The sequence below is a fragment of the Streptomyces sp. NPDC048416 genome (genome assembly GCF_043200435.1).
Taxonomy (GTDB): domain Bacteria; phylum Actinomycetota; class Actinomycetes; order Streptomycetales; family Streptomycetaceae; genus Streptomyces.
Map to the genome: position 1 here is coordinate 120,763 of NZ_JBICXU010000011.1, position 57,671 is coordinate 178,433.

A 57,671-nucleotide genomic window follows, 5' to 3' on the forward strand; every position below is an offset into this window, starting at 1 on the left:
CGGTCATCGACCAGGCCGCGGCGGTGATCATCCTCCAGAACGCCCTTGAGGCCGAACGGGTGTCAGACACGAAGCCGGGCGAAGGCGTCGAAGTGGTTATCTGATCGCGATACGGTAACGTTCCGGCCGATGCGGAGGCATTCGAACAGTCCCCGCACAGCAAAAGAGGCGGACCGTCCGGATGCCTCGCGGCTCTAGGGGACCGATGACTGAGTATGGCCGGGGCGCAGGCTCCGAACCGTGGCACCCGGAGGATCCCCTCTACGGGGACCAGGGGTGGGGAGCGCAGCAGGCTGCGTCCGGTCAGGCTCAGTACGCCGGCCAGGGCGAGCAGCACCAGCAGCAACCTCAGGAGCAGTACTACCCGCAGCAGCCGCAGGACCCGTACGCACAGCAGCAGTACGCCGAGTCCGGGTCCCAGCAGCAGTACGCCGAGCAGCGGCAGTACGCCGAGTCAGGGCCCCAGCAGCACTACGCCGAGCAGCAGCAGTACCAGCAGGCGTACGCCGAACAGCTACAGCAGGGGTACCCGCAGCAGCAGTACCCGGACCAGTACGCGGCGCAGCCCCAGCAGCCCCAGCAGTTCAGCGGTGGCTGGGACACCAGCACCGGCGAGCAGGCCGCCATGCCGTACGCCGGCCAGCAGCCCGACCCGTACCACAACGGCTACGCCGACGAGGGCCACGATCCCTACGGCACGGCCGAGGCGTATCCGCCGCCGCAGCCACCCGGCCGGCGCCAGGCGCCCGTGGTGCCCGAGCAGGGCCACGAGTGGAACGCCGAAGCGCCCGAAGAAGACCACCCGTTCTTCACTGGCGTTGACGAAAGCGAACGCGAGGACGGCGAGCCGCGCGAGTCCCGCAGGGCCGGGGGCGGCGGTGGCCGCGACCGTCGGGGCAAGACGAAGAAGAAGGGCAAGAGCGGGCGCGCCTGCCTGGTCCTCGCGGTGATCTTCGCGGTCGGCGCAGGCGGCGTCGGCTATGTGGGCTACGAGTTCTACCAGAAGAAGTTCGGCGCGGCCCCCGACTACGCGGGCGAGGGCACCAGCGAGACCGTCACGGTCGAGGTTCCCTCCGGCGCGGGCGGTTCCGAGATCGGTCAGCTGCTCAAGCAGGCCGGTGTCGTCAAGAGCATCGACGCGTTCGTCCAGGCGCAGAACGACGACCCCAAGGGCAAGACGATCCAGGCCGGCGCCTACACGCTGAAGAAGGGCATGTCGGCGGTCAGCGCGGTGAAGCTGATGCTCGACCCGAGCAGCCGCAACTCCCTGATCATTCCCGAAGGCAAACGCAACGCCTGGGTCTACCAGCAGATCGACACAAGGCTCGGCCTCTCCGCGGGCACGACCAAGGGCGTCGCCGCCAAGGATGCCGACAGCATGGGTCTGCCCGACTGGGCCAAGGGCCACAAGAACGTGAAGGATCCGCTGGAAGGATTCCTCTACCCGGCGAGCTACCCGGTCGCCAAGGGCATGAAGCCCGAGGACGTACTGAAGAAGATGGTCAACCGGGCCGCCACCGAGTACGGCAAGCAGGACCTGGCCGCCGAGGCCAAGAAGCTCAAGCTGGACGGGCCCTGGCAGCTTCTCACCGTGGCGAGCCTCGTACAGGCCGAGGGCAAGACGCCCGACGACTTCCGCAAGATGTCCGAGGTCGTCTACAACCGCCTCAAGCCGGACAACATCCAGACCAACCAGAAGCTCCAGTTCGACTCGGCGTACAACTACCTCACGAACCAGAGCAACATCAAGATCGGTCTGTCCGAGATCAACAGCAACCCGGACCCGTACAACACCTACAAGTGGCGGGGCCTGACGCCCGGACCGATCGGCAACCCCGGCAGCGAGGCGATGGCGGCGGCGCTGGATCCGACGAACGACGGCTGGATGTACTTCGTCGCCACCGACGGCCAGCACAAGACCGAATTCGCCAAGACCCTGGCCGAGTTCAACAAGCTGAAGGACGAGTTCAATGCCCAGTCCGGCCAGTGAGGGGGCGCGACGGGCGGCCGTGCTCGGGTCGCCCATCGCGCACTCCCTCTCCCCGGTCCTGCACCGGGCGGCGTACGCCGAACTCGGCCTCGGCCACTGGTCCTACGACCGCTTCGAGGTGGACGAGGCCGGGCTCCCCGGCTTCGTCGCGGGGCTCGACGCCTCGTGGGCGGGGCTCTCGCTCACGATGCCGCTGAAGCGCGCGATCATTCCGCTGCTCGACGCGGTCAGCGCCACCGCGGCCTCGGTCGAGGCGGTCAACACCGTCGTCTTCACGGACGACGGCCGCCGCCTCGGCGACAACACCGACATCCCGGGCATGATCGCGGCCCTGGGGGAGCGCGGGGTGACCCGCGTCGAGTCCGCGGCCGTCCTCGGCGCGGGCGCCACCGCGTCCTCCGCGCTCGCCGCCCTCGCCCGGATCTGCACCGGCCCGGTCACCGCGTACGTACGCAGCGAGGCGCGGGCCGCGGAGATGCGCGGCTGGGGCGAGCGGCTGGAGGTCGATGTCCGCACCGTCGACTGGTCGCGCGCGGCCGAAGCCTTCGACGCGCCGCTCGTCGTCGCGACGACCCCGGCCGGCACCACCGACGCCCTCGCCCCGGCCGTCCCCGAGCGGCCCGGCACCCTCTTCGACGTGCTGTACGAGCCCTGGCCCACCGCGCTGGCGGCCGCCTGGTCGGGGCGCGCGGGAGCGGTCGTCGGCGGGCTCGACCTCCTCGTGCACCAGGCGGTGCTCCAGGTGGAGCAGATGACGGGGTGCGTCAGCGCTCCGCTGGAGGCCATGCGCAAGGCGGGCGAAGCGGCGCTGGCAGGCCGCTGAGCGCCACCGGACCAGAGGCGCGGGGCTGCGCCCGCTCCCCGAGGACGTGCCGCCCGGCCGGTGGGCTGGACACAAGGACACGGCGCGCGGTCCTGCGCTGGACTGGCACACCGCCCTGGGGACGGTCCGACCCGTCCACTGTGACGACCGCAGGGTCGCCACCGATGTCGCCACCGAGGCCGCTGGCCGCGGCAACCCGGACGGCGTCGCCGTCGTCTGCGCCCTGTACGGCGACATGAGTTTCCGTGGGCCGGCGCTGGTGGCGGCCGACCCGCGCACCCGGGAATCGAGTACGAGGCCGACTGGGGTGACGTCGCGGCCCTCGCGGGGCAGGACCTGCCCTGGTGGCCCGGCCTGCTGCGGCTGTCGCAACGGATCCGGGCCTGGGAGCCGGGTACCCCTGCGGTCGTCGTGTAGGTGCCGGCCAACGACAAAGATCCTGTGTCGCCTCGTGGGCGGCGACGCCCTCGATGTCACCTCGCACCTGGCCGCGACGGACATGGCCAACGGCATCCGCGACGACCGGATCGGCGACGCCGCCCGGCACGACAACGAGATCTTCGGTAAGGAGGGCTACGGCGAGTGGCGCACTCCCGTCGTCATCGCGGCCGAGCCCGACACCGGCCACCACCCCCTGCGCTCCGACGGCGACCGCCAGGTCCCTGAGGCCGGCTGGCACAAGCCCGTCCTCAGCACCCACCCCGACGCCGCCGCGGCGATCGGAGCGCCCCATGCGGCGCGGGCCTATGCGCACGGGCTGGCGTCTTGGCGGTCCACGCTGGAGGACCGCGATATGGACTGGTCCGACGTCTCAGCCGGCAGCGGTGCGGCTCCTCATGTCACGACCCGACCGGAACGATCACCATGTCCGCCGAGGCCGTAAAGCGGTGGACAGCCCTCCGGCGCTGGGCAAGCATCCCCGCGATGAATAACGAACCTCTCTCCACCTCCAAACGCGTACGTTTCGTCAAGCTCAGCGCAAAGGCACTGCGTGCGCTGGCCGACGGTGACCTCGCCGGCGGCAGCGCCGAGGCCGGGGTCGCCCTTGACGAACACTTCGTCGGTGACCGAGCCCGCTGGATCTTCGACTACCGCGCCGACCAGCTCGCCAAGGACCCCTCTGCCGCGCCCTGGATCACGCGGGCCGCGGTGTCCGAGCCGGACGGGGTCGTCGTCGGCGACGCCGGGTTCCACGGGCCGCCGGACGAGGCCGGCATGGTCGAGGTCGGCTACACCGTCGTGCCCGGGTTCCGTCGCCAGGGATATGCGCGCGCCATGCTGAGAGCACTGCTCGTCAGGGCCGCCGCCGAACCCGGTGTCAGGACCGTGCGCGCCCGGATCGGATCCGACAACGCCGCCTCCCTGGCCTCCATCGAGGGCTTCGGCTTCACGCGCGTCGGAGAGCAGGGGAACGAGCGCGACGGACTCACGATCATCTTCGAGGTCCCGACAGACGCGATTCAGGCCGGGTAGCTTCACGGCCTCGGCGGGTACGGTGATCGTCCCGGTCGGGCCGTGACAGGGGAAGGGCCGTACAGGTTGGGTGAGTTGTGAAGCTGACCTGGGCCCGTGCGGCCTGTTCCCGTCCTGCCCTGTCCGGTAGGCCCGGCCTGCGGCTGAAGACATTGGAGGACGTTTTCGCCCATGCCGAGGCGGAGGGCGTCGAGCTGCGGCTCGACGGCGCCGAGACCCAGGTCCGCCGCCCGCAGGCCGACCGCCGCGGGCGCCGGGCGTTCGTGCTCGGTAAACGCAAGCAGAACACCAACAAGACCACCACGTTCAGCGACGGCCAGGACCGCCTGCTGCTGTCCGGCCTCGTCCGCCCGGGCCTGGTGCGCAACCAGACCGCCGTGCGCACCGAGGGCATCGCCGAGCAGTTCCGCACGCGTACCGGTCCGGCCCGGCGTGAAGGCGAAGGTCGATTCCGGCTGCCTCGGGCTGGCCAAGGAGTTCCCCGGCCAGGTCAGCGCCCCGCCGAAGGGGCCCAAGGACGAGGCGTGCGACGGTGACAAGCACGCCTCGCGATCGCCTCGCTCGTTTCCGACCGATCCGCGCAGCGGGCCACCCACCGTTGGACGAGTACCGAACTCGTCCTCGTCCGCGACGCCGCCCGCTGATCACCCACCAGTCAGTCCTGGCCGATCGTGGTCTGGAGATGAGTCAGGAAGACCTCGGTGAGCCTCGGGACCAGAACATGCGGAACCAGTTGATCGGGCAGGTCGGCTTCCAGCCCCCACTCGGTGTTGAACGTAGCCGGGGCACTGGCCGGGACGATGCGTCCCTGCAGCCACGCAGCGAACTCAGCCGCCTGGGATGCGGTGCAGTCTTCAAGCGAGACGCCTTCGGGACGGAGCTTGCCATCGCCTCAATCGTCTCATCGCTCAGTGTCACCCCGAAGTGCAGGACAGCCCCCGGTACAAGGCCGGTGCCCTCGTCCAGGCGGAGGAACGCGTCGGCATCCCGTTCGCGCACGGCCGTTTCCAGCACGGAAGAGTCCTCGCACAGGGCAGCGGGGCCGTGCAGCAAACGCCCGTCGGTGACACATGCGGCTCCGCCGCACACGCGCGGCCTGACCTTGGGTGGGCTGCACGCACCGGGGTGGGCCACCTACGGGGGCGCGGGGAACTGCGCGAGCAACCCACCGCGGACCGCACGGCACGGGATCGCAGTCCGCTGGCTGGACCAGGCCCGGCCCACCGGCCGGGACGTGGGAGGATCAGGGTGGCGGGCCAGGGCGCGCACCCCGGCCGCGCCGTCGTAGCACCCGGACGCGCGAGCATGAGGAGCACCGTTGAGCAGGCTGCGCTGGCTGACCGCTGGGGAATCCCACGGACCCGCACTTGTCGCGACGCTGGAGGGTCTTCCCGCCGGCGTGCCGATCACCACGGACATGGTGGCCGACCACCTGGCCCGGCGGCGGCTCGGTTATGGACGCGGCGCCCGCATGAAGTTCGAGCGGGACGAGGTGACCTTCCTCGGCGGCGTGCGGCACGGTCTCTCCATGGGCTCGCCGATCGCGGTCATGGTGGGCAACACCGAGTGGCCCAAGTGGGAACAGGTCATGTCCGCCGACCCGGTCGACCCCGAGATCCTGGCGGAGCTGGCCCGCAACGCCCCGCTGACCCGCCCGAGGCCCGGCCACGCCGACCTCGCCGGCATGCAGAAGTACGGCTTCGACGAGGCCCGGCCGATCCTGGAGCGGGCCAGCGCCCGCGAGACCGCCGCCCGGGTCGCGCTCGGCGCCGTCGCCCGCTCCTACCTGAAGGAGACGGCCGGCATCGAGATCGTCAGCCACGTGGTGGAGCTGGCCGCGGCCAAGGCCCCCTACGGCGTGCTGCCCACCCCCGCCGACGTCGACAAGCTGGACGCGGACCCGGTGCGCTGCCTGGACGAGGCCGCGTCGAAGGCGATGGTCGCCGAGATCGACCAGGCCCACAAGGACGGCGACACGCTCGGCGGGGTCGTCGAGGTGCTGGCGTACGGAGTGCCCGTGGGCCTCGGTTCGCACGTGCACTGGGACCGGCGTCTGGACGCCCGGCTCGCCGCCGCCCTCATGGGCATCCAGGCGATCAAGGGTGTCGAGGTCGGCGACGGCTTCGACCTGGCCCGGGTGCCCGGCTCGCAGGCCCACGACGAGATCGTCAACACCGCCGAGGGCGTCAGGCGCACCTCCGGCCGCTCCGGCGGCACCGAGGGCGGCCTGACCACCGGTGAACTGCTGCGGGTACGCGCCGCGATGAAGCCGATCGCGACCGTGCCGCGCGCGCTCGCCACCATCGACGTCGCCACCGGCGAGGCCGCCAAGGCCCACCACCAGCGCTCCGACGTCTGTGCCGTGCCGGCCGCGGGCATCGTCGCCGAGGCCATGGTCGCGCTCGTCCTCGCGGACGCGGTCGCCGAGAAGTTCGGCGGCGACAGCGTGCCCGAGACCCGCCGCAACGTCACGTCCTACCTCGACAACCTGCAGATCCGGTGAGCACCACCGGACCGCTGGTCGTCCTGGTCGGCCCGATGGGCTCGGGCAAGTCCACCGTGGGCGCGCTGCTCGCCGAACGGCTCGGCGTGCCCTACCGGGACACCGACGCCGACATCGTGGCGGCCGAGGGGCGCCCGATCGCGGACATCTTCATCGAGGACGGCGAGCCGTACTTCCGCGCCCTGGAGCGGGACGCGGTGCGTGCCGCGATCGCCGGGCACACCGGCGTGCTCGCGCTCGGCGGCGGCGCGATCCTCGACGCCGGCACCCGCACGCTCCTCGCGCCGCACCCCGTCGTCTATCTCTCGATGGACGTCGAGGAGGCGGTCCGGCGCGTCGGCCTGAACGCCGCCCGCCCGCTGCTTGCGGTCAACCCGCGCCGGCAGTGGCGCGAGCTGATGGACGCGCGGCGCCATCTGTACACCGAAGTCGCCCGTGCGGTCGTCGCGACCGACGGACGCACCCCCGAAGAGGTCGCCCAGGCGGTCCTCGACGCACTGGAGTTGAAGGACGCATGACGGAGCAGGCACCCACCCGGATCCAGGTCGCGGGCACGGCGGGCACGGACCCGTACGACGTACTCGTCGGCCGCAACCTGCTGGGCGAGCTCGCCGGGCTGATCGGCGACCGGGCCAAGCGGGTCGCGGTCATCCACCCCGAGGCGCTGGCCGGCACCGGTGACGCGATCCGCGACGATCTCGCGGCGCAGGGCTACGACGTCATCGCCATCCAGGTGCCCAACGCCGAAGAGGCCAAGACCGCCGAGGTCGCCGCCTACTGCTGGAAGGCGCTCGGCCAGTCCGGCTTCACCCGCACCGACCTCGTCATCGGCGTGGGCGGCGGCGCCACCACCGACCTCGCCGGCTTCGTCGCGGCCACCTGGCTGCGCGGGGTGCGCTGGATCTCGGTGCCGACCACCGTGCTCGGCATGGTGGACGCGGCCGTCGGCGGCAAGACCGGCATCAACACCGCCGAGGGCAAGAACCTGGTGGGCGCCTTCCACCCGCCCATCGGCGTCCTGTGCGACCTGGCCGCGCTCGACTCGCTGCCCGTCAACGACTACGTGTCGGGCATGGCCGAGGTCATCAAGGCCGGCTTCATCGCCGACCCGGCCATCCTCGACCTCATCGAGTCCGACCCGGCGGGCGCCCGCACCCCCGGGGGCCCGCACACCGCCGAGCTCATCGAGCGCTCCATCCGGGTCAAGGCCGAAGTGGTCTCAGGCGACCTGAAGGAAACGGGCCTGCGCGAGATCCTGAACTACGGCCACACCCTCGCGCACGCCATCGAGAAGAACGAGCGCTACAAGTGGCGGCACGGCGCGGCCGTCTCCGTCGGCCTGGTCTTCGCGGCCGAACTGGGCCGCCTGGCAGGGCGGTTGGACGACGCGACCGCCGACCGGCACAGCGCGATCCTGAAGTCCGTCGGGCTGCCGCTCACCTACCGCGGCGACCAGTGGCCCAAGCTCGTGGAGAACATGAAGCTGGACAAGAAGTCCCGCGGCAGCACGCTGCGCTTCATCGTCCTGGACGGCCTCGCCAAGCCGACCGTCCTTGAGGGCCCGGACCCGGCGGTGCTGCTCGCCGCGTACGGCGAGGTCTCCGCGTGACCCGGCCGGTGTTCGTCCTGAACGGCCCCAACCTCGGCCGGCTTGGCTCGCGCGAGCCCGACGTGTACGGCGCCACCTCGTACGCCGGCCTCGTCGAGGTCTGCGAAGGGCTCGGCAAGGAGCTCGGCTTCGAGGTCTCGGTCCGCGAGACCAACGACGAGGGCGAACTCATCCGCTGGCTCCACGAGGCCGCGGACGGTCGCATTCCGGTCATCATCAACCCGGGCGCCTTCACCCACTATTCGTACGGAATGCGCGACGCGGCGGCCCAGCGCACCGCGCCGCTCATCGAGGTGCACATCTCGAACCCGTACGCCCGTGAGGAATTCCGCCACACCTCGGTGATCGCGCCCGTCGCCACCGGCACCGTCGCCGGCTTCGGGATCGGCTCCTACCGCCTCGCGCTGCGCGCGCTCGCCGATGAACTGGCCGGCGAACTCGGCTGACGGGCACCGCCGCCGCTCCCCGGCCGTTCACACTGTGGCGGCCGGGGGAGGTACGGTTCTGCACCGGGCCGCCCCACACCGACGGGCGCCCGACCAGCGCCAGTTGCCTGTACGAGACGGAGTGGCACCGGATGCAGCACGCAGGGGGGGCTCCACTGCCGCCGCCCCACGCCCCGGGGCAGCCCCCGCACGACTGGGCCCAGGGCATCGAGTCGGAGGGCACGGCTCCACTGAGGCCGAGCGCGGCCCCGGCGGGCCCGCCCACGCCGGGCGCCCCGCCGTACCAGCCGGGCCCGCTGCCCGAGCCCGGCCCGCTGCCCGAGCCCGGCCCGGCCCGGATGCCGGCCCACCCGCCGACACCACCGGCCCAGGCCCCGCACCCCGGGGCCCAGCAGCCGCCCGGCCAGGGCTGGCACGGCCCCGCACCGCAGCACGCATCGGCCCGGCCGCCGTCCCGCGACACCACGGGGCACGTGGCCCTGCCGCCCGGCGGTCCGGTTCCGATGCCGCAGGCGCCCGAGGGCACCGGGGCCACCACGCTCGCGGTGCTGCTCATCGGCCCCGCCGGAGCGGGCAAGACGACCGTGGCCCGGTACTGGGCGCAGCACCGCCGGGTGCCCACCGCGCACATCAGCCTCGACGACGTACGCGAGTGGGTGTGCTCCGGGTTCGCCGACCCCCAGTCGGGCTGGAACGACCATTCCGAGGCCCAGTACCGCCTGGCCCGCCGCACCTGCGGCTTCGCCGCGCGCAACTTCCTGGCCAATGGGATCTCCTGCATCCTCGACGACGCGGTCTTCCCCGACCGGCCGGTCGTCGGCCTCGGCGGCTGGAAGCGGCACGTGGGCCCGGGCCTGCTGCCCGTCGTGCTCCTGCCGGGCCTCGAAGTGGTCCTGGAACGCAACGCGGAGCGCACGGGCAACCGCCGCCTGTCCGACGAGGAGGTCGCGGGCATCCACGGCCGCATGGCCGGCTGGTACGGCTCGGGCCTGCCGATCATCGACAACTCCCAGTACGACGTCCCCACCACGGCCCGCCTCCTGGACGACGTCCTGGCCCGCACGATCGCAAGCCCCCCGAACTGGTAGGGGGCCCGGTTTCCCCCACCCCGCCCCTTCCCGAAACCCTCCGGGGGTGTCCGCCCGGCGCGGGCCTGCGGGGACCAGTCGCGCAGTTCCCCGCGCCCCTGAAACCCCGTCTTCGTCTACGGCCCCCATGTGGCCGGTCGCGCAGTTCCCCGCGTCCCTCAGCTGCTCGTTGCTGGCCGGCGTGGGCATCTTCAGCCCGTCCGGCGTTTGACGACGAGCGCCCATTAGGCGCGAACGGGGTGTGGGGCGGAGCCCCAGGCGACCCCGGGTTTCGTCTGCGGACCGTGCCCGCGGCTCGCGCAGTTCCCCGCGCCCCCGAACTACTCGGCGCCGGGCCACGTTGGCATCCTCAACCCGTCCGGCGATCGAGGACGAGAGCGAAGGGGGTGTGGGGCGGGGCCCCAGGCGACCCCGGGTTACGTCTGCGGACCGTGCCGGCCTCCCCGCGCCCCCGAACTACTGGGCGCCGGCCCACGTTGGCATCCTCAGCCCGTCCGGCGATTGAGGACAAGGACGGACCGACTACCGGGGCGGCCCCCGGTCGGACGCGCTGAAACGGCCGAACCCCGCCCCCGCTCATACGCTCGGGGCATGTCAGAGGTGTTCGCGGTGCGCCGCGCCTGGCTGCGGGACCGCTCGGCGGCCGCAGGCAGCGCCGCCGCCCTGGTATCGCGCCCGGCCAATGTCCGTTACCTGGCGGGCGGCGCCCCACCGGGCGCAGTCCTGCTGCTAGGTCCGGCCGAGGACGTACTGCTGTGCCCGCGCACACCGTCCGGCGACCTCATCGAGGGCCATCTCGACGAGCACCTGCGGCTCACCGTGCTGCCCGCACCCGGCGGCGACCCGGCCGTGGCGGCCGCCGACCTCGCCCAGGCCAGCGGCGCCGACTCGCTCGCCGTGGAGGAGCACCACTTGTCCGTGGCCCGCCACCGCGCCCTCGGCTCGGTGGCGCCCGGGCTGCTCCTGAGCGACCTCGGCGGCGCCGTCGAGCAGCGCCGCCTGGTCAAGGACGAGGAGGAGATCGCCTGTCTGCGGATCGCCGCCGAGATCACCGACCAGGCCCTGGGCGAGCTCCTGGAGTCGATCCTGGTCGGCCGCACCGAGCGCCACCTCGCCCTGGAACTGGAGCGCCGTCTGGTGGACCATGGCGCCGACGGGCCCGCCTTCATGACGTCGGTCGGCACTGGCCCGAACTCCGGCCGCGCGGGCCACCGTCCGGCCGACCGCCGGGTCGAGGAGGGCGACTTCCTCTCGGTCTGCCTGGGCGCCACCTACCGCGGATACCGCTGCGAGATCGGCCGTACGTTCGTGATCGGCACGACCCCCGCCGACTGGCAGATCGAGCTGTACGACGCCGTTTTCGCAGCCCAACGGGCAGGCCGTGAGGCCCTGGTACCCGGCGCCGAGTACCGCTCGGTGGACCGCGCGGCCCGCCAGGTTCTGGACGCCGCGGGCCACGCCGAAGCCGTGGGGCCGCTCACCGGACACGGGGTCGGGCTCGAAATCGACGAGGAGCCGCAGCTCGCACCTGGAGCCATGGGTAAACTGGACACGTGCGTGCCGGTCACGGTCGAACCGGGGGTCCACCTCCCGGGGCGGGGCGGCGTCCGGATTGACGACACGCTCGTCGTACGCCCCGAGGCGGACGGCGGCCCCGAGCTACTCACCATCACGACCAAGGAGCTGCTAGCGCTCTAGCACGCGTACGTGCCCCGGGTACGTACCCTCGGTCGTCCACCAGCTTTCAGTCCAGGAGATTCCGCAACCGTGGCTTCCACGAACGACCTCAAGAACGGCCTGGTGCTCAAGCTCGACGGAGGCCAGCTCTGGTCCGTCGTCGAGTTCCAGCACGTCAAGCCCGGCAAGGGCCCGGCCTTCGTGCGCACCAAGCTCAAGAACGTGCTCTCCGGCAAGGTGGTCGACAAGACCTTCAACGCCGGTGTGAAGGTCGAGACGGCCACCATTGACCGCCGCGACATGCAGTTCTCGTACATGGACGGCGAGTACTTCGTCTTCATGGACATGAGCACGTACGACCAGCTGATGGTCGACCGCAAGGCTGTCGGCGACGCCGCCAACTTCCTGATCGAGGGCTTCACCGCCTCGGTCGCGCAGCACGAGGGCGAGGTGCTGTACGTCGAGCTGCCGGCCGCCGTCGAGCTGACGATCCAGCACACCGACCCGGGCGTCCAGGGCGACCGCTCCACCGGCGGCTCCAAGCCGGCCACCCTGGAGACCGGTTACGAGATCGGCGTCCCGCTCTTCATCACCACCGGTGAGAAGATCAAGGTCGACACCCGCACCGGCGACTACCTCGGCCGGGTGAACAGCTAACCGTGGCTGCCCGGAACAAGGCCCGCAAGCGCGCCTTCCAGATCCTCTTCGAGGCCGACCAGCGCGGTGAGTCCGTGCAGACGGTCCTCGCGGACTGGGTGCGGCACTCGCGGTCCGACGACCGTCAGCCGCCGGTCGCGGAGTACACGATGCAGCTCGTCGAGGGGTACGCGGGCTATGTGGACCGCATCGACGACCTGATCTCGACCTACTCGGTGGACTGGACGCTCGACCGGATGCCGGTCGTCGACCGGAACATCCTGCGGCTCGGCGCGTACGAGCTGGTGTGGGAGGACGAGACGCCCGACGCGGTCGTCATCGACGAGGCCGTCCAGCTGGCGAAGGAATTCTCCACGGACGATTCGCCGGCGTTCGTGAACGGGCTGCTCGCCCGTTTCAAGGAGCTCAAGCCGAGCCTGCGCCGCGACTAGCCTCCGGCGGAACAGGTTAACGAAGGGCCCGCGGCATGTGCCGCGGGCCCTTCGGCATCCCGGAGGAGCCGCAAATCCCCCGGAGCCCCGAGCCCCCGCGGAGCCCCGAGCACCCCCGGAGCCCCGAGCCCCCCGGAGTCCCGAGTAAACCCCCGGAATCCCGGGCCCCCCGGAGCCCGGAGCCCCCGGAATCCCGGGCCCCCCGGAGCCCCGAGCACTCCCCGGAACCCCGAGCACCCCCAGAACCCCGAGCAAACCCCCGGAGCCCCGAGCACTCCCCGGAACCCCGAGCACCCCCAGAACCCCGAGCAAACCCCCGGAGCCCCCCGGAATCCCGAGCCGCCCCCGGAATCCCGAGCCCCCCGGAGCCCCGAGCACCCCCGGAGCCCCGAGCACCCCCGGAATCCCGAGCACTCCCCGGAGCCCCGAGCCCCCCGGAGCCCCGAGCCCCCCGGAGTCCCGAGCCCCCGAGCCCCCCGGAGTCCCGAGCACCCCCGGAGCCCCGAGCACCCGGAACCCCGGCAGCACTGGGAGCCCCCGGGAGCCCCGGAAACGCCTCCGGGCCTGGTGGGAGCCGCTTGCTCCCACCAGGCCCGGAGGCACGTTTCTGCTGAAAGGCCGTCAGGCCTCTTCGTGGGCGACCGCGCGGCGCGCGTCCGCGTCCAGGACGCCCCAGCTGATCAGCTGTTCGGTCAGCACCGAAGGCGACTGGTCGTAGATCACGGCAAGCGTGCGCAGGTCGTCCTGGCGGATCGACAGCACCTTGCCGTTGTAGTCGCCGCGCTGCGACTGGATGGTCGCCGCGTAGCGCTGCAACGGGCCCGCCTTCTCCGGCGGGACGTGCGCAAGGCGCTCAAGGTCGAGGACCAGCTTCGGCGGCGGCTCGGCGGCCCCGCCCGGCGTGGTGCCCGGCAGCAGCTCCTGCACCGGAACCCCGTAGAAGTCCGCCAGCTCGGCGAGGCGCTGTACGGTCACGGCGCGGTCGCCACGCTCGTACGACCCGACCACCACGGCCTTCCAGCGGCCCTGGGACTTCTCCTCCACACCATGCAGAGAGAGGCCCTGCTGGGTGCGGATGGCGCGGAGCTTGGCCCCGAGCTGTTTTGCGTATTCGCTGGACATATAGCTCCCCGGACGCTGTGACAACGTGCGGCTCCGCCGCGCGGCTGTAACTCACTGTGAGGTTACGCAGCGTTACTTGGCCGCGTCAAGCCGAATGGTCCACACCCGGGCCCCTCAGGAGTGACAGGCTCCGCGCGGGGCGCGCCCTTACGGGTCACGGCGACCGTCGAGGCGGGCTCACCCGTTCGAGTGAGGGGGCGGTACGGGGCGCCTCCCGGCCCCTGGTAACGTGGAAAACGCAATTTTGACGTCCTTTAAGATCCGTCCCGTGAGGCGGAGAAGGAGGTCCGTTTCGTATGGACACGCAGCACCCGAACCCCCAGCAGGATCCGGCGCACACCGATGCGGCGCGGCCCGTTCTCGAAGGCCCCGACATCGCCCGTGTCCTGACCCGCATCGCCCACGAGATCGTCGAACGCGCCAAGGGCGCCGACGACGTGGTGCTCCTCGGCATCCCGACCCGCGGTGTCTTCCTCGCCGAACGGCTCGCCGTCAAGCTCCAGGAGATCACCGGGCGCAAGACCCCGGTCGGCTCGCTCGACATCACCATGTACCGCGACGACCTGCGGCTGAAGCCGGCGCGTGCGCTCGGCCGTACCGAGATCCCCGGTGAGGGCATCGACGGCCGCCTGGTCGTCCTGGTCGACGACGTCCTCTTCTCCGGCCGCACCATCCGCGCCGCCCTGGACGCGCTCGGCGACATCGGCCGCCCCCGCGCCGTCCAGCTCGCGGTCCTCGTCGACCGCGGCCACCGCGAACTCCCGATCCGCGCCGACTACGTCGGCAAGAACCTCCCCACGTCGCTGCGGGAGACGGTCAAGGTCCAGCTCGCCGAGGAGGACGGCCGCGACGCCGTGCTGCTCGGCGTCAAGCAGACCGCTCCGGCCGGCGAGCAGTAGACCCCGCACGGTCGTACGGCCCCCACCGAGCCGTACGGCCTGCTTCTGCGCGCCCGCACGCCCCACCCTCCATCCCACCTGGAGAACCCCCCGATGATGCGTCACCTCATCTCGGCCGCCGACCTCACCCGCGACGACGCCGTGCTCATCCTCGACACCGCCGAGGAGATGGCCCGGGTCTCCGACCGGCCGATCAAGAAGCTCCCCGCGCTGCGCGGCCGGACCATCTGCAACCTGTTCTTCGAGGACTCCACCCGCACCCGGATCTCCTTCGAGGCCGCCGAGAAGCGCCTGTCGGCCGATGTCATCAACTTCGCCGCCAAGGGCTCATCGGTCTCCAAGGGCGAGTCCCTGAAGGACACCGCGCAGACCCTGGAGGCGATGGGCGTCGACGCCGTCGTCATCCGGCACAGCGCATCCGGCGCCCCCTACCGCCTGGCCACCTCCGGCTGGATCGACGCCCCCGTCATCAACGCGGGCGACGGCACCCACCAGCACCCCACCCAGGCCCTGCTCGACGCGTTCACCATGCGTCGGCGCCTGGTCGGCAAGGACGCGCTCGGCCAGGACCTGGCGGGCAAGCGCATCACCCTGGTCGGCGACGTACTGCACAGCCGCGTCGCCCGCTCCAACGTCGACCTGCTGCACACCCTCGGCGCCGAGGTCACCCTGGTGGCCCCGCCCACCCTGCTCCCGGTGGGCGTCGAGCACTGGACCTGCGACGTGTCGTACGACCTGGACGCCGTGCTGCCGAAGTCCGACGCGGTGATGATGCTGCGTGTGCAGCGCGAACGCATGAACGCCGCCTTCTTCCCGACCGAGCGCGAGTACTCGCGGCGCTACGGGCTCGACGGCGAGCGCATGGCCAGGATGCCCGAGCACGGCATCGTGATGCACCCCGGCCCGATGGTGCGCGGCATGGAGATCACCGCCGAGGTCGCCGACTCCGACCGCTGCACGGTCGTCGAGCAGGTCGCCAACGGCGTCCACACCCGTATGGCGGTCCTGTACCTGCTCCTGGGCGGCAACGAGCCCGCCGTCAGCCACGCCCGTCCCACCGATGCGGAGAACAAGTAACCATGAGCACGATCCTTATCCGTGGTGCGAAGGTCCTCGGCGGCGACGTCCAGGACGTCCTGATCGACGGCGAGACCATCGCCGCCGTCGGTACCGCTCTGGACGCGGGCGACGCGACCGTCGTCGACGGAACGGGCCAGATCCTCCTGCCCGGCCTCGTCGACCTGCACACCCACCTGCGCGAGCCCGGCCGCGAGGACTCCGAGACGGTCCTCACCGGCACCCAGGCCGCCGCGCGCGGCGGCTTCACCTCGGTCTTCGCGATGGCCAACACGTTCCCCGTCGCCGACACCGCGGGCGTCGTCGAGCAGGTCTGGCGGCTCGGCAAGGAGTCCGGCTACTGCGACGTGCAGCCGATCGGCGCCGTCACCGTGGGCCTTGAGGGCAAGCAGCTCGCCGAACTGGGCGCCATGCACGACTCCGCCGCCGGCGTCACCGTCTTCTCCGACGACGGCAAGTGCGTCCACGACGCGGTGATCATGCGCCGCGCCCTGGAGTACGTGAAGGCCTTCGGCGGCGTCGTCGCCCAGCACGCCCAGGAGCCCCGCCTGACCGAGGGCGCCCAGATGAACGAGGGCGTCGTCTCGGCCGAGCTCGGCCTCGGCGGCTGGCCCGCCGTCGCCGAGGAGTCGATCATCGCCCGCGATGTGCTGCTCGCCGAGCACGTCGGCTCCCGTGTGCACATCTGCCACCTCTCCACGGCAGGCTCGGTCGAGATCGTCCGCTGGGCCAAGTCGCGCGGCATCGACGTCACCGCCGAGGTCACCCCGCACCACCTGCTCCTCACCGACGAGCTGGTCCGCTCCTACAACCCGGTCTACAAGGTCAACCCGCCGCTGCGTACGGAGAAGGACGTCATGGCGCTGCGCGAGGCGCTGGCCGACGGCACCATCGACATCGTCGCCACCGACCACGCCCCGCACCCCCACGAGGACAAGGACTGCGAGTGGGCCGCGGCCGCCATGGGCATGGTCGGCCTGGAGACCGCGCTCTCCGTCGTCCAGCACACGATGGTCGAGACCGGCCTGCTCGACTGGGCCGGTGTCGCCGACCGCATGGCGCACAAGCCGGCCGAGATCGGGCAGGCCACGGGCCACGGCCGCCCCGTCTCGGCAGGCGAACCCGCCAACCTGACCCTGGTGGATCCGGCATACCGTGGTGAGGTGAACCCCGCGGGCTTCGCCTCCCGCAGCCGCAACACCCCCTACGAGGGCCGCGAGCTGCCCGGACGCATCACGCACACCTTCCTGCGGGGCCGGGCAACGGTCGTGGACGGGAAACTGGCGTGACGTACGCAGCACTGATCAATCTGGCCGCCGAGGAGAAGTCCGCCGAGGTGACCAACTGGGGTGGACGCATCGGCTGGCTCGTCGGTCTCGCACTCTTCGTGGCGCTCCTCTACTGGCTGATGCGCCAGGGCTGGCAGTGGCGCCGCCGCCTCCAGTCCGACCTGCCCGCCCTCCCCGCCGCGCCCCAGGAGCCCGGCGAGGCGAAACTGAAACTGAGCGGCCGCTACCACGGCTCCACCACCGCCGGGCAGTGGCTCGACCGCATCGTGGCGCACGGCCTCGGCGTGCGCAGCAAGGCGGAGCTCACCCTGACGGACGCGGGCCTGGTCGTCGTACGCCCCGGCGCGAACGACTTCTTCGTCCCGGCCGCGCAGCTGCGCGAGGCCCGGCTCGACAAGGGCATCGCGGGCAAGGTCCTCACCGAGGGCGGGCTGCTCGTCGTGACCTGGAGCCACGGCGACAGGCTCATCGACTCGGGCTTCCGCTCCGACCGGGCCGAACAGCACCCGGCCTGGGTCGAAGCCATCAACTCAATGATCATCACCACCACCACGACGGAAGGCGCCGCACGATGACGACCTCCACCCGGGGAATCGCCCCCTCAGGAAAGGCGACTCCCGCCGTACTCGTCCTGGAGGACGGCCGCATCTTCCGCGGCCGTGCCTACGGGGCCGTGGGGGAGACCTTCGGCGAGGCCGTGTTCTCCACCGGCATGACCGGCTACCAGGAGACCTTGACCGACCCGTCCTACCACCGCCAGGTGGTCGTGATGACCGCCCCGCACGTCGGCAACACCGGCGTGAACGACGAGGACCCCGAGTCGCAGCGGATCTGGGTGGCCGGCTACGTCGTGCGCGACCCCGCCCGCATGCCCTCCAACTGGCGCTCGCGCCGCACCCTTGACGACGAGCTCGTCAAGCAGGGAGTCGTCGGCATCTGCGGCATCGACACCCGCGCCCTCACCCGCCACCTGCGCGAGCGCGGCGCGATGCGCGTCGGCATCTTCTCCGGCGAGGCGGTCGCCGACGACGCCACGCTGCTCGCCCGCGTCAAGGAAGCCCCGCAGATGGCCGGCGCGGACCTCTCCGCCGAGGTCGCCACCAAGGAGACGTACGTCGTCCCCGCGATCGGCGAGAAGCGCTTCACCGTCGCCGCCGTGGACCTCGGCATCAAGGGCATGACCCCGCACCGGATGGCCGAACGCGGCATCGAGGTGCACGTGCTGCCCGCCACCGCCACCGCCGATGACGTCTTCGCGGTCGCCCCCGACGGCGTGTTCTTCTCCAACGGCCCGGGCGACCCGGCCACCGCCGACGGCCCCGTCGCCATCATGCAGGCCGTCCTCGAACGCAGGACACCGCTGTTCGGCATCTGCTTCGGCAACCAGATCCTCGGCCGCGCGCTCGGCTTCGGCACCTACAAGCTGAAGTACGGCCACCGCGGCATCAACCAGCCGGTGCAGGACCGCACCACCGGCAAGGTCGAGGTCACCGCGCACAACCACGGCTTCGCCGTCGACGCGCCCCTCGACAAGGTCTCCGACACGCCCTACGGTCGCGCCGAGGTCTCCCACGTCTGCCTGAACGACCAGGTCGTCGAAGGCCTCCAGCTGCTCGACCAGCCGGCCTTCAGTGTCCAGTACCACCCCGAGGCGGCCGCGGGCCCGCACGACGCCGCGTACCTCTTCGACCGCTTCGTATCTCTGATGGAGGCCGAGCGTGCCTAAGCGCACCGACATCCAGTCCGTCCTGGTCATCGGCTCCGGCCCGATCGTCATCGGCCAGGCCGCCGAGTTCGACTACTCCGGCACCCAGGCCTGCCGCATCCTCAAGGCCGAGGGCCTGCGGGTCATCCTGGTCAACTCCAACCCCGCGACGATCATGACCGACCCGGAGATCGCCGACGCCACGTACGTCGAGCCGATCACCCCGGAGTTCGTCGAGAAGATCATCGCCAAGGAGCGCCCCGACGCGCTCCTGCCCACCCTCGGCGGCCAGACCGCGCTCAACACGGCGATCTCCATGCACGAGCAGGGCGTCCTGGAGAAGTACGGCGTCGAATTGATCGGCGCCAACGTCGAGGCCATCAACAAGGGCGAGGACCGCGACCTGTTCAAGGGCGTCGTCGAAGCCGTCAAGGAGAAGATCGGCTACGGCGAGTCCGCCCGCTCGGTCATCTGCCACACCATGGACGACGTCATCAAGGGCGTCGACACCCTCGGCGGCTACCCCGTCGTGGTGCGCCCCTCCTTCACCATGGGCGGCGCCGGATCCGGCTTCGCGCACGACGAGGAGGAGCTGCGCCGCATCGCCGGCCAGGGCCTCACGCTCTCGCCGACCACCGAGGTGCTTCTGGAGGAGTCCATCCTCGGCTGGAAGGAGTACGAGCTGGAGCTGATGCGCGACAAGAACGACAACGTCGTGGTCGTCTGCTCCATCGAGAACTTCGACCCGATGGGCGTGCACACCGGCGACTCCATCACCGTCGCCCCGGCGATGACGCTGACCGACCGCGAGTACCAGCGCCTGCGCGACATCGGCATCGCGATCATCCGCGAGGTCGGCGTCGACACCGGCGGCTGCAACATCCAGTTCGCGATCGACCCGGCCGACGGCCGCGTCATCGTCATCGAGATGAACCCGCGCGTCTCGCGCTCGTCCGCGCTCGCCTCCAAGGCCACCGGCTTCCCCATCGCCAAGATCGCGGCCAAGCTCGCCATCGGCTACACCCTCGACGAGGTCCCCAACGACATCACCGAGAAGACGCCGGCGTCCTTCGAGCCGAGCCTCGACTACGTCGTGGTGAAGGCCCCGCGCTTCGCCTTCGAGAAGTTCCCCTCCGCCGACTCCACCCTCACCACCACCATGAAGTCGGTGGGCGAGGCCATGGCGATCGGCCGCAACTTCACCGAGGCGCTGCAAAAGGCCCTGCGCTCCCTGGAGAAGAAGGGCTCGCAGTTCGACTTCACGAGCCCCGTCGGCGACAAGGCCGCCCTCCTGGAGCAGGCCAAGCGCCCGACCGACGGCCGGATCAACACCGTCATGTACGCGATCCGCGCGGGCGCCACCCCCGAGGAGGTCTTCGAGTCCACGAAGATCGACCCCTGGTTCGTCGACCAGCTCTTCCTCATCAAGGAGATCGCCGACGAGCTGGCCGGCGCCGACAAGCTCGGCCCCGAGCTGCTGGCCGAGGCCAAGCGGCACGGCTTCTCCGACACCCAGATCGCCGACATCCGGGGTTTGCGCGAGGACGTCGTGCGCGAGGTCCGGCACGCGCTCGGAGTGCGCCCGGTCTACAAGACGGTCGACACCTGCGCCGCCGAGTTCGCCGCCAAGACCCCGTACTTCTACTCCTCCTACGACGAGGAGAGCGAGGTCGCGCCGCGCGAGAAGCCCGCGGTCATCATCCTGGGCTCCGGCCCCAACCGCATCGGCCAGGGCATCGAGTTCGACTACTCCTGCGTCCACGCCTCCTTCGCGCTGAGCGACGCGGGCTACGAGACCGTGATGGTCAACTGCAACCCGGAGACCGTCTCGACGGACTACGACACCTCCGACCGCCTGTACTTCGAGCCGCTGACGCTCGAAGACGTGCTGGAGATCGTCCACGCCGAGACCCTTGCCGGACCGGTCGCGGGTGTCGTCGTGCAGCTCGGCGGGCAGACCCCGCTGGGTCTCGCGCAGGCGCTCAAGGACAACGGCGTCCCGGTCGTGGGCACCCCGCCCGAGGCCATCCACGCCGCCGAGGACCGCGGCGCCTTCGGCCGCGTGCTCGCAGAGGCCGGCCTGCCCGCGCCCAAGCACGGCACCGCCACCACCTTCGCCGGCGCCAAGGCCATCGCCGACGAGATCGGCTTCCCCGTCCTCGTACGCCCCTCGTACGTGCTCGGCGGCCGCGGCATGGAGATCGTGTACGACGAGGAGCGGCTGGCCTCGTACATCGCGGAGTCCACCGAGATCAGCCCCACCCGGCCGGTCCTGGTCGACCGCTTCCTGGACGACGCGATCGAGATCGACGTGGATGCCCTCTACGACGGCACCGAGCTCTACCTCGGCGGCGTCATGGAGCACATCGAGGAGGCCGGCATCCACTCCGGCGACTCGGCGTGCGCGCTGCCCCCGATCACGCTCGGCGGCCACGACATAAAGCGCCTGCGCGCCTCGACGGAGGCCATCGCCAAGGGCGTCGGCGTCCGCGGCCTGATCAACATTCAGTTCGCCATGGCCGGTGACATCCTCTACGTCCTCGAAGCCAACCCGCGTGCCTCGCGCACCGTCCCCTTCACCTCGAAGGCGACCGCGGTGCCGCTCGCCAAGGCCGCCGCCCGCATCTCGCTCGGCGCGACCGTCGCCGAGCTGCGTGCGGAGGGCATGCTGCCCAGGGAGGGCGACGGCGGCACGCTGCCGCTGGACGCGCCGATCTCCGTCAAGGAGGCCGTGATGCCGTGGAGCCGCTTCCGCGACGTCCACGGGCGCGGCGTCGACACGGTGCTCGGCCCGGAGATGCGCTCCACCGGTGAAGTGATGGGCATCGACTCGGTGTTCGGCACCGCGTACGCCAAGTCGCAGGCGGGCGCCTACGGTCCGCTGCCGACCAAGGGCCGCGCGTTCATCTCGGTCGCCAACCGCGACAAGCGCACGATGATCTTCCCGGCGCGTGAACTGGTCGCCCACGGCTTCGAGTTGCTGGCCACCTCGGGCACCGCGGAGGTGCTGCGCCGCAACGGCATCAACGCCACCGTGGTGCGCAAGCTCAGCGAGGGCGAGGGCCCGAACGGCGAGAAGACGATCGTCCAGCTCATCCACGACGGCGAGGTCGACCTCATCGTCAACACGCCGTACGGCACCGGTGGCCGGCTCGACGGCTACGAGATCCGCACGGCGGCCGTCGCCCGCTCCGTGCCCTGCCTGACCACGGTCCAGGCGCTCGCCGCCGCCGTCCAGGGCATCGACGCCCTCAACCACGGTGACGTGGGGGTGCGTTCCCTCCAGGAACACGCGGAACACCTGACCGCGGCCCGCGACTAGCAGACGGGGAAGCAGGGGGACACCGGAACCGGTGTCCCCCTCTTCATGAGCCCTCTCCCCGAGCCACCGAGGACACCGAGGACACCGAGGACACCGACCATGTACAAACTCTTCTTCCACCTCGTCTTCAAGCGCATGGACCCCGAGCAGGCCCACCACATGGCCTTCCGCTGGATCCGTCTGGCGGCCCGCGTCCCCGTCCTGCGTACGTTCGTCGCCGCCGCGCTCGCGCCTCGCCACAAGGAGCTGCGCACCGAGGCCCTGGGCCTGCGCATGCACGGCCCGTTCGGCCTCGCGGCCGGCTTCGACAAGAACGCCGTCGCGGTCGACGGCATGTCGATGCTGGGCTTCGACCACATCGAGATCGGCACAGTCACCGGCGAGCCCCAGCCCGGCAACCCGAAGAAGCGCCTGTTCCGTCTCGTGCCGGACCGCGCGCTCATCAACCGCATGGGCTTCAACAACGAGGGCTCCGCGGCCGTGGCCGAGCGCCTGGCGGCCCGCAAGGCGGTGTTCCGCACCACGGTCGGCGTCAACATCGGCAAGACCAAGGTCGTGCCCGAGGCCGACGCCGCCGCCGACTACGTGAAGTCGACCGAGCGCCTGGCCGCGCACGCCGATTACCTCGTGGTCAACGTCTCTTCGCCGAACACGCCGGGTCTGCGCAACCTCCAGGCCACCGAGTCCCTGCGCCCGCTCCTGACGGCCGTGCGCGAGGCCGCCGACCGCAGCGTCCAGGGCCGCCGCGTGCCGCTGCTCGTGAAGATCGCACCCGACCTCGCGGACGCCGACATCGACGCGGTCGCCGACCTCGCCGTCGAGCTGGGCCTCGACGGCATCATCGCCACCAACACCACCATCGCCCGCGACGGTCTCGGCCTGATGTCCCCGGCAGGCCTCGTCAAGGAGACCGGCGGCCTGTCCGGCGCCCCGCTCAAGGAGCGCTCCCTGGAAGTGCTGGGCCGCCTGTACGCGCGGGTCGGCGACCGCCTCGTCCTGGTGGGCGTCGGCGGCATCGAGAACGCCGAGGACGCCTGGCAGCGCATCCTCGCCGGGGCCACCCTGGTCCAGGGCTACAGCGCCTTCATCTACGAGGGGCCCTTCTGGGGCCGCGCGATCCACAAGGGCCTCGCGGCCCGGCTCGCCACCTCCCCGTATGCCACGCTCGCCGAGGCCGTCGGCGCCGAGACCCGGAAGAAGGCCGCCGCATGATCCCCTTCGGTACCCGCCTGCGCGAGGCGATGGACATCCGCGGCCCGCTGTGCGTGGGCATCGACCCGCATGCCTCCCTCCTCGCGGACTGGGGCCTGAGCGACGACATCGCGGGCCTGGAACGCTTCACCCGGATCACCGTGGAGGCCCTGGCCGACCGGGTGGCCGTGCTCAAGCCGCAGTCGGCGTTCTTCGAGCGGTTCGGCTCGCGCGGCGTCGCCGTCCTGGAGAAGGCGGTCGAGGACGCCCGCGCGGCCGGAGCCCTGGTCCTGATGGACGCCAAGCGCGGCGACATCGGCTCCACGATGGCGGCGTACGCGGCCACCTACCTGGACCCGGCATCCCCGCTGTTCTCGGACGCCGTGACCGTGTCGCCGTACCTGGGCTTCGGCTCGCTGCGCCCCGCGCTCGACCTGGCCGCGAAGTCCGGCTCGGGCGTCTTCGTGCTGGCCCTTACATCGAACCCGGAGGGCGCCGAGGTCCAGCGCTCGACCGCGGCCGACGGCCGTCCCCTTGCCCAGCTGATGCTGGACCACATGAAGGCCGAGAACGCGGGCGCCTCGCCGCTCGGCTCGGTCGGCGCGGTCGTCGGCGCCACGCTCGGCGACGCCGGGGTGGACCTCGACATCAACGGCCCGCTGCTGGCCCCCGGCATCGGCGCCCAGGGCGCGACCCCGGCCGATCTGCCCGGCGTCTTCGGCTCCGCCGTGCGCAACGTGGTGCCGAGCGTCAGCCGCGGCGTCCTGCGCCACGGACCGGACGTGGGCGCCCTGCGCGAGGCGGCGGCCCGCTACGCCGACGAGGTCCGCGCGGCGGTCTCTCCGGCCTGATCCGACAAGTCCCCGGATGTGACATGCGTCGCATCCGGGGCGCCGGCGCCGGACGTGCCGGAACGCCCCACGGCCCTTCGGGGAACACCGGAGCCGGCTCGTCGTGCGGGCCCCGGAGCGCGCGCACACGGAACGTTGACATTTTCCTTACGCAAAACCAGGGTGTTTTGTCTGAAAAGTCCTGATCAGTTGAGGCTGACCAGGACTTTTCGTCTGTTCTCGCTGACTGGAGCGGCCTTGGCCGCTAGTCTCCGACGAGAGCAGACGAGCACGTGCGCGAGTGCGTAGGACGCTGCTCACCTGGTGTGGAGCGCTCAGGTTCCGCACCGGTCCGTATCCGACAGTTCGACATCCGAGGTGACGTAGGCGTGGCTCTTCCGCCCCTTACCCCTGAACAGCGCGCAGCCGCGCTCGAAAAGGCCGCCGCGGCTCGCCGGGAGCGGGCCGAGGTCAAGAATCGACTCAAGCACTCCGGCGCCTCCCTCCACGAGGTCATCAAGTCGGGCCAGGAGAACGACGTCATCGGGAAGATGAAGGTCTCCGCCCTGCTTGAGTCCCTGCCCGGCGTGGGCAAGGTCCGTGCCAAGCAGATCATGGAGCGGCTGGGGATCTCCGAGAGCCGCCGCGTGCGGGGGCTCGGCTCCAATCAGATCGCGTCCCTTGAGCGTGAGTTCGGCGGCTCCGGGGCCTGACGTCTCGGGCATACCCGAGAAGCTGGAATAATCGCCGCATGGCAGCAACACTCCGGGGGACCACCCCCGTACCCCCGGACGCACGTCCGCGGCTGACCGTGCTCTCCGGCCCCTCCGGGGTCGGCAAGAGCACGGTCGTCGCTCATATGCGCAAGGTCCACCCCGAGGTCTGGCTCTCGGTGTCCGCGACGACCCGCAAGCCACGCCCCGGCGAGCGCCACGGCGTGCAGTACTTCTTCGTGGACGACGAGGAGTTCGACAAGCTCGTCGCCAACGGCGAGCTGCTGGAGTGGGCGGAGTTCGCGGGCAACCGCTACGGCACCCCGCGAGCCGCCGTCCTCGAACGCCTGGAAGCGGGCGAGCCCGTCCTTCTGGAGATCGACCTCCAGGGCGCGCGGCTGGTCCGCGAGTCGATGCCCGAGGCGCAGCTCGTCTTCCTCGCGCCCCCGAGCTGGGACGAACTGGTCCGCCGGCTCACCGGCCGTGGCACCGAAGCGCCCGACGTCATCGAGCGCCGGCTCGCCGCCGCGAAGGTCGAACTGGCCGCCGAGGCGGAGTTCGACACGACCCTGGTCAACACCTCGGTCGAGGACGTGGCCCGGGAGCTGCTAGCCTTGATGCGAGTTGTTTGATCGAGACGTGTGACGTCAGCCGCTTTCAGCAGCAGACGCAGCCCGGCTCAGCGCACCAGCAGCACAGCTCACATCTTCGATCCCCATCGGAAGGCCAAGAGTGTCCTCTTCCATTACCGCGCCCGAGGGCATCATCAACCCTCCGATTGATGAGCTCCTTGAGGCAACCGACTCGAAGTACAGCCTGGTGATCTACGCGGCCAAGCGTGCCCGCCAGATCAACGCGTACTACTCGCAGCTCGGTGAGGGTCTTCTTGAGTACGTCGGCCCGCTGGTGGACACCCACGTCCACGAGAAGCCGCTCTCGATCGCACTGCGCGAGATCAACGCGGGCCTGCTGACCTCCGAGGCCATCGAGGGCCCCGCCCAGTAGGCAGCCGTGTAGGCGACAGACGTTCCACCACAGGCCCGGCAGCGCGACTGCCGGGCCTGTGGTGTGTCATGGGTACACACACGCAGTCCGAAGATGACAGCGCGCGGGGAGAGGCGAGTTTTTTGATGGCCAAGCCGAAGGTCGTTCTGGGGGTCAGCGGCGGCATCGCCGCCTACAAGGCGTGCGAACTACTGCGCCGGCTGACCGAGTCGGGGCACGACGTCCGGGTGGTGCCGACCCAGTCGGCGCTCCACTTCGTCGGGGCGGCCACCTGGTCGGCGCTCTCCGGTCACCCCGTCTCGACCGAGGTGTGGTCGGACGTCCACGAGGTGCCGCATGTACGGATCGGCCAGGGCGCCGACCTGGTGATCGTGGCCCCGGCCACCGCCGACATGCTGGCCAAGGCCGCGCACGGGCTCGCCGACGACCTGCTGACCAACACGCTGCTCACCGCGCGCTGTCCCGTCGTCTTCGCACCCGCCATGCACACCGAGATGTGGGAGCACCCCGCGACGCAGGAGAACGTGGCCACACTGCGCCGCCGGGGCGCCGTCGTCATCGAGCCGGCCGTGGGGCGCCTCACCGGCGTCGACACCGGCAAGGGCCGGCTGCCCGACCCGGGCGAGCTGTTCGAGGTGTGCCGCCGCGTGCTGGCTCGGGGAAGCACCGAGCAGGACCTCGCGGGGCGGCACTTCGTGATCAGCGCGGGCGGCACGCGCGAGCCGCTCGACCCCGTGCGCTACCTCGGCAACCGCTCCTCCGGCAAGCAGGGGTACGCACTCGCCAGGACCGCCGTCGCCCGGGGGGCCAGGGTCACCCTGATCGAGGCGAACACCGGACTGCCGGACCCGGCGGGCGCGGACATCGTGCGCGTCGGCACCGCCGTACAGCTGCGCGAAGCCGTCCTGAAGGCCGCAGCGGACGCCGACGCCGTGGTCATGGCGGCCGCCGTCGCCGACTTCCGCCCCGAGGCGTACGCCGCCGGGAAGATCAAGAAGAAGGACGGCGAGGAACCGGCCCCGCTCGCCCTGGTCCGCAACCCGGACATCCTGGCCGAGATCTCGGCCGACCGGACCCGTCCCGGCCGGCTGGTCGTCGGCTTCGCCGCCGAGACCGACGACGTACTGGCCAACGGCCGCCTCAAGCTCCGGCGCAAGGGCTGCGACCTGCTCGTCGTCAACGAGGTCGGCGAGCGCAAAACGTTCGGCTCGGAGGAGAACGAGGCGGTCGTCCTGGGCGCCGACGGCTCCGAGACCCCGGTGCCGCACGGCCCCAAGGAGGCCCTGGCCGACACGGTGTGGGATCTCGTGGGCCGCCGTTTCGGACAATCCGGTGACACTTCCCTGGACCGCGACTAGCTTGTTCGAGCCGGTCCCGAACCCCCGGGACCGGTCTCCGGCCATGCCCCAGAGCCCGCGCGGGGCCCCGTCCCGGGCCTTCGTCGCACGTCACGACGGCCGGATCCGGAGATCTTCGGACTCCACGGAGCGAGACACCTGGTCCATCGAACACAACCGACCGATAAACTGGTCCACGGAACGCCGCCGGGCGCAGCTCCCGGCGCGACCTACCATGATCAGCCAGCAGCCGCTGCAACCCCAGGGAGCGTTGTGTCCCGTCGTCTCTTCACCTCGGAGTCTGTGACCGAAGGTCACCCCGACAAGATCGCTGACCAGATCAGCGACACGATCCTCGACGCGCTCCTGCGCGAGGACCCGACTTCTCGCGTTGCCGTGGAGACCCTTATCACCACGGGCCAGGTGCACGTGGCCGGTGAGGTCACGACCAAGGCCTACGCGCCGATCGCGCAGCTGGTCCGCGACAAGATCCTCGAAATCGGATACGACTCCTCCAAGAAGGGCTTCGACGGCGCCTCCTGCGGCGTGTCGGTGTCCATCGGCGCCCAGTCCCCGGACATCGCCCAGGGTGTCGACACCGCGTACGAGAAGCGGGTCGAGGGCGATGAGGACGAGCTCGACAAGCAGGGCGCGGGCGACCAGGGCCTGATGTTCGGCTACGCCTGCGACGAGACGCCCGAGCTGATGCCGCTGCCGATCCACCTGGCGCACCGGCTCTCGCGCCGCCTCACCGAGGTCCGCAAGAACGGCACCATCCCCTACCTGCGCCCGGACGGCAAGACCCAGGTCACCATCGAGTACGACGGCGACAAGGCCGTCCGTCTCGACACGGTCGTCGTCTCCACGCAGCACGCGAGCGACATCGACCTGGAGTCGCTGCTCGCCCCCGACATCCGCGAGTTCGTCGTGGAGCACGTCCTCAAGCAGCTCGTCGAGGACGGCATCAAGCTGGACACCGACGCCTACCGCCTGCTGGTCAACCCGACCGGCCGCTTCGAGATCGGCGGCCCGATGGGCGACGCCGGCCTGACCGGCCGCAAGATCATCATCGACACGTATGGCGGCATGGCCCGCCACGGCGGAGGCGCCTTCTCCGGCAAGGACCCGTCGAAGGTGGACCGCTCGGCCGCCTACGCGATGCGCTGGGTCGCCAAGAACGTGGTGGCCGCGGGTCTCGCCGCGCGCTGCGAGGTCCAGGTCGCGTACGCGATCGGCAAGGCCGAGCCGGTGGGCCTGTTCGTCGAGACGTTCGGCACGAACACGATCGACAACGAGAAGATCGAGACGGCCATCACGCAGGTCTTCGACCTCCGTCCGGCCGCGATCATCCGCGACCTCGACCTGCTCCGCCCGATCTACGCCCAGACCGCGGCGTACGGTCACTTCGGCCGTGAGCTGGACGACTTCACGTGGGAGCGCAAGGACCGCGTGGACGCGCTGCGCGAGGCCGCGGGGCTCTAGGCACGACAGCAACGCCCTTGCGGGGGCCCCGGACCGGCCATCGACGGCCATCGGTCCGGGGCCCTCGCGCGTGCGTGAACGGCCGCCGCCGTCGTGGGCGGGGCCTTTGCGCGTGCCTTGTACGGGCGTCGTCGCGGGCGGGGCCCTTGTGCGTGCCTGTACGGCCGTTATCGTCGCGGCGGGGCCTCGCGCGTGCGTGTACGTACGGCCGTCGTCGTCGCGGCGCAGCCTGGCGCGTGCGTGTACGGCCGTCGTCGTCGCGGGCGGGGTGGGTCCTAGCGCGTGCCTGTCGGGCGCCGTTGCGAGTGGGGCCTTTGCGCGTGCTGTACGGGCGTCGTCGCAGGCGGGGCCCTCGCGCGTGCGGGTACGGTCGCCGTCGCGGGCACGGGCGCTGTCAGTGGCCGGTGCGAAAATCGGGGCCATGGACCACGGAACCCTCCACCTGCGACAGATCACGGCCCCGGGCGACGTCACTGCGGAGCTGAGGCGAGCGCTCGTCGAGTGCTGGGTCGAGGTCACCAACGCCGGCGGGGCGGCGGGGTTCCCCTTCCCGCCCGTCGACGCGGGCGAGGTCGCGCCCGTGGTCGATTCCCTCGTCGCGGGGCTTGCCCCCACCACGAGCCGGCTCGTGGCCGCGTCGCTCGACGGCGCTCTCGCGGGATGGCTGAACGTCCGGCGCGACCCCTTCGAGCTCATAGCGCACTGGGGGACGCTCCACCACGTCCAGACGCGGACCGGCCTGCGGGGCCGTGGCATCGGCGCGGCCCTCATGCGTCATGCACGGGACATCGCGCGTGACGAGATGGGACTCGAACAGCTCCGCCTGGCCGCACGCGGCGGCGCCGGACTTGAGGACTTCTACGGCCGCCTGGGCTGGCAGGAGACCGGCCGGTGGCCTGGCGCGCTGCGCTTCGGCCGGGGCGACGACCGCGACGAAGTCCTCATGATCCTCACGCCCCTCTGAGGACGAGTCTCCTGCCGGGCGGGCCGCGACGGGAGCCTGTCATCGGGGCGCGCCGCGTTGTCAGTCCCGTCTGGTAGGAATTTGGCTGTGAGCAGCGAGAACGAACGGCAGGGCGGGGGCGCCGAGGGCGCCGGGCCGGAGCAGCTTGCGCTCATTCGGGAGACGGTGCGCAAGGCCAAGGTGCCCAAGGCCAAGCCGCGGACGTGGCGGGGGGCGGCGCTCGCCAAGGAGCTGCCGGTCGCCCGGGTCGTGGTGAACAAGGGCGTGCTGCACCTTGACCAGTTCTTCGACTACGCGGTCCCCGAGGAGCTGGACGGCGAGGCCCAGCCGGGTGTGCGGGTCCGGGTCCGTTTCGGCGCGGGCGCGCGCAATGTGCGGGGCGGCCGGCGCGAGGGCGGCGGCCTGATCGACGGGTTCCTCGTCGAGCGCCGTGCCGACTCCGACTACTCCGGCCCGCTGGCCGCGCTCGCCAGTGTCGTCTCGCCCGAGCGGGTGCTCAGCGCGGACACGCTGTCGCTGGCCAGAGCAGTGGCCGACCGGTACGCGGGCAGTCTCGCCGATGTGCTGCAACTCGCGGTCCCGCCGAGGAACGCCAGGGCCGAGGCCAAGCCGTCGCCCGAGCCGCCCGCGCCGCCGGCCGAGCCGGAGCCCGGGACCTGGGAGCGATATCAGCAAGGGCCCGCCTTCGTACGGGCGTTGGGGAGCGGCGGATCGCCCAGGGCGGTGTGGACCGCGCTGCCGGGGCCCCACTGGGCCCAGGAGATCGCGCGGGCCGTCGGGGCCACTCTCGCCTCGGGCCGCGGCGCCCTCGTCGTCGTCCCGGACGGGCGCAGCGCGAGCCGGGTGGACGCGGCGCTGACCGCGCTGCTCGGCGAGGGAAGGCACGCCCTGCTGACCGCCGAGTCGGGCCCCGAGCGGCGCTACCGGCAGTGGCTCGCGGTGTGCCGGGGCGCGGTGCGGGCCGTGGTCGGCACCCGCGCGGCGATGTTCGCCCCCGTGGCGAACCTGGGGCTCGTCGTGGTGTGGGAGGACGGCGACTCCAGCCACAGCGACGACAACGCGCCGTTTCCGCACGTACGGGAAGTGCTTGAACTGCGGGCCGCGCACGACAAGTGCGCCTTCCTGCTGGGCAGTACGAGCTGCACCGTCGAGGCCGCCCAGCTCGTGCAGAGCGGATGGGCCGCCCCGCTCGTCGCGGACCGGACGGTGGCACGCGCCGCCGCCCCCCTCGTACGCACCGTCGGCGACGGGGAACTGGCGCGTGACGAGGCGGCCCGGGCCGCCCGGCTGCCGAGCCTCGCCTGGCAGGCCGTACGCGAGGGCCTGAAGAGCGGTCCCGTGCTCGTGCAGGTGCCGAGGCGGGGGTACGCGCCGCGGCTCGCCTGTGCGCGCTGCCGTACGCCGGCCCGGTGCGGCCGGTGCGCGGGCCCACTGGAGGCGCCGGACGAGCGGGCGCTGCGGTGCGCGTGGTGCGGGACGGCGGAGGCCGACTGGCACTGCGCCGAGTGCGGCGCGCACCGGCTGCGCGCCCAGATCGTCGGCGCCCGGCGGACCGCGGAGGAACTGGGCCGCGCCTTCCCGGCGGTGCCGGTGCGCACCTCGGGGCGGGACCACGTCCTGGACAGTGTGCCGGGACAGCCCGCGCTCGTGGTGTCCACGCCGGGCGCCGAGCCGGTCGCCGACGGCGGCTACGCGGCCGCGCTGCTCCTCGACGGCTGGGCCATGCTCGGCCGGCCCGACCTGAGGGCGGGCGAGGAGGCCCTGCGGCGCTGGATCGGGGCGGCCTCGCTGGTGCGGGGCCAGGAGGAGGGCGGCACGGTGGTCGTGGTCGCCGAGCCCACCCTGCGTCCCGTGCAGGCGCTGGTGCGCTGGGATCCGGTCGGCCACGCCCTGCGCGAACTGGCCGAGCGGGCCGAGCTCGGTTTTCCGCCGGTCTCGCGGATGGCCGAGGCCATCGGCCGCCCCGAGGCGGTCGATGCCTTTCTGCGGGCGGCCCAACTGCCGCCCGACGCGCAGGTGTTGGGCCCCGTCCCGCTGCCGGTCGCCGACCCCGGCAGGCCGCGCAGACCCGGTGATCCCCCGGCGGGGGAGCAGTGGGAGCGGGCGCTGGTGCGGGTGCCGCCGGGCAGCGGCGCGGCGCTGGCCGCCGCCCTCAAGGCCGCCCAGGCCGCACGGCTCGCCCGCGGCGGCGGCGACCCGGTGCGCATCAGGATCGACCCGCCGGACATCGGCTGACCGCCGGAACCCGGCGGTGCCCTGCGGCACGCCGCACATGGTGTGCGCCCCCTGCGGTGGGGCGGACCCGGCGGTGCCTCTGCGGCACGCCGCACATGGTGCGCGTCCCCGCGGTGCGGCGGACACGGCTGTGCCCCCGCGGTACGTACGGACGCGAGGGCACGAAAGGGCGGAAGCGGGTCAGCCGTTGCGGGGACCGGGGAACGCGCTGGTGCGGACCTCCTCGCGAAGGGCGTGGCTGCTCGCCGTCGGCTGGGGGGGCATCGAACGGGCGGCGGGGACGGCGGGCATGGGGGACATCGGGGGCAGCGGCGGCAGCGTGCGGGTCACCGCGGTCTCGGCCGGACGCTCGGCGTCGGCCTGGCCCGAGGTCTGGGCGGTCGTCCGGCGGGACCCGTAACGGCGGTGCACCGCCTGCTTGGTGACGCCGAGCGCGGAGCCCACCGCGTCCCAGGAGAAGCCGAGGGAGCGGTCGAAGTCCACGGCGGCGGTCACCAGGGTCTCGACGCTGTCCCGCAGCTCCTGGGCGAGCCGCACGGTCGGCGCCGGGGCCCGCCCGTACACGACGAAGCCCGTGGAGGGACCGGAGCGGCGCGGGCGGTAGACGTTGCCCAGCTGCGCGGTGAGGGTGCGCAGTGCGTCCACCTGCCGGCGGACCCGCTCGATGTCCCGCACCAACAGGTGCAGGCTGGCCCGCGCTTGGGCGTCGTGGGTTGCGTGGTCGGCCATGAGCAAGCCTCTCGAACCGGCGATGAAAGGGAGGGTGAAAACGGTACTGATACTGCGTGATGCCAAGTTGTGCCGTGTTGACGTGGTGCGGGTGCGGAAAGCGCGCGGGCCGCACAAGCGGCCCGGTCAGGTCAATCTCTCTTGACCAACGCGCTACCGGCTGTTGTGGTCACGCTGCGGGGGCGTATGGGCATATGCACAGGGCGCACGAGCCGTCATGCGCCCCTGCCGGTCGGCCCTCGCCGGGGGCGCGGGCAGCGCGGGACACCTGTGCGTACGCCCGCCGCCCGGGGCCCATAGACTGAGACGCTGCTCTCGACAAAGCGAGGTAACTCCCAGTGAAGCTCGTCTTCGCAGGCACCCCCGAGGTCGCCGTCCCCGCCCTGGACGCCCTGATCGCCTCCGGCCGGCACGAGGTCGCCGCGGTCGTCACCCGGCCCGACGCACCCGCCGGGCGTGGCCGCAGGCTGGTGGCGAGCCCGGTCGCCGAGCGCGCCGAGGAGGCGGGCATCGAGGTGCTCAAGCCCGCGAAGCCGCGGGACGAGCAGTTCCTGGCCCGGCTGCGCGCGATCGCGCCCGACTGCTGCCCGGTCGTCGCCTATGGCGCGCTGCTGCCCAAGGTCGCGCTCGACGTTCCGGCACGGGGCTGGGTCAATCTGCACTTCTCGCTGCTGCCCGCCTGGCGCGGCGCCGCGCCCGTGCAGCACGCGGTCATGGCGGGCGACGAGATCACCGGCGCCGCCACCTTCCTGATCGAGGAGGGCCTGGACTCGGGGCCGGTGTACGGGACGGTCACCGAGGAGGTCCGGCCCACGGACACCAGCGGCGACCTGCTGACCCGGCTCGCGTTCGCGGGCGCCGGTCTGCTCGCCGCGACCATGGACGGCATCGAGGACGGCTCCCTTAAGGCCGTTCCGCAGCCCGCCGACGGGATCTCGCTCGCCCCGAAGATCACCGTGGAGATGGCGCTCGTCGACTGGGCGGCCCCCGCGCTGCGGGTGGACCGCGTGGTGCGCGGCTGCACCCCCGCGCCCGGCGCCTGGACGGTGTTCCGCGGCGAACGTCTCAAGCTCATCCAGGCGGCCCCCGTCACCGACCGCACCGACCTCGCGCCCGGCGAGCTCTCCGTCGCCAAGAACAACGTGTACGTCGGCACCGGTTCGCACGCCGTGGAACTGCTCTGGGTCCAGCCGCAGGGCAAGAAGCCGATGCGCGGGGCCGACTGGGCCCGCGGCGTGCGCATCGCCCCGGGTGAGCGCGTGGGGGCGGCGGACGTACGCTGAGGGGGTTCGCCCCATCTGATCCGCGGAGCACCTTTCACGTGAACGATTCGCCACGTCGCAGCCCGAACCCCCACGCGGCCAAGGCCGGCAAGCCGTACCGCCGGCCCAAGAAGGACCCGGTCCGCATCCTCGCCTTCGAGGCGCTGCGGGCCGTGGACGAGCGCGACGCGTACGCCAACCTCGTGCTGCCCCCGCTGCTCCGCAAGGCGCGCGAGGGCGGAAACTTCGACGCGCGGGACGCGGCGCTCGCCACCGAGCTCGTCTACGGCACGCTGCGCCGCCAGGGCACCTACGACGCGATCATCGCGGCCTGCATCGACCGGCCGCTGCGCGAGGTCGACCCGCCCGTGCTCGACGTCCTGGCACTGGGCGCCCACCAGCTGCTCGGCACCCGGATCCCGACGCACGCCGCGGTCTCGGCGAGTGTCGAGCTGGCGCGGGTGGTGCTCGGCGACGGGCGGGCCAAGTTCGTGAACGCCGTGCTGCGCAAGATCTCCGCGGACGACCTCGACGGCTGGCTCCAGAAGGTCGCGCCCTCCTACGAGGACGACGCCGAGGACCACCTCGCCGTGGTCCACTCGCATCCGCGCTGGGTCGTCTCCGCGCTCTGGGACGCCCTCGGCGGCGGCCGGGCCGGCATCGAGGACCTGCTGGAGGCCGACAACGAGCGGCCCGAGGTGACCCTGGTCGCCCGTCCGGGCCGCTCCACCACCGATGAACTCCTCGACGCGCTCGGCGAGGAGGCGGCCCTGCCCGGCCGCTGGTCGCCCTATGCGGTGCGGATGGCCGAGGGCGGCGAGCCCGGGGCCCTCGACGCCGTACGCGAGAACCGCGCGGGCGTCCAGGACGAGGGCAGCCAGCTGGTGGCCGCCGCCCTCGCGGGCGCCCCCGTCGAGGGCCGCGACGAGCTGTGGCTCGACGGCTGCGCGGGCCCCGGCGGCAAGGCCGCCCTGCTGGCCGCGCTAGCCGCGGGCCGCGGCGCGACCCTGCTCGCCTCCGAGAAGCAGCCGCACCGGGCCCGCCTCGTCGAGCGCACGCTCGCCGGCAATCCCGGCCCGTACCAGGTCATCGCGGCCGACGGCACCCGCCCGCCGTGGCTGCCCGGGTCCTTCGACCGCGTCCTGATGGATGTCCCCTGCTCGGGCCTCGGCGCCCTGCGCCGCAGGCCGGAGGCACGCTGGCGCCGGCGGCCCGAAGACCTGGAGGGCTTCGCGCCGCTCCAGCGCTCGCTGCTGCGTGAGGCCCTGTCGGCGGTGCGGATCGGCGGCGTGGTCGGGTACGCCACCTGCTCACCGCATCTGGCCGAGACCCGGATCGTCGTCGAGGACGTCCTCAAGGGGCGCGGCGGCGCCGAGCCCGTCGAGGCCGAGTGGATCGACGTACGCCCCCTGATGCCCGGCGTCGCGGGCCTGGGCGAGGGCCCCGATGTCCAGTTGTGGCCGCATCTGCACGGCACCGACGCGATGTACCTGGCCCTGCTGCGGCGCACCGCCTGACGGGACGGCGCCCCGCGACCGCGGGGTGTCGCCTCCCGCACACCCAGCGCCACCCTCTCGAACTCCGCGCCCGCATACGGCAGTTGGGGCGCGTCACGGTTCGGCCGCCACCGCGCCGCCGGGGCGCAGAAGAGGTTCCGGTCGTGGTGCCCGCGCGCGAGCGATCATGCGTCGAGACCCCGGCCCCACGCCAGGATCGCCCGCCTCGCCCGGATCCGGTCAGGCTTCGCCCCGCACCGTGGCAGGCAAGTCGCCCAGGGCATGGCAGGCTTGGGGCATGGCTCAGATCAACCCCAGCATCCTCTCCGCGGACTTCGCCCGGCTGGCCGAAGAGGCCAGGGCCGTCGAAGGCGCCGACTGGCTCCACGTCGACGTGATGGACAACCACTTCGTGCCCAACCTCACGCTCGGGGTGCCCATCGTGGAATCCCTGAGCAGGGCGACGAACACGCCGCTCGACTGCCATCTGATGATCGAGGACCCCGACCGCTGGGCCCCGCAGTACGTGGAGGCGGGGGCCGGCTCGGTCACCTTCCACGCGGAGGCCGCCGCCGCCCCCGTACGGCTCGCCCGCGAGATCCGGGCCAAGGGCGCCCGCGCGTCGATGGCGCTGAAGCCCGCCACCCCGATCGAGCCCTACGAGGACCTGCTTCCCGAGCTCGACATGCTGCTGATCATGACGGTCGAGCCCGGCTTCGGCGGCCAGTCCTTCCTCGACATCATGCTGCCGAAGATCCGCCGGACCCGTGAGCTGATCGTCAAACACGGACTTGAACTGTGGCTCCAGGTCGACGGCGGCGTCTCGGCCTCCACCATCGAGCGCTGCGCGGAGGCAGGAGCCGATGTCTTCGTCGCCGGCTCCGCCGTCTACGGCGCCGAGAACCCGGCCGAAGCGGTGCGCGGCCTGCGCTCCCTGGCCGAGCGGACCACGGCTGGCGCGCCCTGGGCGTGCGCGCACTGAGCCGCCACTGAAGGAACGGAACCCGCCGGGGCTGATCAAGGACCGTGGGATCTGACAGGATGAACAGCGAGTCCGGTGCGTGAACAGCAGTGTGAACAGCAGTGAGGAGATCGCGGTGTCTGCAATGTCGGCGGGTCGGTCAGCCCTGCGGATGGGACCCGCGGAGCTGGTGCAGGCGGCGGCCATGGCCCGCCGCTTCTACCTGGAGGGGAAGTCCAAGATCCAGATCGCCGAGGAGTTCGGCGTGAGCCGCTTCAAGGTGGCCCGGGTCCTGGAGACCGCCCTGGAACGCGACCTCGTACGCATCGAGATCCGCGTACCGGCCGAGCTGGACGCGGAGCGCTCCGACGCCCTGCGCGCCCGCTACGGACTGCGGCACGCGGTCGTCGTGGAGTCGCCCGCCGAGGGTGAGGAGAGCTCGCCCGACCCGGAGAACCTGGGCGAGGTCGCCGCCGACCTGCTCGGCGAGCTCGTCAGCGAGGGCGATGTGCTCGGCCTCGCCTGGGGCCGCTCCACCATCCACATGGCCGCCGCGCTCGACCGGCTGCCGCCGTGCACGGTCGTCCAGCTGACCGGGGTCTACGACGCGGGCACCGCCGAGCGGGGCTCCGTCGAGGCGGTGCGCCGGGCCGCCCAGGTCTCCGGCGGCGAGGCCCACCCCATCTACGCCCCGATGCTCCTTCCCGACCCGGCCACGGCCGCCGCGCTGCGCAACCAGACCGGGATCGCCCGCGCCTTCGAGTACTTCGACAAGGTGACCGTCGCCGCGGTGTCCATCGGCTCCTGGGAGCCCGGCATCTCCACCGTGCACGACATGCTCAGCGACGAGGAGCGGGCGCACTACGCCTCGCTCGGCGTCGCCGCCGAGATGTCCGCGCACCTCTTCGACGCGCAGGGCCGCCGGGTCGGCCGTGACCTGGGGGAGCGCTGCATCACCGTCGAGGCGGACCGGCTGCGCCGCATCCCGGAGGTCGTCGCGATCGCCGGGGGTCAGCGCAAGGCCGCCGCCATCGACGCCGTCCTGCGGTCGGGGCTCGTCACGAGCCTCGTCACGGACACCGCCGCCGCCGACTTCCTCCTCAACGAGACGGGCTCCAAGCCCCGGCCCGCCCTGGACCGCGCGGACCCGGACGGCGTCTGAGACACCGGACGGGCCCGGGGCGCCGAGGGCGAAGAGCCCCCGGCGCCCCGCGCCTCACGTGCCGTACACCCGCTCGGCGTTGCCGGCCGACACCAGCGCGGCCACGCGGTCCGCGTCGGCGGCCGACCACGCCCCGGACCCGGTCCAGCCGTTCAGGAGCTGGTCAAGGGCCTCCCGGTAGAGCCGCGCCCCCACCACGTACAGCTCCGCGAGGCCGTACGCGTCCGTCGAGAACAGCAGCTTGCCGAACGGCGCGAGCTCCAGGAACTCGGCGAGCACCGCGCCGGCCCGCGCGCCGGTGTGCCCGAGCGAGAGACCCACGTCCGCATACACATGCGGGTGGACGTGCGCCAGATAGCCCGCGTTGCGGTGGTACGGGTAGCCGTGCAGCAGGACCAGCCGGCAGCCGGTCGGGCGCACGGCCCGGATGAAATCGGTGAGCAGCAGCGGATCGCAGCGGTGCAGCCTGAGGTCGGGGTCGCCGAACCCGGTGTGGATCTGGAGCGGCAGCCCCGTCCCGGCCGCCGACCAGAGCAGATGCCGCAGCAGCACGGGCGAGGTGATCCGCCCCGCCCCTTGGGCCAGCCAGTCGGCGGTGGCCGCGCGCAGTTCCGCCGGACCCGGCGGCTCGGGGGCGACGTCCAGGCCGTAGCGGTACCCGACGACCGATTTGAACCCCGCGGCGGTGTCCGCCGCCGCGCCGACGGCATCGGCGAGCACCGCCAGGAACTTGTCCGGATCCCGCACCCCCTCGGCGGTGCGCTCCGCCAGGTGTTCCAGGCGTACGATCTCGCGCGCCTGGGCCCCGCCGAGGCGGGCCAGCTCGGCCGGACCGGTCAGATCGCCCGGCAGACCGGTGTCCACCAGATACGTACCGATGCCGGTGGCGCTCAGGAGCAGCCGGTTGGCCTCCTCGGCGCCGAGTTCGCGCCGGCGCGCCAGATAGCGCTCCGGCGGGCAGTGCGGTTCGAGGCCGAGCAGCGGCGGGCACCAGCGGCGCACCGCGAAGCCCAACTGGGTGTCGAAGAAGCTGGTGCCGGGCGCGGCCGGCGCGTCGGACTCGGTCAAAAACGCCTCGAAGGCGGCCGCGTCCGGATCGGAGCGCAGCACGCCATGGCAGTGGTGGTCCACCAGCGGCAGCACTCAGTACCTCCCGCGGGTGGCCTCGGCGATCTCCTGCGGGGTACGGCCGGCAAAAAGTTCCGTCTCGGCCCGGCGCACCGCGGCGATCGCTTCGAAGAGCGGGTCGCCGAGCGCTTCGCGCAGCACCGCCGACTTGGTGAAGTGTTCAAGGGCCTCGGGCAGCGAGGCAGGCAGCCGTTGCGCTCCCGTGTCGACGGGGTCGCCCGCCACCGGCTCGGGCAGGCGCAGCTCCGCGTCGAGCCCGGCGAGCCCCGCGGCGATCACCGCGCCGGTCACCAGATAGGGGTTGGCCGCCGGGTCGAACGACTTGACCTCGGCGTTCGCCGCGTCCTCGGCGCCGGGCGGACCGGGCACGAACCGCAGCGCCGCCTCCCGGTTCTCCGCTCCCCAGCACTGGAAGGCGCCGGCCCAGCGCGAGGGCGCGAGGCGCAGATAGCTCGCGGGGCTCGGGGCGCCGATGGCCAGCAGCGCGGGCAGCGCGTCGAGGATCCCGGCGAGGAAGCCCTCGCTGGTCGCCGTCATCGCCGAGGACCCCGCACCGCCCCGGCACAGATTGCGGCCCTTGTGCCACAGGCTGAGGTGGAGATGGCCGCCGTTGCCGACGCCCTCGGGGTCGATGACCGGACCGAACCAGGGGGTCAGGCCGTGCTGGAGCGACACCGCCCTGATCGTCTCGCGCACCAGCACCGCGAGGTCCGCCGCGCCCACCGGATCCGCCGGCGCGACCGACACCTCGAACTGGCCCGGTGTGTACTCCGGGTGGATCTGCAGCACCTCCACGCCCTGCGTCTCCAGCGCGCCGAGCACATCGCCCACGTACTGCGCACGCTCGACGACCCGCGCCATTCCGTACGCGGGTCCCGCAAGCGGCGGGTCGAGGACCCACTCCGTCTCGAAGCCCATCCGCAGCTCGATGCCGCGCTCGGCCGCGCGCTCGGTCATCCGGCGTGCGAACCGGCGCTGGCAGGCGGTGTACGGCTGCCCGGACTGCTCGAAACGGTCGGCGGGCGCCCACGCCCAGCCGGGCTGGGCGGCGAGCACGGTGAGCCGGTCGAGGTCGGGGATCAGACGCAGATCGCCGTCGGGGCCGCCGATGTGCGCGCTGGTGGTGACCGAGTCGTCCACCAGGTACACGTCGAAGACCGGCGACATGCCCACGCCCCGTGCCGCGACCTCGGCGAGCCGCGTGGTCGGCACGACCTTCACCCGGGTCAGACCGGCGACGTCCACCCAGGTCAGCGCGACCGCCCGCACCCCCTCCGCGGTGAGCCGGGCAGCCGCGAGTCCGGCTTCCTGCGCCCGTCGTTGTGCCTGCTCCCGCTGCCCCGCATCGTGACCCTGCTCCACCGGTTCAGTCCCTCCCGTCGCGGTCGGGACCCCCCTCGTCCGGCCGGAGCCGAGAACTCGGGGCAGCGATCACCGCCGCGACCGTGTCCGCTTCCGAGGCCCTCTTGTCCTCGCGATAGCGCACTACCCGTGCGAAGCGCAGTGTCACCCCTTCCGGGTAGCGTGATGATCTTTGTACGCCGTCGAAGGCCACCTCGACGACGAGTTCCGGCCGCACCCGCACACCCCACGGCTCCTCGGCCACCGTCAACTCCCGCAGCCGCTCGGTCTGCCAGGCGAGCAGCGCGTCGGTGAGACCCTTGAACGTCTTGCCCAGCATGGCGAACGTGCCGTCCTCGCGGCGCGCCCCGAGGTGCAGGTTGGAGAGCTTGCCGGTGCGCCGGCCGTGGCCCCACTCGGCCGCGAGGACCACCAGATCGAGGGTGTACACGGGCTTGACCTTCAGCCACGACGAGCCGCGCCGGCCCGCGGCGTACGTCGAGTCGAGCGCCTTGAGGACCACGCCCTCGTGCCCGATGTCCAGCGTCTTCGCGGCGAACTCCTCGGCGCCGCGCCGCTGTTGGGGATCCGCCGGATCCCGCACCACGTACCGCCGTACGCGCCGGGGCTCGGGGGCGATGCGGGCCAGCTCCGCCTGCCGTTCGTGCACCGGCAGATCGAGAAGGTCCCGCCCGTCCACCGACAACAGGTCGAAGAAGACGGGGGAGAGCGGCAGCCGGTCCTGGGCGCCCGCGACGTCGAGGCGGGATCCGACGCGTCCGGCGATGTCCTGGAAGGAACGGGGCCGCCCGTCGGGGCCGAGCGCGATCACCTCCCCGTCGAGCACAGCCCGTTCGGCGCCCAACTCCCGTGCCGCGGCCACCACTTCGGGCAGCCGCTCGGTGATCTCGTCCAGGGTACGGGTGAACACCCGCACCACGTCCCCGCCCTTGTGCACCTGGGCACGGATGCCGTCGAGCTTTTCCTCGACGGCGCAGGGGCCGAGCCGGTCCAGCGCATCGGCGACGTCCTTCGCGCTGTGCGCGAGCATGGGCAGGACGGGCCGCCCCACATCGAGCCGGAACGCGGCGAGCGCGGCCGGATCGCCCGCGAGCAGCGCCTGCGCCACCGTGCCGAGCGAACCGCCCAGCATCACCGCGCGCCGCACGTCCGCCGCCGGGGCGCCGGCCGCCGCCGCAAGCCCCTCGACGGCCGCCGCGTCCAGCGCGCCCTGCCGCACCTCACCGATGATCAGCGCGACCAGGAAGTCCTGCTCCTGACGGGTGGCCGCCGCCATCAGCTCGCCGACCAGTCGCCTGCGCTCGCCCTGTGCGCCCTTCCCGGCCACGGCCGAGAGGGCGTCCAGGCGCTCGTCGACCTCCCGGACGGTCAGGCCGGGCGTAGCGGCCGGCGCCGGCCGGTCCTTGAGGGTGCTCCAGCCGAGCCCGGTGCGCCGCTGCGGGAGCCGCCCCGCCAAATAGGTCACCACCAGCGGCGCCTCGTCCGGTTCGGTGGCCGAGAACAGCCGGGCCAGCAGCTCGGATTTCCGCGAGCGGGAGGAGGTGGCGGCGATTTCGGCCGAGGTTCTGGCCACGTCGGCGAGCAGCATGCCTCCATCGTGACCCGACATCACCGGCCCACGCATTCGCTCGCGCCGCCGCCGGATGGGAGCATCGGAACATGATCACCAGGTGTGTCCGGCTCGTCCTCGCCGCGGTGCTGGCCTGCCTCGCCGTGCTGCTCGTCGGCTGCGCAGGCAAGGGCGGCGCTCAACCGGACGGCCCCGGCTCCTCCGCGCCCGCCCCGGCCTCGGCTCCCGGCTGGGCCAAGGGCATGGCGACGGTCGCGGCGGACCGGCTGCCGTCCGAGGCGCGGCGCACGCTCACGCTCATCGACAAGGGCGGCCCCTTCCCGTACAGCAAGGACGGTGTGGTGTTCGGCAACGTCGAGAAGCTGCTGCCCCCGCACAAGCGCGGCTACTACCACGAGTACACCGTCGACACCCCGAACTCCCGCGACCGCGGCGCACGGCGCCTCGTCACCGGGCAGAGCGGCGAGTTCTACTACACCGGCGACCACTACAAGACGTTCAAGGCGGTGCTGCGATGACGGCCCAACCGTACGACGCGCTCCGCGCCGCCGGATGGCAGGTCGACGTCCTCGACCTCGGCGGGGTCACCGGCAAAGCCGCCTTCATGGACCGCGCGGCGGCGGCGCTGCGGCTGCCCGACTGGTTCGGCCGGAACTGGGACGCCCTCGCCGACTGCCTGGGCGACCCCGACTGGGGCCCGGCCGATCCCGGCCGCCTCCTCGTGGTCACCCGCTGGCAGGAGTACGCCGCCCGGCGGCCCGAGGAGTGGGCGACCGCACTGGAGATTCTGGACGCCTCGGCGGCGCCGGGACCGTACGGGAGCTTGGCGATCCACCTGGCGCTAGGAGGATCGCACCAGCCCCCGGGCCCCGTCCCTGGATGATCGGCCCGGGCAGCGCAATCGTACGAACATGGGACAATGAACTACGTGCTTTTCCCCTGGCTGAAATGCCCGGGGCCACCTCGAACGACTGGGATGTTCAGCACGTGCGTTTCCTCAACGACATCAAGCCGCCGTACGACCTGACGTACGACGATGTGTTCATGGTGCCGAGCCGCTCCGCGGTGGGCTCCCGCCAGGGCGTCGACCTGGCCTCCCCCGACGGCACGGGCACCACCATCCCGCTGGTCGTCGCCAACATGACCGCGATCGCCGGGCGCCGCATGGCCGAGACCGTGGCGCGCCGCGGCGGCATCGTCGTGATCCCCCAGGACATCCCGATCGAGGTCGTCACCGAGGTGATCTCGTGGGTCAAGACGCGTCACCACGTGCTCGACACCCCGATCGTCCTCGCCCCGACCCAGACCGTCGCCGACGCGCTGGCCCTGCTGCCCAAGCGGGCGCACAACGCGGGCGTCGTCGTCGACGCCGACCAGAAGCCCGTCGGTGTCGTCACCGACGCCGACCTGACCGGCGTGGACCGCTTCACCCAGCTGTCCGAGGTCATGGCCAAGGACCTGCTGCTCCTGGACGCGGACATCGACCCCCGCGAAGCCTTCAACAAGCTGGACGGCGCCAACCGCCGCTATGCCCCCGCCGTGGACAAGGACGGCCGCCTCGCGGGCATCCTGACCCGCAAGGGCGCCCTGCGCGCGACGCTCTACACCCCGGCCACCGACGCCGAGGGCAAGCTGCGCATCGCCGCCGCCGTCGGCATCAACGGCGACGTGGCAGGCAAGGCCAAGCAGCTCCTGGACGCGGGCGCGGACACGATCGTCGTGGACACCGCGCACGGTCACCAGGAGTCGATGATCGCCGCGATCAAGGCCGTGCGCGGCCTGGACCCGCAGGTCCCGATCGTCGCGGGCAACATCGTCGCCGCCGAGGGCGTGCGCGACCTCATCGAGGCCGGCGCGGACATCATCAAGGTCGGTGTGGGCCCCGGCGCCATGTGCACCACCCGCATGATGACGGGCGTCGGCCGCCCGCAGTTCTCCGCGGTCCTGGAGTGCGCCGCCGAGGCCAAGAAGTTCGGCAAGCACGTGTGGGCCGACGGCGGGGTGCGCCACCCGCGCGACGTCGCCATGGCGCTCGCGGCCGGCGCCTCCAACGTGATGATCGGCTCCTGGTTCGCCGGCACCTACGAGTCCCCGGGCGACCTGCACACCTCCGCCGAGGGCCACCTGTACAAGGAGTCCTTCGGCATGGCGTCGGCCCGCGCGGTGAAGAACCGTACGAGCGACGAGTCGGCCTACGACCGCGCCCGCAAGGCCCTGTTCGAGGAGGGCATCTCCACCTCGCGCATGTTCCTCGACCCGGCCCGCCCGGGCGTCGAGGACCTGATCGACTCGATCATCGCGGGCGTCCGCTCGTCCTGCACCTACGCCGGTGCCTCCTCGCTCGCCGAGTTCGAGGAGAAGGCCGTCGTCGGCATCCAGTCCGCCGCCGGTTACGCCGAGGGCAAGCCGCTGCACAACAGCTGGAGCTAGGGGGTGTCTGGTGGATCATGGCCGGGGGTGCGGCGCCTGGCACGGCACCTCGCGGCGTTGCCGAAACGCCCCGATAGCTCCGCTATCACGACGTTCCGGCGCCTTGCGATGCGCCGCACCAGGCGCCGCACCCTGACCGACCCTGATCCACCAGACACCCCCTAGGGCGACTCGCCCGCCCGCTGTACGGTCCTGAGCCCCCGCGAGTCCTCTCGTGGGGGCTTCGGCACGTGCGGGGCCAGCGCCCGTGCCACCGCCGCCCCGAGCACGGCATGGCCCTCGTCGGTGGGATGCAGGCCGTCGGCGAGGTGGTCCGGGGTGAGCAGGTCGCGCCCGGGCAGCAGATGGAGGTGGCCGTCGCCCTCGGAGACGAGCTCAAGGGCCGCGTCCTCCATGGCGGTGCGCAGCTCCGCGAGCGTCGCGCCCAGCGCGTTCGGGGTCCGCTCGGCCTCCGGGTGCAGCAGCGGGGAGACCAGGAGCAGCGGGGTCTCGCGGTGCCCGCGGCGCAGGAGCCGCACGAACGCCAGGGTCGTCTCGTGCATCAGGGCGGCCGAAAACGGCACCGGTGACCAGCAGTTGGTGCCGAAGGCGAGGGTCAGGACATCTGCGGGGAGCCGCGCGAGCTGTTCGGCGATCGGGAGTTCGCCGCGTCCGCCGCCCGCGTAGCCGAGGTTCACCGTGTCGAGCCCGAGCGCCCGGCCGGCGACGGCGGGCCAGGCGTGTGCGGGCCGCGTCGACCACCAGCCCTCCGTGATGGAGTCGCCGTGCACGAGCCAGCGCGCCGTGCGCCGGGCCGGCGCGATCGTGCCGCCGACCGCCCGCACCCCGATGATCCGGGGCGCCTGCGTCTCGGGCGGGTGGATGGTGAACGGCCCGGGGGAGTGCGGCAGTTGGAGTCGTATGCGCCCTTCCTCGTGCGGGGCCACCGTGGTCTCGGCGAGGCAGTGGTCGCCCTGCCAGAGCGCGAAGGTGTGCGCCAGATCGTGCAGGGCCGCGTCGCGCTCCGGCACCCGGGCGCGGTAACGGATCTCGACGGCGTGTGCGCCCCGCGCGGTGAACTCGATCCGCATGCCGATGGGCAGCGCGGCCCGCTCCCCGGTGTCCCACGGCAGCCGCATCACATCGTCGGGATCGGCGCGGACGGGCTGCCCGTCGGCGTCGAGCCAGGCCACCCCGCGCAGGAAAGGCGCCGGGTCAAGCCAGCCCGTGGCCGGCTGCCCGGCGATCTCGTGCGGCACGTGCGGCTCCATGGGGCGCGACCCTGTATCAGGGCTGACGGCGTGTCAAGGCGGCCCCGTGACCAGGACCACTGCTCAGGGCCGCGAACAGGGCTCTGAGCAGGGTATACGCACGGATCGAACGTTGAAGTGCAACAAAGACGCATCCGCTGCACTTGCGCGCAATGATCAGCCGCCGATGCGCAAGGTTGCTGCATTACGACTGGGAAGGAGAACCCCATAGGGTTCTCGCCGTACGTGGAGTGGCGGGGACCGCCTGCTCGGCGGAACCGGCCACGGAAGGCTCCATGCTGCCCGGAATGTCCCCCTGCGGGGGAAGGCCGGACCGTCGCGGTCACCCGCCGTCCGATTGGCAGCGATAAGGAGCCACCTCAGTGTTGGATCACGGCGCAGCGCCACCCTCGACCGAAGCCCCCGCCGCCGGGGGCCCGCGCCCCGGTCGCGGTCTGATGCGGCGCAAGCCGGTGGAAGCGCTGGTCGCAGAGGGTGGCCAGGGCGAGGGCGGTTCGCTCAGGCGCTCGCTCGGCATGTGGCAGCTGACCATGATCAGCATCGGTGCGACGCTCGGCACCGGCATTTTCGTGGTGCTGGGCGAGGCCGTTCCCAAGGCCGGACCCGCCGTCACGATCTCCTTCGTGCTGGCCGGCATCACGGCCCTGTTCTCCGCGCTCTCCTACGCCGAACTCGCGGGCTCCATCCCGGTCGCGGGCTCTTCGTATTCGTACGCTTACGCAACGCTCGGCGAACTCGTCGCGTGGATCTGCGGCTGGTGCCTGATCCTGGAGTACGGCGTCTCGGTGGCCGCCGTGGCCGTGGGCTGGGGCCAGTACCTCAATGAGTTCCTGGACGGCACGATCGGCGTCACGATCCCCGACGCGCTGTCCGCCCCGCCCGGCGACGGCGGGATATTCAACCTGCCGGCATTGATCGTCGTGGTCCTCGCCATGGGCCTGCTGCTCGGCGGCGCCCGCGAGTCCGCCCGCATCAACACGATCATGGTCGGTGTGAAGATCGCGGCCCTGGTCCTGTTCTGCGTGATCGGCTTCATGGGCTTCAAGTCGGGCAACTACTCCGACTTCATGCCGCTGGGCAAGGCCGGGGTCAGCGGTGCGGCCTCGACGCTGTTCTTCTCCTACATCGGTTTCGACGCGGCCTCCACCGCGGGCGAAGAGGCGAAGAACCCCAAGAAGGACCTGCCCCGCGCGATCATGCTCTCGCTGGTCATCGTCACCGCGCTGTACGTGCTCGTCGCGTTCGTCGCCGTCGGCGCCCGCCCCTGGAAGCAGTTCGAGGGCTCGGAGGCCGCGCTCGCCGGAATCATGAAGGACGTCACCGGACACTCCTTCTGGGCCACGCTGCTCGCCGCCTGCGCCGTGATCGCCATCGCCAGCGTCGTCCTGACCGTGCTCTACGGCCAGACCCGCATCCTGTTCGCGATGTCACGGGACGGCCTGGTCCCCAAGGTGTTCGCCAGGGTCAGCCCGCGCAGCGGAACCCCCGTCGCCAACACCGTCGCCGTGTCGCTCTTCTGCGGCGTGCTGGCCGCCGCGGTGCCGCTCGGCAAGCTCGCCGACGCCACCAGTATCGGCACCCTGTTCGCCTTCGGACTCGTCAACATCGCGGTCGTCGTGCTGCGACACACCCGGCCCGACATGCCGCGCACCTTCCGGGTGCCGCTCGGCTGGACCGTGCCGGTGCTCGGCTTCGTGACCTGTGCCTACCTGATGTGGAACCTCGACCTGATCACCTGGGAGTACTTCGGAGGCTGGATGGCCGCCGGTCTCGTGATCTACTTCGGATACGGCTACCGCCGTTCCAGGCTGGCCACCGCCTCACAGAAGTGATCCACCCGCAGTGCGACTCAATGACCTCGATGAACGCATCGTCCACGCGCTCGCCGAAGACGCCCGCCGCTCCTACGCCGACATCGGCTCGCTGATCGGCCTGTCCGCGCCGGCCGTCAAGCGGCGCGTCGACCGGCTGCGGGCGGAAGGCGCCATCACCGGGTTCACCGTCCGCGTGGACCCGGCGGCGCTGGGCTGGGAGACCGAGGGTTTCATCGAGATCTACTGCCGTCGCAACACCTCGCCCGACGCGATCAGGCGCGGCCTTGAGCGCTACCCCGAGGTCGCGTCCGCCTCCACCGTCACCGGTGAGGCGGACGCGATCGTCCAGGTCTTCGCCTCCGACATGCGGCACTTCGAACGCGTCCTTGAACGCATCGCAGGCGAGCCGTACGTGGAACGGACGAAGTCCGTGCTTGTGCTGTCCCCCCTGCTCCGCCGCTACACCTCAGGCAGCCCCGCCTGACGGGTGCACCGATGCGGCTGGGCTCCGCCTCGGACCCCGTTTCGGGCCTGGACGGCCCTCGTCCTCAATCGCCGGACGGGCTGGGGTGTGCCGATGCCGCCAGGGGCGCGGGGAACTGCGCGAGTCGGGGGCACGGTCCGCAGGCGTGAGGCGGGGTTGCCTGGGGCTGCGCCCCGGACCCCGTTTCGGGCCAGGACGGCCCTCGTCCTCAATCGCCGGACGGGCTGGGGTGTGCCGATGCCGCCAGGGGCGCGGGGAACTGCGCGACCGGCCACGCCCGATCCGCACGTGGCGACGCGGCGCAACGAATCGCCGCCACGAGCCGATCATGCGCAACGAATCACGCGGCGACGCGCAACGCTGCCGCCTTGTCCGCGCCGAACGGCGGAACGTACCGTCTAGTGAAACCCACCCCGCACTTCCGCCCCTCCCGAGGACTGCCCATGCCCGCGTTGCGCACCGCCCTGCTCCAGAGCTCCGGCCGTCTCTCGGACGTCGCCGCGAACCTGACGGTGCTGGACGAGGCGGCCGGACGGGCGGCCGGGACCGGCGCCGGGCTGATCGTCTGCCCCGAGCTGTTCCTCACCGGGTACGCCATCGGCGACGACGTGGCCAAGCTGGCCGAGGCCGCCGACGGCCCCTCCGCCCGCGCCATCGCCGAGATCGCCCTGCGCCACGACGTGGCCGTCGTCTACGGCTACCCCGAGCGCGACGGCGACGCCGTCTACAACGCGGCCCAGCTCATCGGCCCCGACGGCGCCCGCCTCGCGAACTACCGCAAGACGCATCTCTTCGGCTGCTTCGAGCAGGAGGCGTTCACGCCGGGCGAGCGGAGCGTCGTCCAGGCCGAGCTGAACGGCCTCCGGATCGGCATGATGATCTGCTACGACGTGGAGTTCCCCGAGAACGTGCGGGCCCACGCGCTGGCCGGCACCGACCTCCTCCTGGTGCCCACCGCCCAGATGCACCCCTTCCAGTTCGTCGCCGAGTCCGTCGTGCCGGTGCGCGCCTTCGAGAACCAGCTGTACGTCGCGTACGTCAACCGGACCGGCCCCGAGGGCGAGTTCGAGTTCGTCGGGCTGAGCTGCCTGGCCGGCCCCGACGGCGTCGCGCGCGCCCGCGCCGGGCGCGGCACCGAACTGGTCGTCGGGGACGTCGACCCCGAGTTCCTGGCCGCCTCGCGCGCGAACAACCCGTATCTGCGTGACCGCCGCCCCGGCCTCTACGCCTCGCTCGTCTGAGTCGCCCCCTCGTCCGAGCCCCCACCCCCCTCACCTTCCGTACTGTGCAAGGAGTCCGTACCCCATGACGTCCACGGTGCCCACCGCCGTCCAGCACATCGACGAGCAGCCGCCCGTCACGATGTTCGGGCCGGACTTCCCTTACGCGTACGACGACTTCCTCGCGCACCCGGCCGGGCTCGGCCAGATACCCGCGACCGAGCACGGCGCGGAGGTCGCGGTCATCGGCGGCGGCCTCTCCGGCATCGTCGCCGCGTATGAGCTCATGAAGATGGGCCTCAAGCCCGTCGTGTACGAGGCCGACCAGATCGGTGGCCGGCTGCGCACCGTCGGCTTCCCGGGCTGCGACCCCGAGCTGACCGCCGAGATGGGCGCCATGCGGTTCCCCCCGTGCTCCACCGCGCTCCAGCACTACATCGACCTGGTGGGTCTGGAGACCAAGCCGTTCCCCAACCCGCTCGCGGAGGACACCCCCTCCACGGTCGTCGACCTCAAGGGCGAGTCCCACTACGCGACCTCGGTCGACGAGCTGCCCGCCGTGTACCGCGAGGTCATGGACGCGTGGAACGCCTGCCTCGAAGAGGGCGCCGACTTCTCCGACATGAACCAGGCGATCCGCGAGCGCGACATCCCGCGCATCCGCGAGATCTGGGCCAAGCTCGTCGAGAAGTTCGACAACCAGACCTTCTACGGCTTCCTCTGCGACTCCGAGGCCTTCAAGTCCTTCCGGCACCGCGAGATCTTCGGCCAGGTCGGCTTCGGCACGGGCGGCTGGGACACCGACTTCCCGAACTCCATCCTGGAGATCCTGCGCGTCGTCTACACCGAGGCCGACGACCTCCACCGCGGCATCGTCGGCGGTTCCCAGCAGCTGCCGCTGCGGCTGTGGGAGCGCGAGCCGGCCAAGCTGGTGCACTGGGCGCCGGGCACCTCGCTCTCCTCGCTGCACGGCGGCGCGCCCAGGCCCGCCGTGACCCGGCTGCACCGCACCGCGGGCAACCGCATCACCGTGACGGACGCGGACGGCGACATCCGCACCTTCCGCGCGGCGATCTTCACCGCGCAGTCCTGGATGCTGCTCTCCAAGATCGCGTGCGACGACTCGCTCTTCCCGATCGACCACTGGACGGCGATCGAGCGGACCCACTACATGGAGTCCTCGAAGCTCTTCGTGCCGGTCGACCGGCCGTTCTGGCTGGACAAGGCCGTCGACAACGAAGGCAACGAGACCGGCCGTGACGTCATGTCGATGACGCTCACCGACCGCATGACGCGCGGCACCTACCTGCTCGACAACGGCCCGGACAAGCCCGCCGTCATCTGCCTCTCCTACACGTGGTGCGACGACAGCCTCAAGTGGCTCCCGCTGTCGGCGAGCGAGCGCATGGAGGTCATGCTCAAGTCGCTCGGCGAGATCTACCCGAAGGTCGACATCAGGAAGCACATCATCGGCAACCCGGTGACGGTGTCCTGGGAGAACGAGCCGTACTTCATGGGCGCGTTCAAGGCGAACCTGCCGGGGCACTACCGCTACCAGCGTCGTCTGTTCACGCACTTCATGCAGGACTCGCTGCCCGAGGACAAGCGGGGGATCTTCCTCGCGGGGGACGACATCTCCTGGACGGCGGGCTGGGCCGAGGGTGCGGTGCAGACCGCCCTGAACGCCGTGTGGGGCGTCATGCACCACTTCGGTGGCACCACCGACGCGTCGAACCCCGGCCCGGGCGACCTGTACGACGAGATCGCACCGGTCGAGCTTCCGGAGGACTGAGCCGGTCAGGTCCGGGCGGACAGCGGGGTCAGCAGGCACCGGGTCACCAGGCCCACGCCCGCGTCAAGGCGCTCGGTGAACTCCTCGGCCAGGGAGGGGAGTTCACGCTCCCACAGGACCTTGGCGGCCGACCACGAGGCGTCCCGTGCCCGCTCCAGGCTCCAGGACGCCAGCAGATGCGTCATGGGGTCGGCCACCTGGAACAGATCGGGCCCCGGCATGAGCTCTTCCCTGATCCGCTCCTCAAGCAGCGTCAGGGCGTCGCCCACCCGGTCGAAGTCCCGCTCCAGGAAGGCGGGTTCACAGTCGAGGGCCCGGCAGCTGTCGACCAGGGCGAGCGTCAGATCGTGCCCGATGTGCGCGTTGATCCCGGCAAGCGCGAACTGAAGCGGGCGTACGCCGGGGTGACGGCGGTACTGGAACAGGGGACGCCAGCAGTCCGGCGGGCGCCGCCCGGCCGAGGCGGCCTCCACCGCCGCGAGGTAGCGCCCGGCGAAGAGCACGTCCAGGGTGGCCGCGGCGCGAGGATCGGCGAAGCCGCCGTGCGCGATGAGCCGGGAGATCTCCTCGGTCACCGTCAGATAGACGCGGTTGAAGACCGCGATGCCGTCCCGGGCCGGCAGGTCGGCCCGCAAGGCACGCATGCGCCGCACCACGGGATCGAGCGGGCCGCCGAACCGGCCGACGTGCTCGCCGGCCGGGGTCGGCGTCCACGCGCTGGGCGTCCATCGGGTCTGCGTCATGGGGGCAGCGTCCCAGCGATCCGCCGCGCCGAGCACCGCCGGAAGGGGGCATGACCGGAACGGATGAATGGACCGGCGTGGAGCGCGCCGCCGCCCCGGCGAGCGGCTATGAACGCCCCCGGCGGCCACTGCCGCCCCCGCCGCCTAGGCCTGCTCCTCCTGCGCCTGCTCGTAGGAGGAGGTACCGGAATCAAGCAGCGGCTCCTGCTGCTTGAGGTGGGCCGGAGCCAGCGCGCGCAGCACGTGATAGCCGGTGATCACCACGATCGTGCCCAGCGCGATACCGCTGAGCTGGAAGGTGTCGGTGAACTTCAGCGTGACGTTGCCGATGCCGATGATGATGCCCGCCGCGGCCGGCACCAGGTTCAGCGGGTTGCGCAGGTCGACCTTGGCGTTGATCCAGATCTGCGCGCCGAGCAGGCCGATCATGCCGTACAGGATGACGGTGATGCCGCCCAGCACGCCGCCCGGGATCGCCGCGACGACCGCGCCGAACTTCGGGCACACACCGAAGAGCAGGGCGAATCCGGCGGCCGCCCAGTAGGCGGCGGTCGAGTAGACGCGGGTGGCGGCCATGACGCCGATGTTCTCGGAGTACGTCGTGTTCGGCGGGCCGCCGACCGCGGTGGACAGCATGGAGGCGGCGCCGTCGGCGGCGATCGCGGTGCCGAGCTTGTCGTCGAGGTCGGTGCCGGTCATCTCGCCGACGGCCTTCACATGACCGGCGTTCTCGGCGATCAGGGCGATGACGACCGGCAGCGCGACCAGGATCGCGGACCACTCGAAGCTCGGGGCGTGGAAGGTGGGAAGCCCGATCCAGTCGGCCCGGCCCACACCCGAGAGGTCCAGACGCCAGTGGTCCACCGCCGCCGCGCCGCCGTGCACCGAATGGATCTTCCCGAAGACGCGGTCGAGCAGCCAGGACAGGCCGTATCCGAAGATCAGCCCGAGGAAGATCGCGATGCGGGACCAGAAACCGCGCAGGCACACCACGGCCAGGCCGGTGAACAGCATCACCAGCAGAGCCGTCCACTGGTCCTGGGGCCAGTAGGTGGAGGCGGTGACCGGCGCCAGGTTGAACCCGATCAGCATGACGACGGCGCCCGTGACGATCGGAGGCATCGCGGCGTGGATGATCCGCGCGCCGAACCGCTGCACGGCGAGACCGGCGAAGAACAGCACCACGCCCACGACGAAGACCGCGCCGGTCACGGTGGCGCTGGTGCCTCCGGTGGCCCGGATCGCCGCGGCGACACCGACGAAGGAGAGCGAGCAGCCGAGGTAACTGGGCACCCGGCCCTTCGTGGCGAGCAGGAAGATCGCCGTCGCGATGCCGGACATCATGATCGCGAGGTTGGGGTCGAGGCCCATGAGGACCGGCGACACGAAGGACGCGCCGAACATGGCCACCACGTGCTGGGCGCCGAGGCCGACCGTGCGGGGCCAGGAGAGCCGTTCGTCGGGGCGTACGACGGCTCCCGGAGCGGGGGTCCGCCCGTCGCCGTGCAGGGTCCAGCGCACGCCGAGGCGCATGGTCGCTCCAGTTCGTCCGTAGGGGTCGGTGATGCGAAAAGATCAGGCCAAATGCTAATGCCGGACCGGGTGCGGCACTTACCCGAGCGTCGACGGCCGGCGGTCCCGTGCGTGCATTCGCGCCGGGGCATGGCCGGTTGGAGACGCGGGCCCTCCGCTCACACGGCCCTGTCGAAGCCGGCCCCCGGCGGCGGTCCGGCCGGCCGACCTGCGGTCCGGCCGACTGCGGTCCGACCGGCCGATCTGCGGTCCGGCCGACTGCGGTCCGACCGGCCGATCTGCGGTCCGGCCGACTGCGGTCCGACCGACCTGCCGTCGGGATGCGCGGTGCCGGTTCAGCTCTGGCGGGCCGGCGCCGCGCCCACGGCCTCCCGCGGGCGGGCTCCCGCCCGCAGCACCCTCGCCCCCGCCACCAGCCCCAGCGCGAGCACGGTCACCAGGCCGAACGACACCATGAGGGAGGTCAGATCGGCGACACCGCCGATCGCGGAGGGGGCGACAAGGCCCGAGGTGTACGTGATCGTCGCGACGCCCGCGATGGCCTGGCTCGGCCGGGGGCCGCTGCGGCCCGCCGCCGCGAACGCCAACGGCACGACGACCGCGACGCCGAGACCCATCATCGCGAAGCCGCCCATCGCGACGGCGGCGCCGGGCGCCCACACCACCAGCACACCGCCCAGGGTGGCGAGAAGCCCGCCGGCGCGCACCGTGCGCACGGCGCCGAAGCGGTCGACGCCCTTGTCGCCCATGAGCCGCGCCACCGCCATCGTCAGCGTGAACCCGGTGGTGCACGCGGCGGCCGTGCCGGCCGACGTGTCGAGTACGTCACGCAGGTAGACCGCCGACCAGTCCAGGCTCGCCCCCTCGGCGAACACCGCGCAGAACCCCACCAGGCCGATGATGAGCGCCGACTTGGGCGGCAGCGCGAACCGGGGCGGCGGCTCCTCGTCCGGCGCGCTGCGCAGATCGAGGACGCCCTGGCAGGCCACGAGGCCGAGCACCGTCAATGCGGCCGCCGCGACCGCATGGTGCAGCCGCGCGTCGGTCCCCAGGTGCGCGGCGAGGGTGCCGGCCGCCGAGCCGATCAGCGCGCCCACGCTCCACATGCCGTGCAGCGAGGACATGATCGAGCGGCCGAGCCGGTTCTCCGTCTCCACGCCGAGCGCGTTCATCGCCACGTCCGCCATGCCGGAGCTCGCGCCGTACACGAAGAGAACGGCACACAGGGTGTAGACGTTCGGCGCGAGCGCGGGCAGCGCGAGGCCCAGCGTCCACAGGGCGAGCAGCCCGCGCAGCGCGTTGCGTGCCCCGAACCGGTGGGTGATCGCGCCGGACAGCGGCATCAGGAGCGACGAGCCGATCGCCGGGAAGGCGAGGGCGAGCCCGAGCTGTCCGGCGGAGACCCCGGCGTGTTCCTGGATCCAGGGGACCCGGGTGGCGAAATTGCCGGTCACCGCGCCGTGCACACAGAAGACCGCTGCGACCGCGATCCTCGCTCGCTTCAACTGCCGTTGATCCAGAGCCGGTTCGGCTTCCATCGCCCGGTCCCTCCCTCGCTGCGGGGCGGCTCGGCGGCCGCCGGGGCGTAAACTATCAGGAACCCTGCCTGATAAATAGGACGGGTCGCAACCCGCTTTCGGCGATCTGGAAGGATCCCCGGTATGCCCGCATCCCCGAGCACCGCCCGGGCCATCAACGACCGGCTCGCCCTGCGTCTCCTGCAGGACGAGGGCCCGTTGACGGCAGGCCAGCTGAAGAATCTCACCGGGCTCTCCCGGCCCACCGTCGCGGACCTCGTCGAACGCCTCCAGAGCTCCGGCCTCGTCCATGTCGTGGGGGAGTCGGGCGCCGACCGGCGCGGCCCCAACGCGCGCCTCTACGCGATCGTGGCCGACCGGGCCCACCTGGCGGCCCTGGACGTACGGACCCATGGCGTCTCGCTCGTGGTCGCCGATCTGCTGGGCACGACGCTGGCCGAGGCGACCTGGCCGGTCGAGCCGGGGGCCGGGACCGGGCCGGCCGTCGAGCAGGTCGTGGCGCTCCTGGAGCGCACCGCGAAGGAGGCGGGCGCCGAGCGGCTGCACAGCGTCGGGATCGGCGCCCCCGGCCTCATCGACCCGGCGAGCGGCGAACTGCGCGACACCACCGGGCTGCCCGCCTGGCACCGCGAACTCGTCCGCGTCCTGTCCCGGCGGCTGCCCGCCACCGTGCTCGTCGAGAACGAGACCAATCTGGCGGCCGTGGCCGAGCAGCGGCTCGGCGCGGCGCGCGGGCAGGACACCTTCGTCCTGCTGTGGCTCGGCCAGGGCATCGGCGCGTCCGTCGTCCTGGACGGAAAGGTGCGCAAGGGCGCTTCGGGCGGCGCAGGCGAGATCGGGTTCATGCCGGTGCCCGGCACCGGAGGGCTGCCCTCCGCGACCGGCTGCGACGGAGGCTTCCACGCGCTGGCACACGCGGGAGCGGTGGCCCGGCTGGCGGCCGAGCACGGCAGGACCGGCAGCGCGGAGGAGGTGGTGCGCGACGCGGACGGGCCCTTCCTCGACGCGCTGGCCGCGCGCCTGGCGATCGGAGCGGCGAGTGTGGTCGCTGTCCTCGATCCCGGCCTGCTCGTGCTCGGCGGTGAACTGGGCCATGCGGGCGGCCCGTTGCTGGCCTCCCGGGTGCAACGCGCCCTGTCCGCCCTCACCCCGCTCGCCACCGAGGTCAGACCGAGCGCCCTGGGCGACCGCGCGGTTCTGGGCGGCGCCCTGCTGACCGCGAGGGACGCCGCTCAGGACGAGCTCTTCGCACCCAGGGCGTGAGAGCACGCCCCATGGGAGGAGCCCGACGGCGGCCAAGGGCCGGGAGACCGCCGCCGGGCGTCTGGACGGAGGGCCGGATCAGCAGGCGCCGAGATCCTGCCAGACCCCCCAGTCACCGGTAGTACCCGGTTCTTCGCCCTTCGTCCACCACTTGGACTTCCAGGTGTGCGACGCGTACGAGACGGTCGTGCCGCCGCCGTACGACGCGCCCGCCGACCAGAGCGGCGCCGCGCACGTGCCGCCGGACGGCGTCGGGGACGGTGAAGGGCTCGCCGAGCCCGAGGGCGTCGGCGTCGTGGTCGGTGTCGTGGTCGGTGCCGGGGACGGCGAAGAGGTGCCCGGATCCGTCACGGTCGCCCCCCGGGTGTGGTCGCCTGCCAGCGCGTAGGTCGTGCCACCGAAGGTCACCGTCCAGTTCGAGGGGGTGGAGACCGGCAGGTAGTAGACGAAGTCGAGGGTGACCGAGGCGCCCGGCGCCAGCGACTGCCGGCTCGGCAGCTTCAGCGAGACGCGGTTGTAGTCGCCCTTGAGGCCGCCGATGTTGTTCGCGGCGGTGCGGTCGCTGCGTACCACCGTCGTGCCGAAGCCGGACTGGTCCTTGGCGTTGGCCGGCGCGGAGGTGCCGTAGTCGAACTGGAACTCCGTACCGCCGGGCAGCGTCGCCTTCGTGTGGTTGGTGAGCGTCACCTTGGGGCTGATGGGGTAGTTGGAGTCGCCGAGCGGGAACTGCCCGAAGTCCACGCCGATGTCGAGCGCCTTCGAGGGCAGGTCGATGGTGGAGCGCCTGTTGCCGTACGGCGTGGCCGACTTGAATGTGTCGTACATCGCGCTGGTCAGCGTCGAGCCCTGCTCGTACTGGCCCTTGGCCGCGTTCCACCCGTAGTCGCCGGCCAGCTCCCAGACCATGGTGCCGCCGATGCCCTGGTCCACGACGTAGTCGGCCTTGGCGTTCACCGACTGCTCGTCCTCGGTGGACAGGAAGACCTTCTTCTGGTCGTTCCAGAGCCAGGGCGCCACCAGCGTGGAGTCGTAGTTGCGGACGTAGGTGCCGGTCAGCCTGGTGTCGGCGGGCAGGCCGTACTGGGTGACGTAGTCGCCGACGATGCCCTTCTCCAGGTTCTTGGCGTGCCACATCGGGTTGGAGCCCGCCGGGGCCTCCTTGCCGTTGGCGTCCAGGTCGTGCCAGAGGTTGTCGATGCCGACGGCCCCGTCACCGCAGGTGGTGAGCCCGGCGCCGGCCGGGCAGGTGGTCGAGGGCGCCTTGCCCCACAGGCCGTTGGTGCCGCCCTGCACGTTCTCGAAGCCGCGCGTGTAGTACGGCAGGCCCATGTTGATGCGCCCGGCCGGCATCGAGCCGCGGAAGTAGTGGGAGGCCCAGTCGGCGTTGAGATAGCCGATCCCGCCGTACTGGGAGGTCGAATAGACGCCGGCGGCCGCGAGTTCGGGGTCCTTCCCGTCGTCGAAGAGCGAGGCGTTGGGGCCGACGTACTGGTTCCAGGCGCCGTGCAGGTCGTAGGACATGATGTTGACGTAGTCCAGGTACTGCTGGACCTGGAAGGTCTCCATGCCGCGCAGCAGATAGCCCGACGAGGGCGCCGCGACCGAGAGCAGGTAGTGCTTGCCGTCGGCCGCCCCCGCGCGGTCGAGCTTCTCGCGCAGTGACTTCATCAGGGCCGCATACCCCTTGACGAGCCCGGCCCTGCGGGCGTTGGAGATCGTCAGGTCGAGCGGGTTGCCCGCGTCCTTCATGGTCGTCGGGTACTCGTAGTCGATGTCGACGCCGTTGAAGCCGTACTTCTTGATGAAGGCGACCGCCGAGTCGGCGAACGTGTCGACGCCGGTCTGGTTGACGGAGCTGTCCGCGTTGGTGGCCATGGCGTAGAAACCGCCGGAGTCCACGCGCTTGCCGTCGTCGCCGAAGTAACCGCCGGTCTCGGCCCAACCGCCCACGGAGATCAGGGTTTTGACGTCGGGATGCTGCTTCTTGAACTTGTTGAGCAGATTGAAATGGCCCTTGTAGGGGAGTGCGGGGTCCATCTCGGCGCCCGCCACGCCCGGCCAGGTCA

The 57,671-nt window shown here is 71.9% G+C and carries 51 protein-coding genes (2 of these 51 only partly in view); 41 read left to right on the top strand and 10 right to left on the bottom strand.

What is annotated here, in order from left to right:
• From ruvX to nusB, 14 genes are all read left to right on the top strand, one after another.
• A protein-coding gene (gene ruvX / locus ACGFW5_RS16835; RefSeq protein ID WP_393834978.1) for a Holliday junction resolvase RuvX crosses the window boundary here: on the top strand, nucleotides 1–104 show its end. It extends 361 nt beyond the left edge of the window; only the last 104 of its 465 coding nucleotides appear in the window; its start codon lies beyond the left edge, outside the window; its stop codon occupies nucleotides 102–104.
• Nucleotides 105–205: 101 nt separating this feature from the next.
• Nucleotides 206–1,990, top strand: coding sequence for an endolytic transglycosylase MltG (mltG, locus tag ACGFW5_RS16840; protein ID WP_393834979.1), 1,785 nt, complete (start codon nucleotides 206–208; stop codon nucleotides 1,988–1,990).
• Nucleotides 1,971–2,813: a shikimate dehydrogenase gene (locus tag ACGFW5_RS16845; protein WP_393834980.1), complete on the top strand. Its 843-nt coding sequence runs from the start codon at nucleotides 1,971–1,973 to the stop codon at nucleotides 2,811–2,813. The genes mltG and ACGFW5_RS16845 overlap by 20 nt, the downstream gene beginning before the upstream one ends.
• Nucleotides 2,814–3,264: 451 nt before the next feature.
• The gene (locus tag ACGFW5_RS16850) at nucleotides 3,265–3,696 is read left to right on the top strand and encodes a hypothetical protein (RefSeq protein WP_393834981.1); all 432 of its coding nucleotides are present in this window, start codon (nucleotides 3,265–3,267) and stop codon (nucleotides 3,694–3,696) included.
• 41 nt (nucleotides 3,697–3,737) lie between these two features.
• Entirely contained in the window at nucleotides 3,738–4,286 is a 549-nt protein-coding gene (locus tag ACGFW5_RS16855; RefSeq protein WP_393834982.1) for a GNAT family N-acetyltransferase, read from the top strand.
• A gap of 77 nt (nucleotides 4,287–4,363) precedes the next feature.
• Nucleotides 4,364–4,822 carry a hypothetical protein gene (locus ACGFW5_RS16860; protein ID WP_393834983.1) on the top strand — a complete coding sequence of 153 codons (459 nt, stop codon included), beginning with the start codon at nucleotides 4,364–4,366 and terminating at the stop codon, nucleotides 4,820–4,822.
• A 782-nt stretch (nucleotides 4,823–5,604) separates the two neighbouring features.
• Nucleotides 5,605–6,789, top strand: coding sequence for a chorismate synthase (aroC, locus tag ACGFW5_RS16865; protein ID WP_393834984.1), 1,185 nt, complete (start codon nucleotides 5,605–5,607; stop codon nucleotides 6,787–6,789).
• 35 nt (nucleotides 6,790–6,824) lie between these two features.
• Nucleotides 6,825–7,307: a shikimate kinase gene (locus ACGFW5_RS16870; protein WP_393835081.1), complete on the top strand. Its 483-nt coding sequence runs from the start codon at nucleotides 6,825–6,827 to the stop codon at nucleotides 7,305–7,307.
• Nucleotides 7,304–8,398, top strand: coding sequence for a 3-dehydroquinate synthase (gene aroB / locus ACGFW5_RS16875; protein WP_393834985.1), 1,095 nt, complete (start codon nucleotides 7,304–7,306; stop codon nucleotides 8,396–8,398). Before ACGFW5_RS16870 ends, aroB begins: the two co-directional genes overlap by 4 nt.
• The gene (gene aroQ / locus ACGFW5_RS16880; RefSeq protein WP_393834986.1) at nucleotides 8,395–8,844 is read left to right on the top strand and encodes a type II 3-dehydroquinate dehydratase; all 450 of its coding nucleotides are present in this window, start codon (nucleotides 8,395–8,397) and stop codon (nucleotides 8,842–8,844) included. The genes aroB and aroQ overlap by 4 nt, the downstream gene beginning before the upstream one ends.
• Before the next feature lie 131 nt (nucleotides 8,845–8,975).
• Nucleotides 8,976–9,932, top strand: coding sequence for a Pro-rich N-terminal domain-containing protein (locus ACGFW5_RS16885; RefSeq protein ID WP_393834987.1), 957 nt, complete (start codon nucleotides 8,976–8,978; stop codon nucleotides 9,930–9,932).
• 591 nt (nucleotides 9,933–10,523) lie between these two features.
• Nucleotides 10,524–11,630 carry a M24 family metallopeptidase gene (locus ACGFW5_RS16890; RefSeq protein WP_393834988.1) on the top strand — a complete coding sequence of 369 codons (1,107 nt, stop codon included), beginning with the start codon at nucleotides 10,524–10,526 and terminating at the stop codon, nucleotides 11,628–11,630.
• Nucleotides 11,631–11,699: 69 nt separating this feature from the next.
• On the top strand, nucleotides 11,700–12,266 hold the full coding sequence (gene efp / locus ACGFW5_RS16895) for an elongation factor P (protein WP_329226688.1): 567 nt from the start codon (nucleotides 11,700–11,702) through the stop codon (nucleotides 12,264–12,266).
• A gap of 2 nt (nucleotides 12,267–12,268) precedes the next feature.
• The gene (gene nusB / locus ACGFW5_RS16900) at nucleotides 12,269–12,697 is read left to right on the top strand and encodes a transcription antitermination factor NusB (RefSeq protein WP_393834989.1); all 429 of its coding nucleotides are present in this window, start codon (nucleotides 12,269–12,271) and stop codon (nucleotides 12,695–12,697) included.
• Between the two features lie 621 nt (nucleotides 12,698–13,318).
• On the opposite strand, the gene bldD is transcribed toward nusB, so the two are convergent.
• Nucleotides 13,319–13,819, bottom strand: coding sequence for a transcriptional regulator BldD (gene bldD, locus ACGFW5_RS16905; protein WP_093894511.1), 501 nt, complete (start codon nucleotides 13,817–13,819; stop codon nucleotides 13,319–13,321).
• Between the two features lie 296 nt (nucleotides 13,820–14,115).
• Between bldD and pyrR the strand changes: the two genes are divergently transcribed.
• From pyrR to ACGFW5_RS16980, 15 genes are all read left to right on the top strand, one after another.
• Nucleotides 14,116–14,718, top strand: a complete 603-nt coding sequence (gene pyrR / locus ACGFW5_RS16910) for a bifunctional pyr operon transcriptional regulator/uracil phosphoribosyltransferase PyrR (RefSeq protein ID WP_393834990.1) — start codon at nucleotides 14,116–14,118, stop codon at nucleotides 14,716–14,718.
• 93 nt (nucleotides 14,719–14,811) lie between these two features.
• The gene (locus ACGFW5_RS16915) at nucleotides 14,812–15,795 is read left to right on the top strand and encodes an aspartate carbamoyltransferase catalytic subunit (protein WP_393834991.1); all 984 of its coding nucleotides are present in this window, start codon (nucleotides 14,812–14,814) and stop codon (nucleotides 15,793–15,795) included.
• A 2-nt stretch (nucleotides 15,796–15,797) separates the two neighbouring features.
• The gene (locus ACGFW5_RS16920) at nucleotides 15,798–17,084 is read left to right on the top strand and encodes a dihydroorotase (protein WP_393834992.1); all 1,287 of its coding nucleotides are present in this window, start codon (nucleotides 15,798–15,800) and stop codon (nucleotides 17,082–17,084) included.
• A complete protein-coding gene (locus ACGFW5_RS16925; protein WP_393834993.1) occupies nucleotides 17,081–17,659 on the top strand; it encodes a hypothetical protein in 579 nt (192 codons plus the stop codon). Before ACGFW5_RS16920 ends, ACGFW5_RS16925 begins: the two co-directional genes overlap by 4 nt.
• Nucleotides 17,656–18,810 (top strand): glutamine-hydrolyzing carbamoyl-phosphate synthase small subunit, encoded by a 1,155-nt coding sequence (carA, locus tag ACGFW5_RS16930; protein WP_393834994.1) that lies wholly within the window; start codon nucleotides 17,656–17,658, stop codon nucleotides 18,808–18,810. Before ACGFW5_RS16925 ends, carA begins: the two co-directional genes overlap by 4 nt.
• Entirely contained in the window at nucleotides 18,803–22,111 is a 3,309-nt protein-coding gene (gene carB / locus ACGFW5_RS16935) for a carbamoyl-phosphate synthase large subunit (protein WP_393834995.1), read from the top strand. Before carA ends, carB begins: the two co-directional genes overlap by 8 nt.
• Before the next feature lie 99 nt (nucleotides 22,112–22,210).
• Nucleotides 22,211–23,323: a quinone-dependent dihydroorotate dehydrogenase gene (locus tag ACGFW5_RS16940; RefSeq protein WP_393834996.1), complete on the top strand. Its 1,113-nt coding sequence runs from the start codon at nucleotides 22,211–22,213 to the stop codon at nucleotides 23,321–23,323.
• Nucleotides 23,320–24,153, top strand: a complete 834-nt coding sequence (pyrF, locus tag ACGFW5_RS16945) for an orotidine-5'-phosphate decarboxylase (RefSeq protein ID WP_393834997.1) — start codon at nucleotides 23,320–23,322, stop codon at nucleotides 24,151–24,153. The genes ACGFW5_RS16940 and pyrF overlap by 4 nt, the downstream gene beginning before the upstream one ends.
• Nucleotides 24,154–24,521: 368 nt before the next feature.
• Nucleotides 24,522–24,845: an integration host factor gene (locus tag ACGFW5_RS16950; RefSeq protein WP_053724505.1), complete on the top strand. Its 324-nt coding sequence runs from the start codon at nucleotides 24,522–24,524 to the stop codon at nucleotides 24,843–24,845.
• Between the two features lie 38 nt (nucleotides 24,846–24,883).
• Nucleotides 24,884–25,477: a guanylate kinase gene (gene gmk / locus ACGFW5_RS16955; protein ID WP_393834998.1), complete on the top strand. Its 594-nt coding sequence runs from the start codon at nucleotides 24,884–24,886 to the stop codon at nucleotides 25,475–25,477.
• A 100-nt stretch (nucleotides 25,478–25,577) separates the two neighbouring features.
• Complete coding sequence (gene rpoZ / locus ACGFW5_RS16960) at nucleotides 25,578–25,850, top strand: DNA-directed RNA polymerase subunit omega (protein WP_005319902.1); 273 nt, start codon at nucleotides 25,578–25,580, stop codon at nucleotides 25,848–25,850.
• A gap of 125 nt (nucleotides 25,851–25,975) precedes the next feature.
• Nucleotides 25,976–27,208: a bifunctional phosphopantothenoylcysteine decarboxylase/phosphopantothenate--cysteine ligase CoaBC gene (gene coaBC / locus ACGFW5_RS16965; protein WP_393834999.1), complete on the top strand. Its 1,233-nt coding sequence runs from the start codon at nucleotides 25,976–25,978 to the stop codon at nucleotides 27,206–27,208.
• A 252-nt stretch (nucleotides 27,209–27,460) separates the two neighbouring features.
• Entirely contained in the window at nucleotides 27,461–28,669 is a 1,209-nt protein-coding gene (gene metK, locus ACGFW5_RS16970; RefSeq protein WP_393835000.1) for a methionine adenosyltransferase, read from the top strand.
• 421 nt (nucleotides 28,670–29,090) lie between these two features.
• Nucleotides 29,091–29,633, top strand: a complete 543-nt coding sequence (locus tag ACGFW5_RS16975) for a GNAT family N-acetyltransferase (protein WP_393835001.1) — start codon at nucleotides 29,091–29,093, stop codon at nucleotides 29,631–29,633.
• Nucleotides 29,634–29,720: 87 nt separating this feature from the next.
• Nucleotides 29,721–31,868: a primosomal protein N' gene (locus ACGFW5_RS16980; protein WP_393835002.1), complete on the top strand. Its 2,148-nt coding sequence runs from the start codon at nucleotides 29,721–29,723 to the stop codon at nucleotides 31,866–31,868.
• 180 nt (nucleotides 31,869–32,048) lie between these two features.
• Here ACGFW5_RS16980 and ACGFW5_RS16985 read toward each other — a convergent pair whose 3' ends face one another.
• Nucleotides 32,049–32,597, bottom strand: a complete 549-nt coding sequence (locus tag ACGFW5_RS16985) for a hypothetical protein (protein ID WP_393835003.1) — start codon at nucleotides 32,595–32,597, stop codon at nucleotides 32,049–32,051.
• Nucleotides 32,598–32,935: 338 nt separating this feature from the next.
• Here ACGFW5_RS16985 and fmt point away from each other — a divergent pair, with 338 nt between their 5' ends.
• From fmt to ACGFW5_RS17005, 4 genes are all read left to right on the top strand, one after another.
• Nucleotides 32,936–33,880: a methionyl-tRNA formyltransferase gene (fmt, locus tag ACGFW5_RS16990; RefSeq protein ID WP_393835004.1), complete on the top strand. Its 945-nt coding sequence runs from the start codon at nucleotides 32,936–32,938 to the stop codon at nucleotides 33,878–33,880.
• Nucleotides 33,881–33,918: 38 nt separating this feature from the next.
• Nucleotides 33,919–35,376, top strand: a complete 1,458-nt coding sequence (locus ACGFW5_RS16995; RefSeq protein ID WP_393835005.1) for an RsmB/NOP family class I SAM-dependent RNA methyltransferase — start codon at nucleotides 33,919–33,921, stop codon at nucleotides 35,374–35,376.
• A gap of 277 nt (nucleotides 35,377–35,653) precedes the next feature.
• Nucleotides 35,654–36,337, top strand: coding sequence for a ribulose-phosphate 3-epimerase (gene rpe, locus ACGFW5_RS17000; RefSeq protein WP_393835006.1), 684 nt, complete (start codon nucleotides 35,654–35,656; stop codon nucleotides 36,335–36,337).
• Nucleotides 36,338–36,428: 91 nt separating this feature from the next.
• Nucleotides 36,429–37,478 (top strand): sugar-binding transcriptional regulator, encoded by a 1,050-nt coding sequence (locus ACGFW5_RS17005; protein WP_393835082.1) that lies wholly within the window; start codon nucleotides 36,429–36,431, stop codon nucleotides 37,476–37,478.
• A 54-nt stretch (nucleotides 37,479–37,532) separates the two neighbouring features.
• Here ACGFW5_RS17005 and ACGFW5_RS17010 read toward each other — a convergent pair whose 3' ends face one another.
• From ACGFW5_RS17010 to ACGFW5_RS17020, 3 genes are read right to left on the bottom strand one after another with little or no spacing between them, the layout of a single operon-like run.
• Nucleotides 37,533–38,621: an amidohydrolase family protein gene (locus tag ACGFW5_RS17010; RefSeq protein WP_393835007.1), complete on the bottom strand. Its 1,089-nt coding sequence runs from the start codon at nucleotides 38,619–38,621 to the stop codon at nucleotides 37,533–37,535.
• Nucleotides 38,622–39,968 carry a glutamine synthetase gene (locus ACGFW5_RS17015; protein ID WP_393835008.1) on the bottom strand — a complete coding sequence of 449 codons (1,347 nt, stop codon included), beginning with the start codon at nucleotides 39,966–39,968 and terminating at the stop codon, nucleotides 38,622–38,624.
• A 4-nt stretch (nucleotides 39,969–39,972) separates the two neighbouring features.
• Nucleotides 39,973–41,556, bottom strand: a complete 1,584-nt coding sequence (locus tag ACGFW5_RS17020) for an ATP-dependent DNA ligase (RefSeq protein WP_393835009.1) — start codon at nucleotides 41,554–41,556, stop codon at nucleotides 39,973–39,975.
• 71 nt (nucleotides 41,557–41,627) lie between these two features.
• On the opposite strand from ACGFW5_RS17020, the gene ACGFW5_RS17025 reads away from it, so the two are divergent.
• The 3 genes from ACGFW5_RS17025 (at nucleotide 41,628) to ACGFW5_RS17035 (ending at nucleotide 43,968) form a co-directional block, all read left to right on the top strand.
• Nucleotides 41,628–42,056, top strand: coding sequence for a ribonuclease domain-containing protein (locus tag ACGFW5_RS17025; RefSeq protein ID WP_393835010.1), 429 nt, complete (start codon nucleotides 41,628–41,630; stop codon nucleotides 42,054–42,056).
• Nucleotides 42,053–42,421 carry a barstar family protein gene (locus tag ACGFW5_RS17030; RefSeq protein WP_393835011.1) on the top strand — a complete coding sequence of 123 codons (369 nt, stop codon included), beginning with the start codon at nucleotides 42,053–42,055 and terminating at the stop codon, nucleotides 42,419–42,421. Before ACGFW5_RS17025 ends, ACGFW5_RS17030 begins: the two co-directional genes overlap by 4 nt.
• 65 nt (nucleotides 42,422–42,486) lie before the next feature.
• Entirely contained in the window at nucleotides 42,487–43,968 is a 1,482-nt protein-coding gene (locus ACGFW5_RS17035) for a GuaB1 family IMP dehydrogenase-related protein (RefSeq protein WP_393835012.1), read from the top strand.
• Nucleotides 43,969–44,129: 161 nt separating this feature from the next.
• Here the strand turns inward: ACGFW5_RS17035 and ACGFW5_RS17040 are convergent, their stop codons facing one another.
• Nucleotides 44,130–45,206 (bottom strand): GDSL-type esterase/lipase family protein, encoded by a 1,077-nt coding sequence (locus ACGFW5_RS17040; protein WP_393835013.1) that lies wholly within the window; start codon nucleotides 45,204–45,206, stop codon nucleotides 44,130–44,132.
• A gap of 374 nt (nucleotides 45,207–45,580) precedes the next feature.
• Here ACGFW5_RS17040 and ACGFW5_RS17045 point away from each other — a divergent pair, with 374 nt between their 5' ends.
• The 4 genes from ACGFW5_RS17045 to ACGFW5_RS17060 all read left to right on the top strand — a co-directional run bounded on the left by ACGFW5_RS17045 (nucleotide 45,581) and on the right by ACGFW5_RS17060 (nucleotide 50,528).
• Nucleotides 45,581–47,050: an amino acid permease gene (locus tag ACGFW5_RS17045; RefSeq protein WP_393835014.1), complete on the top strand. Its 1,470-nt coding sequence runs from the start codon at nucleotides 45,581–45,583 to the stop codon at nucleotides 47,048–47,050.
• Between the two features lie 10 nt (nucleotides 47,051–47,060).
• On the top strand, nucleotides 47,061–47,516 hold the full coding sequence (locus ACGFW5_RS17050) for an Lrp/AsnC family transcriptional regulator (RefSeq protein WP_261714895.1): 456 nt from the start codon (nucleotides 47,061–47,063) through the stop codon (nucleotides 47,514–47,516).
• Between the two features lie 443 nt (nucleotides 47,517–47,959).
• Nucleotides 47,960–48,757: a carbon-nitrogen hydrolase family protein gene (locus tag ACGFW5_RS17055; protein WP_393835015.1), complete on the top strand. Its 798-nt coding sequence runs from the start codon at nucleotides 47,960–47,962 to the stop codon at nucleotides 48,755–48,757.
• Nucleotides 48,758–48,821: 64 nt separating this feature from the next.
• Complete coding sequence (locus tag ACGFW5_RS17060) at nucleotides 48,822–50,528, top strand: flavin monoamine oxidase family protein (RefSeq protein ID WP_393835016.1); 1,707 nt, start codon at nucleotides 48,822–48,824, stop codon at nucleotides 50,526–50,528.
• 5 nt (nucleotides 50,529–50,533) lie between these two features.
• On the opposite strand, the gene ACGFW5_RS17065 is transcribed toward ACGFW5_RS17060, so the two are convergent.
• The 3 genes from ACGFW5_RS17065 to ACGFW5_RS17075 form a co-directional block, all read right to left on the bottom strand.
• Nucleotides 50,534–51,271, bottom strand: coding sequence for a DUF5995 family protein (locus ACGFW5_RS17065; RefSeq protein ID WP_393835017.1), 738 nt, complete (start codon nucleotides 51,269–51,271; stop codon nucleotides 50,534–50,536).
• Between the two features lie 144 nt (nucleotides 51,272–51,415).
• Nucleotides 51,416–52,804, bottom strand: coding sequence for a uracil-xanthine permease family protein (locus tag ACGFW5_RS17070; protein ID WP_393835018.1), 1,389 nt, complete (start codon nucleotides 52,802–52,804; stop codon nucleotides 51,416–51,418).
• A 335-nt stretch (nucleotides 52,805–53,139) separates the two neighbouring features.
• The gene (locus ACGFW5_RS17075) at nucleotides 53,140–54,342 is read right to left on the bottom strand and encodes an MFS transporter (RefSeq protein ID WP_393835019.1); all 1,203 of its coding nucleotides are present in this window, start codon (nucleotides 54,340–54,342) and stop codon (nucleotides 53,140–53,142) included.
• A 123-nt stretch (nucleotides 54,343–54,465) separates the two neighbouring features.
• Between ACGFW5_RS17075 and ACGFW5_RS17080 the strand changes: the two genes are divergently transcribed.
• Nucleotides 54,466–55,605, top strand: a complete 1,140-nt coding sequence (locus ACGFW5_RS17080) for an ROK family transcriptional regulator (RefSeq protein ID WP_393835020.1) — start codon at nucleotides 54,466–54,468, stop codon at nucleotides 55,603–55,605.
• Nucleotides 55,606–55,683: 78 nt separating this feature from the next.
• Here the strand turns inward: ACGFW5_RS17080 and ACGFW5_RS17085 are convergent, their stop codons facing one another.
• Nucleotides 55,684–57,671 carry the 3' portion of a chitinase C-terminal domain-containing protein gene (locus ACGFW5_RS17085; RefSeq protein WP_393835021.1) on the bottom strand. The gene runs 394 nt beyond the window's last position, so the window shows 1,988 of its 2,382 coding nt (coding positions 395–2,382); the start codon falls outside the window, past its right edge; the stop codon is at nucleotides 55,684–55,686.

Coding starts and splice junctions, on each gene's coding strand:
- mltG (WP_393834979.1), top strand. CDS start 206: ATGACTGAGTATGGCCGGGGCGCAGGCTCCGAACCGTGGCACCCGGAG.
- ACGFW5_RS16845 (WP_393834980.1), top strand. CDS start 1,971: ATGCCCAGTCCGGCCAGTGAGGGGGCGCGACGGGCGGCCGTGCTCGGG.
- ACGFW5_RS16855 (WP_393834982.1), top strand. CDS start 3,738: ATGAATAACGAACCTCTCTCCACCTCCAAACGCGTACGTTTCGTCAAG.
- ACGFW5_RS16870 (WP_393835081.1), top strand. CDS start 6,825: ATGGGCTCGGGCAAGTCCACCGTGGGCGCGCTGCTCGCCGAACGGCTC.
- aroB (WP_393834985.1), top strand. CDS start 7,304: ATGACGGAGCAGGCACCCACCCGGATCCAGGTCGCGGGCACGGCGGGC.
- ACGFW5_RS16885 (WP_393834987.1), top strand. CDS start 8,976: ATGCAGCACGCAGGGGGGGCTCCACTGCCGCCGCCCCACGCCCCGGGG.
- ACGFW5_RS16890 (WP_393834988.1), top strand. CDS start 10,524: ATGTCAGAGGTGTTCGCGGTGCGCCGCGCCTGGCTGCGGGACCGCTCG.
- bldD (WP_093894511.1), bottom strand. CDS start 13,819: ATGTCCAGCGAATACGCAAAACAGCTCGGGGCCAAGCTCCGCGCCATC.
- pyrR (WP_393834990.1), top strand. CDS start 14,116: ATGGACACGCAGCACCCGAACCCCCAGCAGGATCCGGCGCACACCGAT.
- ACGFW5_RS16915 (WP_393834991.1), top strand. CDS start 14,812: ATGATGCGTCACCTCATCTCGGCCGCCGACCTCACCCGCGACGACGCC.
- ACGFW5_RS16920 (WP_393834992.1), top strand. CDS start 15,798: ATGAGCACGATCCTTATCCGTGGTGCGAAGGTCCTCGGCGGCGACGTC.
- carA (WP_393834994.1), top strand. CDS start 17,656: ATGACGACCTCCACCCGGGGAATCGCCCCCTCAGGAAAGGCGACTCCC.
- ACGFW5_RS16940 (WP_393834996.1), top strand. CDS start 22,211: ATGTACAAACTCTTCTTCCACCTCGTCTTCAAGCGCATGGACCCCGAG.
- pyrF (WP_393834997.1), top strand. CDS start 23,320: ATGATCCCCTTCGGTACCCGCCTGCGCGAGGCGATGGACATCCGCGGC.
- gmk (WP_393834998.1), top strand. CDS start 24,884: ATGGCAGCAACACTCCGGGGGACCACCCCCGTACCCCCGGACGCACGT.
- coaBC (WP_393834999.1), top strand. CDS start 25,976: ATGGCCAAGCCGAAGGTCGTTCTGGGGGTCAGCGGCGGCATCGCCGCC.
- ACGFW5_RS16975 (WP_393835001.1), top strand. CDS start 29,091: ATGGACCACGGAACCCTCCACCTGCGACAGATCACGGCCCCGGGCGAC.
- ACGFW5_RS16985 (WP_393835003.1), bottom strand. CDS start 32,597: ATGGCCGACCACGCAACCCACGACGCCCAAGCGCGGGCCAGCCTGCAC.
- rpe (WP_393835006.1), top strand. CDS start 35,654: ATGGCTCAGATCAACCCCAGCATCCTCTCCGCGGACTTCGCCCGGCTG.
- ACGFW5_RS17020 (WP_393835009.1), bottom strand. CDS start 41,556: ATGCTGCTCGCCGACGTGGCCAGAACCTCGGCCGAAATCGCCGCCACC.
- ACGFW5_RS17025 (WP_393835010.1), top strand. CDS start 41,628: ATGATCACCAGGTGTGTCCGGCTCGTCCTCGCCGCGGTGCTGGCCTGC.
- ACGFW5_RS17030 (WP_393835011.1), top strand. CDS start 42,053: ATGACGGCCCAACCGTACGACGCGCTCCGCGCCGCCGGATGGCAGGTC.
- ACGFW5_RS17035 (WP_393835012.1), top strand. CDS start 42,487: ATGCCCGGGGCCACCTCGAACGACTGGGATGTTCAGCACGTGCGTTTC.
- ACGFW5_RS17055 (WP_393835015.1), top strand. CDS start 47,960: ATGCCCGCGTTGCGCACCGCCCTGCTCCAGAGCTCCGGCCGTCTCTCG.
- ACGFW5_RS17060 (WP_393835016.1), top strand. CDS start 48,822: ATGACGTCCACGGTGCCCACCGCCGTCCAGCACATCGACGAGCAGCCG.
- ACGFW5_RS17065 (WP_393835017.1), bottom strand. CDS start 51,271: ATGACGCAGACCCGATGGACGCCCAGCGCGTGGACGCCGACCCCGGCC.
- ACGFW5_RS17070 (WP_393835018.1), bottom strand. CDS start 52,804: ATGCGCCTCGGCGTGCGCTGGACCCTGCACGGCGACGGGCGGACCCCC.
- ACGFW5_RS17075 (WP_393835019.1), bottom strand. CDS start 54,342: ATGGAAGCCGAACCGGCTCTGGATCAACGGCAGTTGAAGCGAGCGAGG.
- ACGFW5_RS17080 (WP_393835020.1), top strand. CDS start 54,466: ATGCCCGCATCCCCGAGCACCGCCCGGGCCATCAACGACCGGCTCGCC.